Origin of the sequence: Roseateles sp. (genome assembly GCF_039595595.1) — a bacterium.
In the GTDB taxonomy this organism is placed as follows: Bacteria; Pseudomonadota; Gammaproteobacteria; order Burkholderiales; family Burkholderiaceae_C; genus Roseateles.
In genome coordinates this window covers 1-57,219 of the sequence record NZ_JBCNLG010000027.1, presented here as the reverse complement: position 1 = coordinate 57,219, position 57,219 = coordinate 1, and the positions used below count along the sequence as shown (strand labels likewise).

General features: G+C 70.6%; 46 protein-coding genes (1 of these 46 only partly in view). 27 read left to right on the top strand and 19 right to left on the bottom strand.

The window, feature by feature from the left end; genetic code table 11:
* Nucleotides 1–596, top strand: partial view of an isochorismatase family protein gene (locus tag ABDW61_RS22445; RefSeq protein ID WP_343641912.1) — the 3' portion only. Its footprint begins 130 nt before the window's first position; 596 of the gene's 726 nt are visible here — the last part of the coding sequence; its start codon lies beyond the left edge, outside the window; the stop codon is at nt 594–596.
* A gap of 274 nt (nt 597–870) precedes the next feature.
* On the opposite strand, the gene ABDW61_RS22440 is transcribed toward ABDW61_RS22445, so the two are convergent.
* From ABDW61_RS22440 to kbl, 3 genes are all read right to left on the bottom strand, one after another.
* A complete protein-coding gene (locus ABDW61_RS22440) occupies nt 871–1,551 on the bottom strand; it encodes a hypothetical protein (protein ID WP_343641910.1) in 681 nt (226 codons plus the stop codon).
* A gap of 65 nt (nt 1,552–1,616) precedes the next feature.
* Nucleotides 1,617–2,573, bottom strand: a complete 957-nt coding sequence (locus ABDW61_RS22435; RefSeq protein ID WP_343641909.1) for an NAD-dependent epimerase/dehydratase family protein — start codon at nt 2,571–2,573, stop codon at nt 1,617–1,619.
* Between the two features lie 41 nt (nt 2,574–2,614).
* Nucleotides 2,615–3,841: a glycine C-acetyltransferase gene (gene kbl, locus ABDW61_RS22430; protein WP_343641907.1), complete on the bottom strand. Its 1,227-nt coding sequence runs from the start codon at nt 3,839–3,841 to the stop codon at nt 2,615–2,617.
* A 143-nt stretch (nt 3,842–3,984) separates the two neighbouring features.
* On the opposite strand from kbl, the gene ABDW61_RS22425 reads away from it, so the two are divergent.
* Nucleotides 3,985–4,563 (top strand): XRE family transcriptional regulator, encoded by a 579-nt coding sequence (locus ABDW61_RS22425; protein WP_343641928.1) that lies wholly within the window; start codon nt 3,985–3,987, stop codon nt 4,561–4,563.
* A 34-nt stretch (nt 4,564–4,597) separates the two neighbouring features.
* On the opposite strand, the gene ABDW61_RS22420 is transcribed toward ABDW61_RS22425, so the two are convergent.
* Together ABDW61_RS22420 and ABDW61_RS22415 are read right to left on the bottom strand one after the other, a co-directional pair.
* Nucleotides 4,598–5,026 carry a type II toxin-antitoxin system VapC family toxin gene (locus tag ABDW61_RS22420; RefSeq protein WP_343641905.1) on the bottom strand — a complete coding sequence of 143 codons (429 nt, stop codon included), beginning with the start codon at nt 5,024–5,026 and terminating at the stop codon, nt 4,598–4,600.
* Nucleotides 5,023–5,256, bottom strand: coding sequence for an Arc family DNA-binding protein (locus ABDW61_RS22415; protein WP_343641903.1), 234 nt, complete (start codon nt 5,254–5,256; stop codon nt 5,023–5,025). The genes ABDW61_RS22420 and ABDW61_RS22415 overlap by 4 nt, the downstream gene beginning before the upstream one ends.
* A 206-nt stretch (nt 5,257–5,462) precedes the next feature.
* Here ABDW61_RS22415 and ABDW61_RS22410 point away from each other — a divergent pair, with 206 nt between their 5' ends.
* Nucleotides 5,463–5,786, top strand: coding sequence for a hypothetical protein (locus ABDW61_RS22410; RefSeq protein WP_343641901.1), 324 nt, complete (start codon nt 5,463–5,465; stop codon nt 5,784–5,786).
* Here ABDW61_RS22410 and ABDW61_RS22405 read toward each other — a convergent pair.
* Complete coding sequence (locus ABDW61_RS22405; protein WP_343641899.1) at nt 5,770–7,041, bottom strand: YihY family inner membrane protein; 1,272 nt, start codon at nt 7,039–7,041, stop codon at nt 5,770–5,772. The two genes, ABDW61_RS22410 and ABDW61_RS22405, sit on opposite strands and share 17 nt — an antisense overlap.
* 19 nt (nt 7,042–7,060) lie before the next feature.
* Between ABDW61_RS22405 and ABDW61_RS22400 the strand changes: the two genes are divergently transcribed.
* The 3 genes from ABDW61_RS22400 to ABDW61_RS22390 all read left to right on the top strand — a co-directional run bounded on the left by ABDW61_RS22400 (nt 7,061) and on the right by ABDW61_RS22390 (nt 12,105).
* Complete coding sequence (locus tag ABDW61_RS22400; protein WP_343641897.1) at nt 7,061–7,480, top strand: DUF2069 domain-containing protein; 420 nt, start codon at nt 7,061–7,063, stop codon at nt 7,478–7,480.
* Complete coding sequence (locus tag ABDW61_RS22395; protein WP_343641896.1) at nt 7,481–8,893, top strand: FAD-binding oxidoreductase; 1,413 nt, start codon at nt 7,481–7,483, stop codon at nt 8,891–8,893.
* Nucleotides 8,894–9,015: 122 nt separating this feature from the next.
* The gene (locus tag ABDW61_RS22390; RefSeq protein WP_343641895.1) at nt 9,016–12,105 is read left to right on the top strand and encodes a two-component regulator propeller domain-containing protein; all 3,090 of its coding nucleotides are present in this window, start codon (nt 9,016–9,018) and stop codon (nt 12,103–12,105) included.
* A gap of 70 nt (nt 12,106–12,175) precedes the next feature.
* Here the strand turns inward: ABDW61_RS22390 and ABDW61_RS22385 are convergent, their stop codons facing one another.
* The 4 genes from ABDW61_RS22385 to ABDW61_RS22370 all read right to left on the bottom strand — a co-directional run bounded on the left by ABDW61_RS22385 (nt 12,176) and on the right by ABDW61_RS22370 (nt 17,472).
* Nucleotides 12,176–12,511: a helix-turn-helix transcriptional regulator gene (locus ABDW61_RS22385; RefSeq protein WP_343641894.1), complete on the bottom strand. Its 336-nt coding sequence runs from the start codon at nt 12,509–12,511 to the stop codon at nt 12,176–12,178.
* Nucleotides 12,492–12,869 carry a type II toxin-antitoxin system RelE/ParE family toxin gene (locus ABDW61_RS22380; protein WP_343641926.1) on the bottom strand — a complete coding sequence of 126 codons (378 nt, stop codon included), beginning with the start codon at nt 12,867–12,869 and terminating at the stop codon, nt 12,492–12,494. The genes ABDW61_RS22385 and ABDW61_RS22380 overlap by 20 nt, the downstream gene beginning before the upstream one ends.
* Before the next feature lie 125 nt (nt 12,870–12,994).
* Entirely contained in the window at nt 12,995–16,228 is a 3,234-nt protein-coding gene (locus tag ABDW61_RS22375) for an efflux RND transporter permease subunit (RefSeq protein ID WP_343641893.1), read from the bottom strand.
* Nucleotides 16,229–16,248: 20 nt separating this feature from the next.
* Entirely contained in the window at nt 16,249–17,472 is a 1,224-nt protein-coding gene (locus ABDW61_RS22370) for an efflux RND transporter periplasmic adaptor subunit (RefSeq protein WP_343641892.1), read from the bottom strand.
* A 421-nt stretch (nt 17,473–17,893) separates the two neighbouring features.
* Between ABDW61_RS22370 and ABDW61_RS22365 the strand changes: the two genes are divergently transcribed.
* Nucleotides 17,894–18,946 (top strand): glycosyltransferase, encoded by a 1,053-nt coding sequence (locus ABDW61_RS22365; RefSeq protein WP_343641891.1) that lies wholly within the window; start codon nt 17,894–17,896, stop codon nt 18,944–18,946.
* Nucleotides 18,939–19,865, top strand: coding sequence for a hypothetical protein (locus tag ABDW61_RS22360; protein WP_343641889.1), 927 nt, complete (start codon nt 18,939–18,941; stop codon nt 19,863–19,865). Before ABDW61_RS22365 ends, ABDW61_RS22360 begins: the two co-directional genes overlap by 8 nt.
* A gap of 218 nt (nt 19,866–20,083) precedes the next feature.
* Here ABDW61_RS22360 and ABDW61_RS22355 read toward each other — a convergent pair whose 3' ends face one another.
* From ABDW61_RS22355 to ABDW61_RS22345, 3 genes are all read right to left on the bottom strand, one after another.
* Complete coding sequence (locus ABDW61_RS22355; RefSeq protein ID WP_343641887.1) at nt 20,084–21,502, bottom strand: MFS transporter; 1,419 nt, start codon at nt 21,500–21,502, stop codon at nt 20,084–20,086.
* A gap of 196 nt (nt 21,503–21,698) precedes the next feature.
* Nucleotides 21,699–22,100: a hypothetical protein gene (locus tag ABDW61_RS22350; protein ID WP_343641885.1), complete on the bottom strand. Its 402-nt coding sequence runs from the start codon at nt 22,098–22,100 to the stop codon at nt 21,699–21,701.
* A 15-nt stretch (nt 22,101–22,115) separates the two neighbouring features.
* Nucleotides 22,116–22,916, bottom strand: a complete 801-nt coding sequence (locus ABDW61_RS22345) for an inositol monophosphatase (RefSeq protein WP_343641883.1) — start codon at nt 22,914–22,916, stop codon at nt 22,116–22,118.
* Nucleotides 22,917–23,097: 181 nt separating this feature from the next.
* On the opposite strand from ABDW61_RS22345, the gene ABDW61_RS22340 reads away from it, so the two are divergent.
* From ABDW61_RS22340 to ABDW61_RS22260, 17 genes are all read left to right on the top strand, one after another.
* Entirely contained in the window at nt 23,098–23,670 is a 573-nt protein-coding gene (locus ABDW61_RS22340; RefSeq protein ID WP_343641881.1) for a DUF4255 domain-containing protein, read from the top strand.
* Nucleotides 23,667–24,386 (top strand): hypothetical protein, encoded by a 720-nt coding sequence (locus ABDW61_RS22335; RefSeq protein ID WP_343641879.1) that lies wholly within the window; start codon nt 23,667–23,669, stop codon nt 24,384–24,386. Before ABDW61_RS22340 ends, ABDW61_RS22335 begins: the two co-directional genes overlap by 4 nt.
* An 18-nt stretch (nt 24,387–24,404) precedes the next feature.
* Nucleotides 24,405–26,036, top strand: coding sequence for a phage tail sheath C-terminal domain-containing protein (locus tag ABDW61_RS22330; RefSeq protein WP_343641877.1), 1,632 nt, complete (start codon nt 24,405–24,407; stop codon nt 26,034–26,036).
* A 55-nt stretch (nt 26,037–26,091) separates the two neighbouring features.
* Entirely contained in the window at nt 26,092–26,550 is a 459-nt protein-coding gene (locus ABDW61_RS22325) for a phage tail protein (RefSeq protein WP_343641876.1), read from the top strand.
* A 10-nt stretch (nt 26,551–26,560) separates the two neighbouring features.
* The gene (locus tag ABDW61_RS22320) at nt 26,561–27,070 is read left to right on the top strand and encodes a phage tail protein (protein WP_343641875.1); all 510 of its coding nucleotides are present in this window, start codon (nt 26,561–26,563) and stop codon (nt 27,068–27,070) included.
* A complete protein-coding gene (locus ABDW61_RS22315; protein WP_343641874.1) occupies nt 27,067–27,288 on the top strand; it encodes a DUF5908 family protein in 222 nt (73 codons plus the stop codon). Before ABDW61_RS22320 ends, ABDW61_RS22315 begins: the two co-directional genes overlap by 4 nt.
* 3 nt (nt 27,289–27,291) lie before the next feature.
* Nucleotides 27,292–27,960, top strand: coding sequence for a peptidoglycan-binding protein (locus ABDW61_RS22310; RefSeq protein WP_343641872.1), 669 nt, complete (start codon nt 27,292–27,294; stop codon nt 27,958–27,960).
* Nucleotides 27,961–27,971: 11 nt separating this feature from the next.
* A complete protein-coding gene (gene vgrG / locus ABDW61_RS22305) occupies nt 27,972–29,768 on the top strand; it encodes a type VI secretion system tip protein VgrG (protein WP_343641871.1) in 1,797 nt (598 codons plus the stop codon).
* A gap of 11 nt (nt 29,769–29,779) precedes the next feature.
* On the top strand, nt 29,780–30,079 hold the full coding sequence (locus ABDW61_RS22300) for a PAAR domain-containing protein (RefSeq protein WP_343641869.1): 300 nt from the start codon (nt 29,780–29,782) through the stop codon (nt 30,077–30,079).
* A gap of 1 nt (nt 30,080) precedes the next feature.
* Nucleotides 30,081–30,488 (top strand): GPW/gp25 family protein, encoded by a 408-nt coding sequence (locus ABDW61_RS22295; RefSeq protein ID WP_343641867.1) that lies wholly within the window; start codon nt 30,081–30,083, stop codon nt 30,486–30,488.
* Nucleotides 30,489–30,501: 13 nt separating this feature from the next.
* Entirely contained in the window at nt 30,502–34,440 is a 3,939-nt protein-coding gene (locus ABDW61_RS22290; RefSeq protein WP_343641865.1) for a hypothetical protein, read from the top strand.
* Nucleotides 34,437–35,306: a hypothetical protein gene (locus tag ABDW61_RS22285; protein WP_343641863.1), complete on the top strand. Its 870-nt coding sequence runs from the start codon at nt 34,437–34,439 to the stop codon at nt 35,304–35,306. Before ABDW61_RS22290 ends, ABDW61_RS22285 begins: the two co-directional genes overlap by 4 nt.
* Entirely contained in the window at nt 35,303–38,038 is a 2,736-nt protein-coding gene (locus ABDW61_RS22280) for a hypothetical protein (RefSeq protein WP_343641861.1), read from the top strand. Before ABDW61_RS22285 ends, ABDW61_RS22280 begins: the two co-directional genes overlap by 4 nt.
* Nucleotides 38,035–40,608 carry a contractile injection system tape measure protein gene (locus tag ABDW61_RS22275; RefSeq protein WP_343641859.1) on the top strand — a complete coding sequence of 858 codons (2,574 nt, stop codon included), beginning with the start codon at nt 38,035–38,037 and terminating at the stop codon, nt 40,606–40,608. The genes ABDW61_RS22280 and ABDW61_RS22275 overlap by 4 nt, the downstream gene beginning before the upstream one ends.
* A complete protein-coding gene (locus ABDW61_RS22270; protein ID WP_343641857.1) occupies nt 40,592–42,001 on the top strand; it encodes an AAA family ATPase in 1,410 nt (469 codons plus the stop codon). The genes ABDW61_RS22275 and ABDW61_RS22270 overlap by 17 nt, the downstream gene beginning before the upstream one ends.
* Before the next feature lie 104 nt (nt 42,002–42,105).
* The gene (locus tag ABDW61_RS22265) at nt 42,106–44,706 is read left to right on the top strand and encodes a putative Ig domain-containing protein (RefSeq protein ID WP_343641855.1); all 2,601 of its coding nucleotides are present in this window, start codon (nt 42,106–42,108) and stop codon (nt 44,704–44,706) included.
* Complete coding sequence (locus ABDW61_RS22260; protein ID WP_343641853.1) at nt 44,703–45,233, top strand: DUF4157 domain-containing protein; 531 nt, start codon at nt 44,703–44,705, stop codon at nt 45,231–45,233. Before ABDW61_RS22265 ends, ABDW61_RS22260 begins: the two co-directional genes overlap by 4 nt.
* A gap of 13 nt (nt 45,234–45,246) precedes the next feature.
* Here ABDW61_RS22260 and ABDW61_RS22255 read toward each other — a convergent pair whose 3' ends face one another.
* From ABDW61_RS22255 to ABDW61_RS22235, 5 genes are all read right to left on the bottom strand, one after another.
* Nucleotides 45,247–46,449 carry an ABC transporter substrate-binding protein gene (locus tag ABDW61_RS22255; protein WP_343641924.1) on the bottom strand — a complete coding sequence of 401 codons (1,203 nt, stop codon included), beginning with the start codon at nt 46,447–46,449 and terminating at the stop codon, nt 45,247–45,249.
* 202 nt (nt 46,450–46,651) lie between these two features.
* A complete protein-coding gene (locus ABDW61_RS22250) occupies nt 46,652–47,701 on the bottom strand; it encodes a hypothetical protein (protein WP_343641852.1) in 1,050 nt (349 codons plus the stop codon).
* A gap of 92 nt (nt 47,702–47,793) precedes the next feature.
* A complete protein-coding gene (locus ABDW61_RS22245) occupies nt 47,794–49,227 on the bottom strand; it encodes an efflux transporter outer membrane subunit (RefSeq protein ID WP_343641851.1) in 1,434 nt (477 codons plus the stop codon).
* Nucleotides 49,224–52,376 carry a multidrug efflux RND transporter permease subunit gene (locus ABDW61_RS22240; protein ID WP_343641850.1) on the bottom strand — a complete coding sequence of 1,051 codons (3,153 nt, stop codon included), beginning with the start codon at nt 52,374–52,376 and terminating at the stop codon, nt 49,224–49,226. Before ABDW61_RS22240 ends, ABDW61_RS22245 begins: the two co-directional genes overlap by 4 nt.
* A gap of 16 nt (nt 52,377–52,392) precedes the next feature.
* Entirely contained in the window at nt 52,393–53,589 is a 1,197-nt protein-coding gene (locus tag ABDW61_RS22235; protein WP_343641848.1) for an efflux RND transporter periplasmic adaptor subunit, read from the bottom strand.
* Nucleotides 53,590–53,733: 144 nt separating this feature from the next.
* Here ABDW61_RS22235 and ABDW61_RS22230 point away from each other — a divergent pair, with 144 nt between their 5' ends.
* Both ABDW61_RS22230 and ABDW61_RS22225 read left to right on the top strand, forming a co-directional pair.
* Nucleotides 53,734–54,444: a response regulator gene (locus ABDW61_RS22230; protein WP_343641847.1), complete on the top strand. Its 711-nt coding sequence runs from the start codon at nt 53,734–53,736 to the stop codon at nt 54,442–54,444.
* A gap of 104 nt (nt 54,445–54,548) precedes the next feature.
* Nucleotides 54,549–55,601 carry an ATP-binding protein gene (locus ABDW61_RS22225; protein WP_343641922.1) on the top strand — a complete coding sequence of 351 codons (1,053 nt, stop codon included), beginning with the start codon at nt 54,549–54,551 and terminating at the stop codon, nt 55,599–55,601.
* Here ABDW61_RS22225 and ABDW61_RS22220 read toward each other — a convergent pair.
* Nucleotides 55,592–56,680: a glycosyltransferase gene (locus ABDW61_RS22220; RefSeq protein ID WP_343641845.1), complete on the bottom strand. Its 1,089-nt coding sequence runs from the start codon at nt 56,678–56,680 to the stop codon at nt 55,592–55,594. The genes ABDW61_RS22225 and ABDW61_RS22220 overlap by 10 nt on opposite strands.
* Between the last annotated feature and the right edge of the window lie 539 nt (nt 56,681–57,219).

Below are 57,219 nucleotides of genomic sequence, written 5' to 3'. Positions count from 1 at the left end.
CGCGCAGTTCAGGTTCAGAATCTTTCCTCGTTGCGGCTCGGCCACAGGCTGACCAAGTGCAGATGGTCTTTGCCGACTTGGAGTCTGAGCTCATCGCGAGTTCGGAGACAGTAAAGCCCTCTTCCCTCGCCTCAGCTGCAGGTGTGCTCGCGACCGCCGCCTCGACGCTGGGTATTCCAATGACCTTCTGCGTTGTACCGGTGAACGGGAAGCCCGGACAGTTGATTCCCGAACTGGAAGATCACGCCAATGAGAGCAACACGTTTTCCCGCACGTTCACAAATCCGTTCCTGGACAAACGCTTCGTTCAGCGACTCCAAGAAAACGCCCGGCCGACGCTCGTGATCGCTGGCTACGCCGCAGAGACCGTCGTCCTCTTGACGGCTCTCGATGCGCTTGCAGCAGGCTATGGCGTCCACGTGCCCATGGACGCAATCGGCAGCCGCTCTGCTCGAACAGAGGCGCCTGTCATCCGGCAAATCGAACTCGCCGGCGGGGTGACGACGTCGGTCCGAAGCTTGCTGATGCGACTGGCGCCAAACATTTCCAAGGGCCGTGACGCCGAGGTATTCAAGGCTTTGTCGGGCCAACACTAGCCTGGGGACGTCCTGCATAACTCGAAGCTTCTTACCCCCGACTTTAAGTTGGTGGCGATTCGCTCATCTGGTTGCTCGGCCTAGTCTCGACTGCGCGAGTTATTCGAGCCTTCCGCGATAGGCGATGACAAAGCGCGCCACGTTCATTCCCAGGATCGAAGGGATGCAACTCTTGCATTCGCTGAAACGCTTGTCATTGACTGGAAATGAGCAGACTTCACTCGAATCAGTGGGAAGGCGTGGCTCTCCTTGCATGGAGCCCACAAAGGGGGGATCAGCGCAGCAAGGCCTTCGCCGCCTCGATCCTCGACGCGATCGGCACGGACGCATCGTTCATCACGTGCAGCAGGAAGGCGCGGGGGTCGCTGAACGCCGTGGCCGGCGCCAACGCCGGCGGTGATTCCGACGTAGAGGAGAGCGAAGCGGTCGCTGCCGGGACCGGGTCTTGCCTCCCCTCTTGACTCAATTGCGACAGCGCCGTTTCCCACTCTTGCGGGGTGACACTCTTCAGCGCCTTGAGCAGGTCCGCCTGCCCTTCCACCCCAGGAGGGATATCCAGCCAGGTCGCCTCGACGAAGACGGGCGCGAGATCCGGTGCGACGAACGCTGACCATTGCCCTTCCTTGATCTCGGACGGAATGGGCGGCGGTGCAGTCAGGCAACGGACGCGCGACGCGGCAACGCCGCTCAGGTACTTCGTCTGAAGGCCATCGAAGAAAGCCTTCGCCGCCTCCGGGGAAACGCCTCGCTCCAGCGAGAACCACAGCTGATAGCTGTTCTCCCCCGCGATCGCGATGCCCGGCGCCGGCAGCGACAGGTCGAGCTGCACGCCGCGCCACACGGCGCCCATCAGCTCCCAGTCCGAGGGGCGCCCGACATCGAGCACGAGCGCCCTCGCCGCTCCGTCGGGACCGGCGGCGTAAAGACGTTGAATTTCAGTGGCGAGTCGGGACACGGCGATGACAAGGCTGAAGCGACAGCCCCGAACTCTACGTCCCCGCGCCAGGTCCAGACGCTTGCTCAGGCCTTGACCTGCTCCGCCTGCGCCTTCAGCGACGTCAGCATGTCATCGACCATCGCATCCAGGTCGTAGCCCAGCTTCCAGCCCCAGTCGCGTTGCGCGACGGTGTCGTCGATCGACTGCGGCCAGCTCGCCGCGATGTTCTGGCGGAAATCCGGCTCGTAGCCGATCTCGAAACCCGCCACCCGGCGGCGGATCGACGCCGCGATCTGCTCCGGCGTGAAGCTCACGCCCGCCAGGTTGTAGCTGCCCCGCTCGGTGATCCGCTCGGCCGGCGCTTCCATCAGCTCGATCGTCGCGCGCAGCGCGTCGGGCATGTACATCATCGGCAGCGCCTGGTCCTGCTTCAGGAAGCAGGTGTAGCGGCCATGCTTGAGCGCCTCGTGGAAGATCTCCACCGCGTAGTCGGTGGTGCCGCCGCCAGGCGGCGTCTTCCAGCTGATCAGGCCCGGATAGCGCAGGCTGCGCACGTCCACGCCGTGATTGGCGTGGTACCAGCGGCACCAGCCCTCGCCCGCCAGCTTGGAGATGCCGTAGATCGTCGTCGGATCCATCACCGTCGTCTGCGGCGTGCCCTGCTTGGGCGTCTGCGGCCCGAAGGCCGCGATCGAGCTCGGCCAGAACACGCGCTCCAGCTTCACCGTGCGCGCCAGCTCCAGCACGTTCAGCAAGCCCTTCATGTTCAGGTCCCAGGCCCACATCGGATGCTTCTCGCCGGTGGCCGACAGCGCCGCCGCCAGGTGATAGACCTGCGTGATGCCATGGCGCTTGACCACCGCCGCCAGCGCCGCCGCGTCGGTCACATCGAGCATCTCATGCGTCAGCTGCGGCACGCGGCCCTGCGGCGCGACATCGCTCGTGATCACATTGGCGTTGCCGTGCCGCCGGGCCAGTTCCACCGCCAGCTCCGAACCGATCTGGCCGTTCGCGCCGATCAACAGGATCTTCGTCGTCATGGGAGTCTTCTTCTCAGTGCTTCTCAATGCTTCCCGGCGCGTTACTTCACCAGCCCCAGCTCGCGGCCCGCCTGCGCGAACGCGGCCACCGCCCGCTCCAGATGCTCGCGCTCATGCACCGCCGAGATCTGCACCCGCACCCGCGCCTGCTCCTTCGGCACCACCGGATAGAAGAAGCCGACCGCGTACACGCCCAGCTCCAGCAGGCGCGCGCTCAGTTGCTGCGCCTTGACGGCATCGAACAGCATCACCGGCACGATCGGATGCGTGCCCGGCTTGATCTGGAAACCGGCCTGCTGGATGGCCTCGCGGAAGTAGCCGGTGTTGGCCTCGAGCTTGTCGCGCAGCGCGGTGCTGCCTTCGAGCAGGTCCAGCACGGCGATGGACGCGCCGACGATGCTGGGCGCCACCGTGTTGGAGAACAGATAGGGACGCGAGCGCTGGCGCAGCAGCTCGATCACTTCCTTGCGGCCGGTCGTGAAGCCGCCGGAGGCGCCGCCCAGCGCCTTGCCCAGCGTGCCGGTGATGATGTCGACCTTGCCGAACACGCCGCGGTACTCGTGCGTGCCGCGCCCGGTCTTGCCCATGAAGCCGCTGGCGTGGCATTCGTCGATGCCCAGCAGCGCGCCGTGGCGGTCGGTGATCTCGCGGATCTTGTCCAGCTGCGCGATCGTGCCGTCCATCGAGAACACGCCGTCGGTGAACACCATCACGTGGCGCGCGCCGGCCGCGCGGGCGGCGACGAGCTGCGCCTCCAGGTCGGCCATGTCGTTGTGCTTGTAGCGGTAGCGCTTGGCCTTGCACAGGCGGATGCCGTCGATGATGGACGCGTGGTTCAGCTCGTCGCTGATGATGGCGTCCTGCTCGCCCAGCAGCGGCTCGAACAGCCCGCCGTTGGCGTCGAACGCGGCCGCGTAGAGGATGGTGTCCTCGGTGCCGAGGAAGCCCGCCAGGCGCTGTTCCAGTTCCTTGTGGATGTCCTGCGTGCCGCAGATGAAGCGCACCGAGGACAGGCCATAGCCATGCGTGCGCAGCGCCTCATGGGCCGCTTCGAGCACCTGCGGATGGGCCGACAGGCCCAGGTAGTTGTTGGCGCACAGGTTGATGACCTCGCGGCCATCCCGGGTGCGCACGATCGCGCCCTGCGGGCTGGTGATGATGCGTTCGCTCTTGAACAGGCCGGCGTCGCGGATGCCCTGCAGCTCGCTGCGCAGGTGACGGTAGAAGTCGTCGGTGGACGGCGTCGTCGGGGTGGCGGTGTTGGTCATGCGGTGCTCCTGCGGCACAATCCGTTAAATCGAACGCGTTCGCTATATCGAACAGCCGTGCAGTATCAAGGAAGTATCCGAGCCGGTCAAGGCGGGCTTCCCGAAGCTGGATGGCCTCATCCACGCCCCCTCCCCTGCCGCCGATGTCCGCCAATCCTTCCGAAAAGCTAGAACCTCCGCGCGTCGGCGCGACGCTGCAGTCGCTGCGGCAAGCGCAGGGCCTGTCGCTGGACGAGCTGTCGCGGCGGGCGGGCGTGTCCAAGTCGATGCTCTCGCAGATCGAACGGAATCAGGCCAATCCCACGGTGGCGGTGGTGTGGCGGCTTGCCAATGCACTGCGGGTGGAGTTGTCGGAGCTGCTCGGCGGCGAGCGGCCGGCCGCGCCGCCGATCGAGGTCGTCGCGGCGCATGCGACGCCCGGGTTGTCCAGCCCCGATGGGCTGTGCCGGCTGCGCATCCTCGGTCCGATCGATCTCGCGGGCAATTTCGAGTGGTACGAACTGACTGTGCAGCCAGGCGGCGCACTGGAGTCGGAGGCACACGAGCCGGGCTCGAAGGAACACTTGAGCGTCCTCAGCGGGGAGCTCGAAGTGACGGCTGGCGGGAGCCGCCAGATGGTCAAGCCGGGCGAGACGGCCCGCTATGCGGTCGACGGCGCGCATGCGATCCGCAATCTGTCGAAGAAGGCCGCGACCGCGCTGCTGGTGGTGTTGCACGCCTGAACCGAAACCTGCTCCGGAGCGAAGGGTTGCCGCCTTATCGAGGCGTCCATTCCCAGGGATTCACGAACGCAACCCCAGTCGGCTCGAAGTGTTTGACGTTCCGGGTCGCCACTTTCATCCGGTGGGCCTTGGCGATCGCGGCGATGGCACCGTCATCGAACTTGACCGGACGCCCCTTCGTCTTGCTGAGCGCAAAAATCTTCGCGAACTCTCGCGCCGCATCTTCATCGAACGACAGAACCCGCCCTTCGAACAGCGGCAACAGATCACGCTCAATGAGGCGATGCAGCCCGGTACGTCGGCTTCCCTTCTGCATGACCTCGACACCGGCGAAAACCTCGGCGACTGTGACTGTCGAAACATGCAGGTCCATGGGGTCTTGCGCGTTCAACCAACCCAGAACGGCTGCGCTGGGCCGCGGCTTGAGCGGCTCCGACAGCACGTTGGTGTCCAGCAGGATCATTCGAATTCCGCTGGCGAGACCTTCGTCGTGCGGCGAGGCAGCTTCAGACCACTGCCACCCAAGCGCTGACCGATCCTGGCGAGCGCCGTCCCCATGCCTTCCGCCGGGCGGATCGCATCTTCGAGGATCTGGCGGATCTCTGCTTCCGTGCTGCGCCCATGCCGAGCAGCGCGGCGCTTCAGCGCCTCGTGCGTGAGGTCCGAGAGGTTCCGAACGGTGACTGCCGCCATTGATATCGCTCCACCAAGGAAATGCCTTCCAGTCTATCGCCGCTGCGGTCAGGCGAATTCAAGCCGACATGCCGGTCGAAGGCGTCAGTCCGCATTGCCTGAACCACCTGTTACTCCCGTTGCCCTTGACCCTCGCGGCCTCGTGTCGACAATCGCCCGATTCGCGGAGGCGAGGGAGCGTTCCAGGCATTACAGGCAGTACACCCATGCAGCAACGCTCGTTTTCAGAGAAGCATCCCCACATTCCCACCCCGACCCAGCCGGCCACGATCGACAGCGAGACCCAGGCGAAGCAGCTCCAGTTGCTCGAGGGCACCGCGCGCCTGCGCGCCGCCGAGCAGCGCGCGCGTGAACACCGCTCGACGCCGCTGATCGACAAGGCCGCCCTGCCCCTGGGCGCGCCGCCGAAGTACGGCACGAAGCCGACCGGCGCGACGCGGCCCAAACCGCCCTACCGGCGCGCGCTCTATTCGGTGGTCGCGCTGCTGGCCGTGATCGGCGGCGCGGCGGCCGTCACTTTCCTGAGATAGCGCCCGCGGCCGGCGCCGCGCGATCGATCAGCGCGCCCAGCGTCGTCTGCTGCCAGCCGGCCTTCTCCCACAGCGCCGACAATCCCGGCTGGCGCTCGGCCAGCAGCGCGCGGATCAAGGGCTCGGCGATGGTCGACGACGGATCGCAGAGCAGCACCAGGCGCTGCGCGCCGGCTTCCTCCAGCCGTCCGACCCAATCCAGCTTCTGGAGCTGCTGGATCACCGGCTCGAGCTGCAGCGGATCGACGCAGGCCCGCTGCGACAGCGCGAGCATCGACAACCCCGACTCCCCGCCGGTGCGGGCCTTGTCGAGTTCGCCGATCACATCCAGCGCCAGCGCCATCGGCATGCCCGGCTTGTTGCGCCGCACCGAAACGCCACCCGCCAACGCCGGCGCGTTGGCGGCCAGGATCGCGCCGAGCAGCACGATCGACCAGCCGACGTAGATCCAGATCAGGAAGATGGGCACCGCCGCGAACGCGCCGTAGAGCGTCGAATAGGTCGGCACCTGTTTCACGTACCAGGCCAGCGCCTGCTTGGCCAGATGGAAGACCACCGCGACAAAAGCCGCGCCGGTCAGCGCGTGGCGCCAGCGCACGTCCGTGTTGGGCACGTAGTGGAACAGCGCCGCGATCGCGCCCCACAGCACCAGCAGGTCCACGGAGTTCAGCAGCACGACCAGCCCGCGCGGCATGTTGTCGACCAGATCGCGGCCGGCGGTGATCAGGATGCTGGTGACGGTCAGGCTGCCGCCCAGCAGCAGCGGACCCAGCGTCATCGCGGCCCAGTACACGAGCACCCGCTGCGCGATCGGCCGCGGCCGCTGCACGCGCCAGATCTGGTTGAGCGTGCGGTCGATGGTCAGCATCAGCGACAGCGCCGTCACGGCCAGCACGATCAGGCCGACCGTGCCCAGCCGGTTCGCCTTGGCCGCGAACTGCGTCAGCGACATCAGCACCGGGCGCGCGATGTTGTCCGGGATCAGCGACTTCAGGAAGTACTTCTCCAGCGCCGACTGGAAGCTCGAGAACATCGGGAAGGCGGTGAACAGCGCCAGCGCCACCGTCAGCAGCGGCACCAGCGAGATCAGCGTCGTGAAGGTCAGGCTGCCGGCCGTCAGGCCCAGGCGTTCCTCCCGGAAGCGCTGCACGAACAGGCGCAGCGTGCGGGCGTACGGCCACGTCAGCAGCTCGCGCCCGAGCTCCCTCAACCCCTCCCGCCAGCGCTGCGTCCGGCCCTCAACTCGACTCATCATGCTGGCTATGATGCCAGCCATGTCAACCCTCGACGCCGTCCCCGCGATGCCGACTTCGCGCACCGAGCCGACCGTTCGCGAACGCGGCAGCCGCCAGCTCGCCTGCTTCGCGACCCTGGCGCTGGCGCTGGTCTGCCTGGCCTGGGAGCTGTGGCTGGCGCCGACCGGCCGCGGCACGCTCGCGATCAAGGCGCTGCCGCTGCTGCTGCCGCTTCCGGGCCTGTGGCGCTACCGCATGTACACCTACCGCTGGGTCAGCCTGATGATCTGGCTCTACGTCACCGAAGGGCTGGTGCGCGGCACCTCCGAGCGCGGCGCCGGCATGGCGCTGGCGTGGGTCGAGGTGGCGCTGTCGGTGACGATCTTCATCGCCTGCGCCGCGCAGATCCGGCTGAGACTGGCCGAAGCCCGCCACGCCGAGCCCGCGAAGGACGCTTGAATGAACACCGCGCTGATCGACGCGCTGCGCGCGCAGCTGGGCGCAGCTCACGTGCTGCTGCCGGGCGACCACGACCTGTCCGGCTACGAACGCGATTGGCGCAAGCGCTACGCGGGCCGCGCGCTCGCGGTGGTCCGGCCGGCCGACACAGCCCAGGTCGCGGCCGTCGTGGCGCTCGCCCGTGAGCATCGCGCCGCGCTGGTGCCGCAAGGCGGCAACACCGGCCTGGTCGGCGGCGGCGTGCCGGACGGCTCGGGCACGCAGTTGCTGCTCAGCCTGCAGCGGCTGAACCGCGTGCGGCAGATCGACCCGTCCAACCTCACGATGACCGTCGAGGCCGGCTGCGTGCTGCAGAGCGTGCAGCAGGCGGCGCGCGAGGCGGACCTGCTGTTCCCCTTGAGCCTCGCGGCCGAAGGCAGCTGCACGATTGGCGGCAACCTCGCCACGAACGCGGGCGGCACGCAGGTGCTGCGCTACGGGAATGCGCGCGAGCTGTGCCTCGGCCTGGAGGTCGTGACCGCGGACGGCGCGATCTGGGATGGCCTCTCCGGCCTGCGCAAGGACAACACCGGCTACGACCTGCGCGACCTGTTCATCGGCTCCGAGGGCACGCTCGGCGTCATCACCGCGGCCACGCTGAAGCTGCACCCCTTGCCGCGCGCGCGCATGACGGCGCTGGCGGCCTGCGACACGCTGCGCGACGCCGTCACGCTGCTCGGCCTGGCGCAGGCGCGCTGCGGCGCGGCGCTGACCGGTTTCGAAGTGATGAACGCGCTGTCGCTGGCGCTGGTGCGCAAGCATTTCCCGCAGCTCGCGCAGCCGCTCGGCCCGCGGCCCTGGACGGTGCTGCTCGAGCTCTCCGACAGCGAAGGCGAGGAGCACGCCCGCACGCAGTTCGAGTCGCTGCTCGAGGAGGCGCTGGAGCGCGGCGCGATCGACGACGCCGCGGTGGCCGAGACCCTGTCGCAGAGTCACGCGATGTGGCACCTGCGCGAATCGATCCCGCTGGCCCAGAGCGAGGAAGGCCTGAACATCAAGCACGACATCGCACTGCCGGTGTCGCGGATCCCGAACTTCGTCGAGCGCTGTGACGCACTGCTGGCAGAGCGCTTTCCGGGCGCGCGGCTGGTGGACTTCGGCCACCTGGGCGACGGCAACCTGCACTACAACGTCCAGGCGCCGGAAGGCGTCGCCGCGGCGGACTTCCTGCGCGAGCACGAGGCCGCGGTCAACGCCATCGTCTACGACGAGGTCACGGCGCATGGCGGCTCGATCTCGGCGGAGCACGGCATCGGCCAGCTCAAGCGCGAGGAGCTCGCGCAGCGCAAGAACCCGGTGGCGCTGCAGCTGATGCGCCAGATCAAGCAGGCGCTCGATCCGCGCGGACTGATGAATCCCGGCCGAGTCATTTGAGTTTGATGAGTTTCCTGACGCCCAACACGCGCGCCCCGCTTCCGCCCCACCCTCTGCGCGGTCCTTCGACGCTCCTCCCCGCACGGCTCCCGGCGCTCCTCCTCGCGCTGATCCCGGCGCTCATGCCGGCGCTCATCCCGGCGCTTTCGCCGCTGACGGCCCTCGCGCAGTCCTCGACACCGTCCGAGCAGCCCCTCGCGCACCTGCAGCACACGAGCTGGTCGCTCAAGGACGGCATGCCGGGCCCGGTCATGGCGATCGCGCAGACCACCGATGGCTACCTCTGGCTCGGCACCGGCTCGGGGCTGTACCGCTTCGATGGCGTGCGCTTCGAGCGCTTCGAGACGCTGGCCGGCGAGCAACTGCCCAGCCGGCAGGTGATGTCGCTGCTGGCGATGCCGGACAACGGCTTGTGGGTGGGCCTGCTCGAGGGCGGGGCCGCGCTCGTGCGGCAGGGCAAGGTCCTGCACCTCGATCCTGCCGGCGGCCACTTCGCGACCTCGACGCGCAACTTCGCCACGCAGCGCGACGGCACGCTGTGGACGGCCACTGGCCGCGCGCTGCTCAAGCGCCAAGGCGACGCCTGGATCGCCATCGGGACCGACGCGGGCTACGACGACGGCCAGGGCCATGTGCCGCCGACGCTCAAAGTCGCCGTCGACGGCCAGGACAACGTCTGGGCCGTCACCGACCGCACCGTCTTCATGAAGCCCGCCGGCAGTGCGCGCTTCATGGCGACGCAGGCGCCCGCGCTGGGCTTCACCCAGCTCTTCATCGGCACCGACGGCCGCGCCTGGGGCAACGACATGTCGCCCGAGGTCCGCGGACTGCAGCGCCTGCCGCTGCCCGGCGAGCGTGCCGTGTCCACCGCCGCCTCCGCCGCCGGGTCGCCGTATGCGGTGCCCAAGAGCTTCTTCATGCCAACCGTCGATCGGGCCGGTCAGCTCTGGTACGGCGCGAAGGACGGACTCAATCGCCTGGACCTGACGGTGCCGCCCAGCCGCGCGGCGGCGACGCATCAGTTCCTCGGGACCGACAAGGGCCTGTCCGGCGAGCTGGTGATGCGCGTCTTCCAGGACCGCGACGGGGCGATCTGGGTCGGCACGAATGCGGGTCTGGACCGCTTCCGCGGCGCCGCGGTCGATCGCATCGACCTGCCCGACCGCAGCGCCAGCATCGCGATGACGGCGGACGGCGACGGCCATCTGTGGATCGCCTCCGGCAGCACGCTGCAGCGCATCGATGCGGGCCGCACGACGCCCGAGAAGGTGCCCACCGATCCGGGCATGGAGACCTTCACCGCCGTGTTCCGCGATCGCCACGGACGGCTCTGGGTGGGCGGGCGCACCGGCCTGTGGCGCCAGGAGGGCGACCGCTTCGTCCAGTTGCCGACGCCGGACGGGCTGTCGTGGCGCGCCGCCGTCTTCGAGATCACCGAGGACGCCAGCGGCGCGATCTGGTTCAACGCGCATCGCTTCGGGCTGATGCGCTATGCCGATGGCCAGCTCACGCGCCTGTCCGGACGCGATGGCTATCCGTTCAACGGGCCCGACGCCATCGGCGCGGACGGCCATGGGCGCGTCTGGATCGGCTATGGGGACGGCTCGCTGCTGCGGCATGACGGCGACAAGACCACCCGGCTCACGCCGTCCGACGGACTCCGCGTCGGCGCGATCAAGGTCATCACGCGCCAGGGCACGCATCTGTGGATCGGCGGCGAGCGCGGCGTCCAACTGGTTTCGGAGCCCGGCATGCCGCTGCTGCGGCTGGCGCAGGCGGATGCGCTCGAGGGCGTGACCGGCATCGTCGAGACGCCGGAGGGCGAGCTCTGGCTCAATGGCGCGAACGGGATCACGCGGCTCGGCGCGGACGAGGTGCGGCGCGCGCTCGCCGAGGCGCCGGAAGGCGGACGCCGGCCGATGGGCCGCCGCTTCGATCTGAGCGACGGACTCACCGGCCGCGCCGAGCAGTCGTGGCCGCTGCGCACGGCGGCCCGGACGCCGGACGGTCTGCTGTGGTTCACGCTCAGCAACGGCCTGGTGCGCATCGATCCGGCGCGGCTGCCCAAGGGGGAGCCGGCGCCGCCACGGGTCGAGGTGCAGCAGTTGTTCGTCCATGGCGAGCCGGCCGGAACGCCGGCGTCGCCTGACAGCCCGCTGCGGCTGGCTGCTGGAACGCGTGACTTGGAGATCGCCTACACCGCGATCAGCCTGGCGCAGCCGGAGCGCACGCGCTTCCGCTATCGGCTGGTCGGCCAGGACCGCGACTGGCAGGAAGCCGGCGCGCGGCGCCGCGCGTTCTACACCAACCTGGGCCCTGGCTCCTACGAGTTCCGGGTCGAGGCCTCGCAGGACGGTGGCCCGTGGAGCGCCGAGGCCGCGGCGATGCGATTCGAGATCGCGCCGACGCTGACGCAGAACGCCTGGTTCCGCGCGGCGGCCGTCGTCGCCGGGCTGGCTGCATTGGCCGGCGTCGCGGCTCTGCGCGCGCGTCAGCGCCGCGCGCACGAACAGGACCGTCTCGCGGCTCGCGTCCAGGAGCGGGAGCGCATCGCACGCGACCTGCACGACACGCTGCTGCAAGGCGTGTACGGCTTGATCCTGCGTTTCGAAGCCATCGCCCGGCGCTTGCCCGGCACGGAGCGCGCGGCGATGGAGCGGGTGCTGGCCGACGCCGACGCGCTGCTGATCGAAGGCCGCGACCGGGTCACCGACCTGCGTTTGCCGCCGCCTGATCTCAACCGTCTGGAGCAGACGCTGGAGACGCTGGGGCAGGAGCTGTCGCACACGCACGGCGCGGCTTTCGCGCTGCACGTCGAAGGCGCGCCGCGGCCGCTGGCGACGGCGTTGTCGGCCTCGTTGTGCCTGATCGCGCGCGAGGCCCTCTTCAACGCGTTCCAGCACGCGCAGGCCGCGCGCATCGAGGTCACGCTGAAGTACGCGGCGGAGGGCTTCTCGCTGTTCGTGCGCGACGACGGCATCGGCGTGCCAGCAGCTGTTCAAGCCCGAGGCGGCCGGCCGGGCCACTGGGGCCTGTCCGGCATGCGTGAGCGGGCCGAGCTGGCGGGCATCGCCTACCGGCTCGCGTCGCGCGAGGGTCAGGGCACCGAGGTCGAGCTCTGCGTCCCCGCGGAGCGCGCCTACAACGAGCCGGACTCCGAGTCAGCCGGCGCGGGCGGAACCTCCTGGTGGGGCCGCTTGCGGCGCGGCTGAGCGAGACCGCCTGGCCAACGAAACGGGGCGCCCGATCGAGGCGCCCCTTTCCATCCGAGCACTGGAGGGGTCAGGCGAACGCAAGTACGAGATGCCCAACGGGTTGTCGTGTCGGCGTGACCTTGATCTCGATGTCGTAGCCCAGTCGATTCAAGCAGTCCATCAGCTTGCGCTCAGAGAGATTGGTGAAATCTCCCCGAAGCATCCCCGACACCTTTGGCTGTGGAATGCCCATTCGCTTGGCGGCCTCCATCTGCGTGAGCCCGAGCCGACGCATCGCACGCGTGATTTCGAGCACCAACCCGGACTTGATCTTGAGCTTGTCCGCATCCGGGAGCTCCAGGTCGGCGAAGACGTTGCCGGAGCCCATCTCCACTTCCAGCGGTTCACGCCTTCTTGCTGCCATGTCGCATCTCCTTCACATACGCTTCGGCGATCTTCAGTCGATCGCGAACGAGGTCCATGTCCTCCCTCGGGGTGGCAATGCCGCTCTTGCTTTTCTTCTGGAAGCAATGAAGGACGAAGACGGCCTCCGCGAATCGAACGGTGTAGACCGCCCGATAGGTGCCTCCGACATCGTCTTCAATGATCTCCAGAACGCCTGCGCCTCCGAATCCCTTGAGCACTTTCGCGGCATCGTGCTGCTCGCCTCGCTGGGCGAAATCGAGCGCGTGTCCAAAGAACTTGCGCACATCGAGCGGTAGGGCCATCAAGTCCCTCTTGCTGCTGCCCACGAAAGCCAGCGCCTTTTCGCTCTTGCCCACCATCCTGGAATTTATACCACAACAGATATAAATCAAGACAGCTGCCTGGAGCGCGATTCAGACACGACAAGGGGCGCACGAGGCGCCCCTTGTCCGGATCACGCATGCGATTGCCGCTGCAGCGCTCAATCGTCTCCCGTCCCCTGCGCCGCCACCTTGCCGCCGCGCCGGCCGCGGCCGGTGACCAGTCGCCAGCCGCTCATGACCGAGCGGAAGACGAAGCGGATCAGCGTCAGGAACAGCACCACCTCCACCAGCCCCATCACCACCGCGCCCGCCGTCGACCAGCGCGCCTCGCGCCGATGGAACTTATCCATGAAGCTGTCGCGCTTGATCTCGATGCTGTCGTAGAAGCTCGGCACCATCAGCAGCGTCAGGAAGGTCGACGTGATCGTCCCGCCAATGATGGCCACCGCCATCGGCCGGTAGAACTCACCGCCCTCGCCCACCCCCACCGCCACCGGCAGCATGCCCGCGATCAGCGCGAAGGTCGTCATCAGGATCGGCCGGAAGCGCTTGCGCCCCGCATGCATCAGCGCCTCCTCGCGCGGCACGCCGGCCGCCTCCTCCTGGCGCGCCGCGTCCAGCAGCAGGATCGCGTTCTTCGCCACCAGACCTGCCAGCATGATGATCCCGATGAAGCTCATCAGGTTCAGCGTCCCCTTGGTCAGCAGCAGCGCCACCACCACCCCGATCAGCGACAGCGGCAACGACAGCATCACCCCCAGCGGCGCCGTGAAGCTGCCGAACTGCATCACCAGGATCAGATACATCAGGCCGATGCCCGAGATCAGCGCCACGAACATCGCGCTGAACACTTCCTGCTGATCCTTGGCCGCACCCGCCAGTTCAATCCCGTAGCCCGGCGGGAAGTTGATCGACTTGGCCAGCTTCAGCGCATCGCCCGTGACCTCGCCCGGCGAGCGCCCATGCGCATTGGCCGACACCGCGATCATCCGCTTGCCGTCCGCGTGCTGGATCTTCGCCGGCCCCTTGCCCATCGTCACCGTCGCGATCTGCTCCAGCGGCACCATCATCCCGGCGCCGCTGACCGCGATCGGCAGGCGCTCGATGTTGCTCGCGTCGACGCGATCCTCCGGCGCGAGCCGCACCGCCACATCGCGCGTCTCGCCGCTCGGGTCGATCCAGTCACCGACCTCCACGCCGGCGAAGGCCACCCGCAGCGCGCTCGCCGCATCGCCCACCGAGATGCCCAGCGTATTCGCCAGGCCGCGGTTCAGCTCGATCTGCAGCTCATTCTGCGGATCCTGCTCCGACAGCCCCACGTCCACCGCGCCCGGCACGCGGCGCAGCTTCTCCATGTAGTCGGTCGTGATCTCCATCAGCTTGCGCGAGTCCGCACCCGAGAAGCGGATCTGCACCGGCTTCTGCGCGCCGTTGTTCAGGTCGTCGAGCACCACGTACTCCGCCCCGACCAGCCGCGCCACCCGCGCGCGCAGGTCCGCCGCGATCTCGCCCGCGCTGCGCTTGCGCTGCGTGCTCTTGCCCAGGTCCACGTAGACGCGGCCGCCGCTGGCGTTGACGCTCTCATTGGTGGCCACCACCTCGGGGATCTCGCGCGCCAGCGCCGACGCCGCGCCCATCTTCAGCCGCGCGTACTCCAGGCTGGCCGAGGCCGGCGTGCGCACCTCGATGGCGATGGTCCCCGAGTCCGACGCCGGCAGGAAGCTCGTGCCGCCGAAGGTCGACTGCAGCGCGATCGCGCCGACGAAGCTCAGGATCGCGAACGCGGCCATCCACTTGCGGTGATGCAGCGCCCAGGCGATCACGTGGCCGTAGCGATCGGCCTGATGGTCGAACCACTCGTTGAACGCATGCAGCCGCCTCGAGACGAAATTCGTCTTCGGCGCCGCGTGATGTCCCGGCGGGTCGCCCCAGAAGGCCGACAGCATCGGGTCCAGCGTGAACGAGATGAACAGCGACACCAGCACCGAGGCCACCACCGTCAGGCCGAAGGGCCGGAACCATTCGCCCGACACGCCCGGCATGAAGGCCACCGGGATGAACACGGCCACGATGGAGAAGGTGGTCGCCGCCACGGCCAGGCCGATCTCGGCCGTGCCCTTGAGCGCCGCGGTGCGTCGATCGGCACCGCGCTCCATGTGGCGCACGATGTTCTCGCGCACCACGATCGCGTCGTCAATCAGCACCCCGATCGCCAGCGACAGCCCCAGCAGGCTCATGAAGTTCAGCGTGAAGCCGCACAGCCACACCGCGATGAAGGCCGCGATCACCGAGGTCGGCAGCGACAGCGCCGTGATCATGGTCGAGCGCCACGAGTTCAGGAACACGTAGACCACGAAGATGGTCAGCCCCGCCCCGAACACCAGCGCGTGGATCACGTTGTTGAGGCTGTCCTGCGCATCACGCCCGCCGTCCTGCACCACTTCGAGCTTGGTGCCCTTGGGCAGCGTCGCGTTGATCTCGTCGACCAGATGGCGCACTTCCTTGGCCACGCTCACCGTCGACGCGTCGCGCGAGCGCGTGACCATGATCCCGACGTTCGGATGGCCGTTGCGCACCGACAGGCCGGTCTGCTCCGCGAAGCCGTCCTGCACCGTCGCCACCTGCCCCAGCCGGATCAGCTCGTTGCCCGCGCGCTTGACCACGATCTGGTTGAAATCGGCCGGCGACTCGATGCGGCCCAGCAGCCGGATGCTCTGGTCCTCGAGCTGGCCGCGCACCTTGCCCACCGGCGCCGTCGTGTTCTGCATCCGCAGCGCGTTGACGACCTCGGTGACCGAGACATTGAATTCACGCAGCTTCTGCGCGTTCAGCAGCACCGACAGCTCGCGCTTGAGCGAGCCGTTGACCGTCACCGTCGCCGCGCCGGGAATGGCGCGGAAGCGGTCGGCGAACTGGTCCTCCGCCATGCGCGAGATCTCGGCATGCGACTGGCTGCTGGACGACAGCGCCAGCTGCATGATCGGCTGCGCCGACGGGTCCACGCGCTGCAGCACCGGCTCGCGCATCTCGGTGGGCAGCTTGTGCCGCACCGCGGCGATCGCGTTGCGGACCTCGTCGGCCGCCTCGATCATGTTCTTGTCGAAGTTGAAGAACAGCAGCAGCTGCGCCGAGCCCTCGCTCGACGTCGAGCGCACCTCGTTCACGCCGGAGATGCTCTGCAGCGACTTCTCGATGCGGTTGACGATCTCGCGCTCGGAAGTCTCCGGCGACGCGCCGGGATAGCTGATGCTGACCACCAGCAGCGGCAGGTCCACGTCGGGCCGTTCGTTGACACGCAGCTTGGACAAGGCCAGCAGGCCCAGGGCCATCAAGCCGATGATGATCACGATCATCGCGATCGGCTTCTTGACCGAGAAATTGGACAGGAACATGGCTCAGGCTCCTTCGCGCATCACTGGGCCGAGGCGGCCGAGGCCAGCGGCGCCGGCACGGGCGCGGCCACCGGCACGGCGGTCTTGCCGCCCGACGGCGCGCCGCTGGCCACTGTCGTGCCGGCCCCGCCGGCGGCCACGGCCGCCTTGCTCAGCTCGACCCGCTGGCCGTTGATCAGCGTGCTGGTCGGATTGCGCAGGATGCGGTCGCCCTGCTTCACGCCGCCAGTGACCACATACAGGCCTTGACGGTCGTCGCGCGCGCCCAGGTTGACCGGGGACTTCGCCACCTTGCCGCCGTCGATGCGCCAGACATAGGCCTTGTCGCCCTCGCGCACCAGCGCGCCGTCGGCCACCATCAGCGCCGAGACACTGCTCGTCTGCACGCGGCCCTCGGCATACAGGCCGGCCACGCCGGGCTGCTGCGCGCCGGCGAAGTCCACCAGCACCTCGACCTGGCGCGTGCTCGCGTTGGCGGCCTGGGCGATGCGGCGCACCTTGCCCTCGAAATCCACCTGCGGATAGCCGTTGACGCGGAAGTAGACCGTCTGACCGAGCTTGATCTCGGACATGCGGTCGGCGGAGACCAGCCCCTCGAAGCGCATCGAAGCCGGGTCCATCACCTTGATCAATTCCTTGCCGAGCTGCGCCGAATCGCCCGGCGACACCTTGCGGTCGCTGACGACGCCGTCGAACGGCGCGCGCACCTCGGTGCGCTGCTGTTGCTGGCGCGCCGTGGCCACACGGGCCCGCGCGGCGACCAGATCGCTCTGCGCGTTGTTGCGGCGGATCTCGGCGTCCTCCATCGCCTGGATGGAGCTCATGCCCTGCGCCTGCAGCGTCTTCAGGCGCTGGTACTGGCGCTCGGCCTGCTCGAAGCTCTGCGCGGCAGCCCGCGCGGATTCGTCGGCGGACTGCACGGTGTCGCGGATGGCGGTGTCGTCCAGCCGCACGAGCAGGTCGCCGCGCTTCACGCGCTCGCCGTTCTCCTTGTAGACCTGCAGCACGATGGCCTGCAGTTCGGCGCGCAGGTCGGCGCGGCGTTCCGGCTGGATGGAGCCGGTGATGACCGGGCCGCTGGCGTATTCGCTCACCCCCAGCGTCTGCACGTCTTCGGCGGCCACCAGCAGGCTGGGCGCGCTGGCCGCCTGCGCGGCGGGCGATGCCTGCTTGTCGGGAGACGGTTTCCCGCAGCCGGCCAGCAGCGAGACGACGACAAGGGCAAGCAGCGACAAACGCAACATGAAGCGGGCTCCGGGGAACGTGGCGGTGACGTAAAGAGATGTTCTTCGTGCGCAGGGCGCAAAAAGGCGCGCTAGCTTAACTTCAACGCCCTTGCATGCAGATGGTCACGGCTGCGTTTCATCCTCGTGAATCTGCGCTTCGTCGCGCCAGCCGTCCACGCGCCCGCCGGCGCTCAGGGTTACCACCGACACCCGCGGTCCGCCTTCGCGCGACTGACGCCTCGCCCCTTGTTCGCCTCGTGTGAACGCGAGCCAGGCAATTGCGCACGCGAGATGGCATTTCTCGGTAGCTGCCCCCTCGACTACGGGGAAAATCCGCCCAACATTGCTGAATGTTAAGAAATAGACTCCGGACGTTTTTTAGCCTTTGGCCTTCTCTTTTTGCCGTTTTGACGTCATGCGCGCACTTTCAATAGCTCATGTGGTGTTCTCCTCCCGCATCGCCGGCGGCGAGCACCATTGCATCGACCTGGCCAACGCCCAGGCCGCGCTGGGTCACACGGTCCACGTGATCGGCCCGGCGGGCTCGGCGATCGAGCACGCGCTCGACGACCGCGTGCGCTATCACGGCCTGCGGCTGCCGCTGCTGCGCGGCCTGCGGGTCAGGCGCCTCACCGCCAAGCTCGGCGCCGAGATCGTCCACGGCCACCTGGGCCCGGCCTGCAAGGCGGCGGCCGCGGCGACCGGCCGCGCGCGCGTGGGCACGCTGCATGTCGGCTACAAGGCGCACCACCATGCGCGGATGGACGCGCTGGTGTGCGTCAATTCGGCCCAGGTCGGTCACCTGAAGGATTTCGACGGCATGCATCGCGTCATCTACAACTGGGCCCCGGAGCGCAGTTCCGCCTGCTGCGCCGCCAAGGCCACCGCGCGCACGCTGCGCGCGGAACTGGGCATTCCCGCGTCGGCGCTGGTCATCGGCTGTGTCGGCCGGCTGCACGCGGCCAAGGGCATGCACACGCTGATCGAGGCCTTCCAGCGCCACGCGCCGGCCCAGGCGCATCTGGTGCTGATCGGCGAGGGCCCGCAGCGCGCCGAACTCGAAGCGCTGCGCAAGGACGATCCCCGCATTCACCTGCTGGGATTCCGCTGGAACGTGGACGAGCTGCTCGGCGAGATGGACCTGTACGTGTCCTCGTCGCGCGAGGAGCAGTTCCCGCTGGCCATCCTGGAAGCGATGCGCGCGCGTCTGCCGATCGTGGCGACGGCCACGCTGGGCGCGCGCGAGATGCTGGATCCCGCCCGCTCGGCCATCGTGCCGGTCGACGACGCGGCCGCGATGGGCCGGGCGATCGCCATGGCGCTGGAGGCGCGCGTGCGCGACAACCGCCGCCCGGTGGAATACGACATGGACCGCTATGACCGCGCCGGCGCGGTGCGGGCCACGCTGGGGCTGTACCACGACGTGCTCGCGCGCCAGGGCGTCGAGATGCACGATCTGGCCGGACTGAGCGTGGAAGACGCGCGTGGTTAAGCGGCCGAAATCGGACTTCTGGACCGTCGGCATCGTCCCTGAGCGCCTGGACCGCCTCACCCCGCAGCGCCTGCGCGAACTGCGCGAGCGCATCGTCTGGATGCCGCCCGCTGGCGACTGGTGCTACTACGCCGATCCTTTCGCGATGCGTGAGGGCGATCAGCTGCATGTCTTCGTCGAGCACTTCGACTACCGGACCAAGCGCGCCGACCTGCAGCGCCTGACGCTGGATCTGCGGGATGGCCGCTGGGGCGCGCCGGAGCCGGTGCTGCGGCAACCCTTTCATCTCTCCTACCCTTTCGTCTTCGAGGACGAGGGGCAGGTCTGGATGGTGCCCGAATCGAGCCAGGCGGAGGAAGTCGCGCTTTATCGCGCGGTGGACGGCCACGCGCGCTCGACGCGATGGGAGCGCGTCCGCGCGCTGCTGCCGGTGCGCGCGGTCGACGCCTCGCTGTTGAAGCACGACGGCCGCTGGTGGATGTTCTACGCGCTCATCGGTCCGGACAAGCAAGACCAGCGCGAGTTGCATGTGGCGTTCGCGGATTCGCTGCAAGGACCGTGGACGCCGCATGCGGCCAATCCGGTCCGCTCGGCGAATGACGGCGCGCGTCCCGCAGGAACGCCCTTCATCGACGCGCAAGGCCATGTGACGCTGCCGGTGCAGGACAGCCGCACCAGCTACGGCGGCGCGGCGCGCTGGGTGCGCTTCGACCGTCTGACGCCGGACACGGTCGAGGTCCGGGCACTGCCCGAGACCTTCACCGGCGACCTGGCCCACGACGGGTTTGCCAGCGGGCTGCACACGATGTCCGCCTGCGGCGACTTCACGCTGATCGACGTCAAGCGGATCGAGCGCTCGCGCCACCGCCAGTGGCTGGACTGGAAGCGCCGCGTGCGGCGCTGGCTGGGCAAGGCCTGACACCACGACGAGCGCCGCATCAACTCCCTCGCCCCCAACAGGGGGAGAGGGCGGGGGAGAGGGGGCTCGTGCCACAGCGCTGCTGCCCTTCGAAGCACCCCCTCTCCCCTGCCCTCTCCCCCCTCGCGGGGGGCGAGGGAGTTCTTGCGCAAAGGCTCTTGCGCCAGCGCTGCGGTTGCTCTCCCCCTTCCTTCCGGGGGCGAGGGGGTTCAGAGCAGTCAGCGCTGATCCATCGACGGGGCGATCTCTTCCAGCGGCTTGCATTCCGCATCGACGCCGAACCGCAGCGCGAGCAGTCCCGCCACGATCACCAACGCCGCGCCGATGCCGTAGCCGATCGCGACGTTGCCGCGCTGGGCGCTCTCCACGAGCCAGCCAAACAGCAGCGGCGCCGCGAAACCGCCCGCCCCCGTCCCCACCGCGTAGAAGATCGCGATCGCCATCGCCCGCATCTCCAGCGGAAACACTTCGCTGACCGTCAGATAGGCGGAGCTCGCCGCCGCCGACGCGAAAAAGAACACCGCCGACCAGCACAGCGCCTGTGAGCGCGCGTCGAGCACGTCCGCGACGAAGGCCGCGCCCGTCGCCGCGAGGCCGACCCCCGCCAACCCATAGGTGAGCGCGATCATGCGGCGCCGGCCGACGCGGTCGAACAGCGGCCCCAGCAGCAGCGGCCCCAGCACGTTCCCCAGCGCGAACGGGAAGATGTACAGCGCCACGCGATGGTCCGGCACGCCATAGAAGCGCGTCAGCACCAGCGCATAGCTGAAGAAGATCGCGTTGTAGAAGAAGGCCTGCGCCAGCATCAGCGACAGCGCCACGCCGCTGCGCACGCGGTAGCGGCGCAGCAGCACGTGCAGCACCTCACGCATCGTCGGCACGGCGCGGCGATGCTCGCGCGCGCTCGAGGCCTCGACCGGCGGCAACGGTCCGTGCTGCGCGGCGACCTCCGCCTCGATGTCCGCGACGATCCGCTGCGCCTCCTCGGCCCGGCCGTGCCGCAGCAGCCATCGCGGGCTCTCCGGCACGTGACGCCGCACCAGCACCATCGCCACCGCCAGGATCGCCCCCATCGCGAATCCCACGCGCCAGCCGCGCACCGGCCCGAGCACGTCCGGATGCAGCAGCACCAGGCTGGACGCCGCTCCCAGCGCGGCGCCGATCCAGAAGCTGCCGTTGATCGCGAGATTCACGCGGCCGCGCACCCGCGCGGGCACCAGTTCATCGATGGCGGAGTTGATCGCCGCGTACTCGCCGCCGATGCCCAGCCCGGTCACGAAGCGGCACAGCGCGAAGAAGGCGAAGTCCGTCGAGAACGCCGTGGCCAATGTCGCCAGCGCATACACGGCGAGCGTCGCCAGGAACAGCCGCTTGCGGCCCAGCCGGTCGGACATCCGTCCGAACACCAGCGCGCCGACGATGGCCCCGGCCAGATACAGCGAGCCCGACCAGCCCACCTGCACGGCGCTGAGCCCGAGCGTGTCGTGCCGCTCCAGCACCGCGCCGACCGAGCCCACCAGCGTGACCTCCAGGCCGTCGAGCACCCAGGCCACGCCCAGTGCGAGCACCACGCGCCAGTGCCAGCGCGACCACGGCAGGCGATCGAGCCTGCGAGCGATATCGAGAGAGGCCGTCATCGACGGCCACAGCGGCAAGAAGCGTTCCGCCCCGCCTTACCGCCCCGCCTTACCGCCCCGCCTTACCGCCTCGCCTTACCGCCTCGCATTGCCGCCTCGCATTGCCGCCTCGCATTGCCGCCTCGCATTGCCGCCTCGCATTGCCGCCTCGCATTGCCGCCCCGCTCGACGGACCGCCCGCGCCCTCCGCCCCCGTTCACTCGTCGATGAAGGTCCAGTTGTCCGCGCCGTCGAAGCGCCGCACGCGCACGCGCTCAAGCAGCTCGCGCGGGAACATCTTCAGGTTGACGCCGTGCCGCTCACCGGCCTTCGGTTCGATCGGCTCCCAGTGCGTCACGCAGCCGCAGTGCCGGCAGCGCATCGTGCGCAGCGACCGGTCGCCCCAGACGTAGTCGGTCAACGCGCCGCCGGCATCCTCGATGCCGACCTCGCCCCAGCCGTAATAGCCCCAGACGCCGCCGAGCCGGTGGCACAGCGAGCAGTTGCAGCTCGTGGCCTTGTCGGGCATCGCCGGCAGCGTCAGCCGCACCGCGCCGCAGTGGCAGGAGCCGTGAAGCAGCCGGTCCATGTCCGCATCGTTCGCATCGTTCGCACTCATGATCCCTGTTCCCTTTCAGCGCCAGGCCGCGGCGGCCTCGTCCCAGACCTCGCGGCTGCGCGCGACCAGCAGTCCGGGTTGCCGGTCGCCGGCCCGGTACGGCGTGCCGTCCAGCCGCGCCGCGTGGCCGCCCGCCTCGGTGATGAACAGCGTCCCCGGCGCGTGGTCCCAGGCCAGCTTGCGCCAGTACAGCGTCGCGTCGAAGCCGCCCTCCGCCAGCGCCGGATACTCCGCGCCCGCGCAATTGAGCCCGGGCAGCAACTCGACGCCCTGCCAGCTCGCCACGCGCTCCTGATGCTCCTGCGGCAGGAATCGCGTCTTGACGACCGCCCGCTTCAGCCCCGGCCCCTGCGCCGCGCGGATGCGCTCGCCCTCGCGCCACGCGCCATGGCCGCGCCGCGCGTGATGCAGCACGCCCGAGATCGGATCCAGCATCCATGCGCCGACGGTCACGCCGTCCTCGAGCAGCGCCACCATCGACGACAGCGGCTCCCGCCCCGAGATGAAGTTGAAGGTGCCATCCAGCGGATCGACCAGCCACACCACGCCCTCGTCGAGCTGGTCCAGCAGCTCCGGCGTCTCGGCGCATTGCTCCTCGCCGACCACCCGCGAGCCCGGCGCGATCGCGCGCAGCTCGGGCGTCAGGAAGGCTTCGACCTCGCGGTCCACCGTCGTGACCCACTCGCCGGGCGCCTTCTGCATCACCTCGTCGTCCGCCAGGTTGCGGAAGCGCGGCGCGATCCAGGTCGAGGCGGCATGCCGCAGCAGCGCGGCGACAGGGTCAGGGCTTGCAGGCGGGGTCGTGGTCGGATTCATCCGGACATGCTACCCGCAGCGGCATGCCCCCTGCGGCGGCACCCGCGACAACCGGAGGGTCCGGCTCAGCACTTGCGACGTGCCGAATCAGCCGTTTGCCGATGGGCCCGCGGCGCCCCCCGCCCTAGGCTTGCAGCACATCCACGGACCTCCCGGTCTCCCGCCATCACAAGGCTCACGCATGATCGACGCCGCGCTCAAGCAGGTCGCCCACCAGCTGAACCAGCACTTCCGTCACCGCTTCGGCGGCGATGAAGACCTGGTCGTGCTGAGCAATCTGCTCGAGCAGAACGGCGGCCCGGTGCCGCTGGCGCAGAACAAGCTGGTGCTGTTCCTGGCCGGCATCGAGCGCGACGTCATCGCCCATCGCGCGCTGCCGCCTGGCGGCTTGCAGCCGCGCACGCTGACGCCGGAGCCGGTCTATCTGAACCTGCTGGTGATGTGCGCCGCCAACTTCAGCGGCACCAATTACGCCGAGGCGCTCAAGTGCCTGTCCGCCACCATCGCCTTCTTCCAGGCGCGGCCGGTGCTCGACCACCAGAACTGCCCCGGCATGGACAGCGCGCTGGAGCGCCTGACGCTGAACATCGAGAACCTCAGCAGCGCCGAAATGCACAGCCTCTGGTCCATCCACAGCGGCCGCTACCTGCCCTCGGTGATGTACCGGGTGCGGCTGGTCAGCGTCGATGGCCAGTGGGCGCGCGGGCGCGACATCCTCATCGGCCAGACCGACGTGCGGGGGTCGCTGTCATGAGCGCCATGACCGCGCCGCTGCGCTTCGTCGAGCTGCTGCGCCTGCGCGTGGAGCACGAGTACTTCGATGGCGGCCTGGCGCGCGGGCTGCGTTTCGAGCCCGAGCCCGCCTGCGCCGCGTGGCTGGGGCGGCACGGTCTGATCGCCCGCCAGCGCGACGGCGCGCTGTTGCTCGCGGCGGCCGAGCCGCAGCTGCCCGCGCTGCATCAGGAGCTGCGCGCCGCCGCCACGCTCGGCCAGGACCTGCTGGCCTGGCGGCTGCTGGCCGCCGATCCGGCGCACGCGATGTACACCGACCGCCGCACGCCGGGGCGCGTGGCGGCCGGCATCGGCGATCTGCCCGGCCTGGACGCCTGGGCCGCCGCGCTGCCGCTGCGCACCACGCTGCGCCTGCGCAGCCGGCTCAGCACCTGGAAATACCTGCTGCTGGGCGACTGGCCCAGCCACCCGATCGAGCTGGTCGAGCGCGATGGCCGCGCCGTGTTCCGCCGCGACGAGCCCGAGACGCTGGACGACGGCCGCGTCGCCGCCGTGTTCCGCTCCACGCGCCGGCTGCCGCTGCGCGAGCGCGGCGCGCTGCGCCTGGAGCTGCGCGAAGCCGGCGGCGCCTCGCGCCGGCTGCTGACCCCCGTTCCGCTGGCCGCGCCCGCCGGCCTCATCTGCGAGCACCGCAACGGCCGCCGCCGGCCGGTCCACGAAATCTTCCTCAACCGCTGAAAGCCGAAGGAGCCAGCCATGGCCGTGATGAAAACGCCTGGTGTCTACATCGTCGAGAAGAACGCCTTCCCCAACTCGGTGGTGGAAGTCGCCACCGCCGTGCCGGCGTTCATCGGCCACACCGAATACGCCGACAACCGCAACGTGCCGCTGGCGATGAAGCCCTGGCGCATCAGCTCGATGGCCGAGTACCACCAGTTCTTCGGCGGACCGCCCCAGCCGGTGTTCAAGATCGTCGCCGCGGACAAGGACAACCCGGCGGAGTTCCAGGCCGCGCCCGCGCCCGACCAGGACGCCACCGGCTTCGTCATGCGCCAGGCCGATGGCGCCGAAGGCGGCCAGTACGCGCTCTACCAGGCGCTGCGTCACTTCTATCAGAACGGCGGCGGGCCCTGCTACATCGTCTCGGTGGGCAGCTACAAGGACGAGCTGGACAAGGAGCTGATGGTCAAGGGCATCGACGAGCTGCTCAAGGAGCAGGAGCCCACCATGGTGCTGGTGCCCGAGGCCGTGCGGCTGAAGACGATCGACGACTGCAAGGACGTGCAGCAGGCCATGCTGGCGCATTGCGGCGGCAGGATGCGCAGCCGCATCGCGATCCTGGACATCTACGGCGGCGACAAGCCGCTCAACGACAACGCGGCGCCGGTCGACACCTTCCGCGACAAGCTGGGCATCAACTACCTGGACTTCGCCGTCGCCTACTACCCTTGGCTCAACACCTCGATCGTGGGCGAGAAGGACCTCAGCTTCGAGAACATCCACAAGGACAGCGTCGCCCAGCTCAAGCAGCTGATGCGCGCCGAACTGCGCCTGGCGGACCCGCTGCCGCCCGACGCCCCGGCCCGCGACAAGGCCATGGCCGAGGCCATCGCCGGCATCGACGCCGACTTCGAGGCCCAGGTCAAGGCCGCCTTCGACGACCAGAAGAAGGCCGATCCCAAGGCCAAGGACCCCACGCCCGACCAGATCAAGGCCGGCGTGCTGGCGCGCAAGGCGCTGCTCAACAAGACGCTGAGCACTGCCAGCGGCGTCTTCAACACCGTGCTGGCCCAGGCCCGCCGCCACCTCAACGTCATGCCGCCCGGGCCCGCCATGGCCGGCGTCTACACGATGGTGGACAACAGCCGCGGCGTCTGGAAGGCGCCCGCCAACGTCAGCCTGGCCGGCGTCATCTCGCCCACGGTCAGCATCTCCGCGGAGCAGCAGGAGGATCTCAACGTCACCGCGCAGGGCAAGTCCATCAACGCCATCCGCAGCTTCATCGGCGAGGGCGTGCTGGTGTGGGGCGCGCGCACCCTGGACGGCAACAGCCTGGACTGGCGCTACGTCAACGTGCGCCGCACGATGATCATGCTCGAGGAGTCCTGCAAGCTCGCCGCCAAGGCGCTGGTATTCGAGCCCAACACGGCCAACACCTGGGTGACGATCAAAAGCATGATCGGCAACTTCCTCACCGGCATCTGGAAGCGCGGCGGTCTCATGGGCGCGGTGCCGGAGGACGCGTTCAGCGTCCACGTCGGCCTGGGCGAGACCATGACCCCCGACGACGTCCTCGAAGGGATCTTGCGCGTGACCGTGCTCGTGGCCATGGTGCGGCCAGCCGAGTTCATCGAGCTCACCTTCCAGCAGCAGATGCCCAAGTCCTGAGCCCCGCGCACGGACCTGAATTCCCGCATCCATCGACCCTCACGGAGCAACCGAAATGGCTGATGACGGTTCCAAGCAATCCACCAATGTCTGGCCCCTGCCCAAGTTCTACTTCCAGGTGAAGTGGGACTCCGCCGTGCTGTCCTTCGAGGAGGTCTCGGGGCTGGACGTCGAGGCCCAGCCCATCGAGTACCGGCATGGCGACAGCCCGGTGTTCGCGCCCATCAAGATGCCGGGCCTCAAGAAGTACGGCAACGTCACGATGAAGAAGGGCGTGTTCAAGTCGGACAACAAGTTCTGGGACTGGTTCAACCAGATCAAGATGAACACGATCAAGCGGCTGCCGGTGACGATCAGCCTGCTCGACGAGGAAGGCAAACCCACCATGGTGTGGACGCTGACCAATGCGTGGCCGACCAAGATCACCGGCACCGACCTGAAGGCCGAGGGCAACGAGGTCGCCGTCGAGACGATCGAGATCGTCCACGAAGGCCTGACCATCGCCAACGCCTGACGGAGCCGCCATGCCGGGCCCGATCGACTTCCTGCAGATCGTCAGCGGCGAGAACAAGCCGCCGCGCGACGATCCGCCGCCGGCCTTCGCCTTCCAGGTCGAGTTCTTCAACGGCCGCCCGTTCCCGGGGCCGTTGATCTGCTCCTTCCAGGAGGTCTCGGGCCTGGAGCTGGCGCTGGAGACCGAGGAGCTGGCCGAGGGCGGCGAGAACGCCTTCGTGCATCAGCTGCCCTCGCGCGCGAAGGCGCGGCGGCTGACGCTCAAGCGCGGCCTGGTGCAGCGCGGCTCGGCCTTCGTCGAGTGGGTGAGGCTGAGCCTGTGGGGCGGCCTGGAAATCCCGCTGCAGCCGGCCGACGTCAAGGTCCAGCTGCTGGACGAGAAGCGCTCGCCGCGGCTGGTCTGGGTGTGCCAGGGCGCCTACCCGGTGCGCTGGACGATGGACCCGTTCGAATCGACCCGCAACGAGGCCGCGATCGAGGAGATCGAACTGGCCTACCGCGAATGCCTGGTGCTGCCATGACGCTCGAAGTCCGCCAACTGGTGCTGCGCGCGCAGGTGCGCGACGACGGGGACGATGACGACGGCCCGGACGATGCGCCGCCGGCCGGCAAGACCAGCAGCGGCTGCGGCGGCGGGGCCGGCGATCCCTGCGAGGACAAGGAGGCGCTGAAGGAGGAGATCCTCGCCGCCTGCCAGGTGTGGCTGCGCGAACAGCTGCGTCTGCTCGACGAGCGCTGAACCATGGCCAAGCAAGCCCTGACCCTGACCGCGCTGAACGTGACCGAGGACCCGCCCCAACCCGCCGGCGAGTCCTACGGGCTGATGATCAACCCGGCCGAGTTCTCGCATTCGCGCAGCATTTGCTACAACACCCGCAAGACGCTGGGGCAGACCAGCAACCCGGCGCGCTTCTCGGCGATGAATCCGGACCAGATCTCGTTCAGCGTCGTCTTCGACGGCACCGGCGTGATCCCGTCGCGGCCTGGCCAGGTCAACGACGTCGCCGCGCAGATCGACGCGATGTGCCGGGTCATCTACGACTACAGCAGCGCCGACCATGAGCCCAATCACCTGCGCGTGGCCTGGGGCAAGCTCAGTTTCGATTGCCGGCTCACCAGCTTCGACACCACTTACACGCTCTTCAAGTCCAGCGGCGCGCCGCTGCGCGCACGGGTCGAACTGGCGCTGACCGGCTTCGCGACGCCGCAGGACGCGGCCCTCGAGGCCAACCCCTCGTCGCCGGACCTGAGTCACAGCGTGCTGGTCGTCGACGGCGACACGCTGCCGCTGCTGTGCCTGCGCATCTATGGCGACGCGCGCTACTACCCCGAGGTCGCGGCCTTCAACGGCCTGTCCGGCTTCCGCCGCCTGCAGCCGGGCCAGCGGCTGCACTTCCCGCCGCTGGCCTGAGGAGACCGACGATGCCCGCCGACCTGCCCAGTCCCGCCCAGTCCGACGCCGGCCCGCTGCGCGTGACGGTCTCGTGCAATGGCACGGCCAAGCCCGGCCTGCCGCTGGTGTCGGTGACCGTGCGCCATGAACTCAACCTGATCTCCTCGGCGCTGATCGTGATCGCCGACGGCGACATGCCCGCCCGCGAGGTGCCGATCGGCGGCGGTCCGCTGTTCCGTCCGGGCACCCCGATCACCATCCGGGCCGGCTATGGCGACGACGAGGTCGAGATCTTCCGCGGCGAGGTCGTGCGCCTGAGTTTCAAGGTGGGCGGCAACAACTTCAGCCGCGTCGAGATCGACTGCCGCCACACCGCCTACCGCGCCACGCTGGGCCGTCGCAGCGCCCACTACGTCGACCAGACCGACAGCGCGATCATCGAGTCGCTGCTCGGCCGCCATGGCCTGTCGCACCAGGTCACCTCGACCTCGGTCCGGCATCCCGAGCTGGCCCAGCACTACTGCAGCGACTGGGACTTCGTGGTCGCGCGCGCCGATGCGATGGGCCTGGTGCTGCACATGGCGGGCGGCGGCCTGGTCGTCGAGCCGCCCGCCTTCGATGGCGAGCCGGTGCTCGGCGTGACCTGGGGACGGGACCTGATGGAGTTCAACGTCGACATCGACGCCCGCACGCAGTGGGCCTCGGTGCAGGCGGCCAGCTGGGACCCCTCGCAGCAGGACCTGATGCAGGGCGAGTCCAAGACCCCGGTCGATCCGCCCGAGCCCGGCGACCTCCCCGGCTCGGACCTGGCCGCGGTCGGCGCGGTCGATCCGCTGTCGCTGCAGAGCTGCGCGCCGCTGGCCAAGGACGCGCTCGACGCCTGGGCCGCCGCGGCGCAGATGCGTGCCACGCTGGCGCGCCGGCGCGGGCGGCTGGCCTTCCAGGGCAGCGCGCGGGCGGTGCCGGGCGCGGTGATGCAGCTCTCGGGCGTCGGGCCGCGCTTCGGTGGCCGCGTCTACCTCAGCGCCGTGCGCCACGAGCTGGCAGACGGCAACTGGCTCACCCACGCCGAGTTCGGACGCCCGGCCGACTGGCACGTCGAGCGCCGCGACCTCGTCGCACCGCTGAACGGCGGCCTGCTGCCCGGCATCGGCGGCCTGCATGCCGGCGTGGTGATGAAGCTGGACGAGGATCCGCTCGGCGAGCTGCGCATCCAGGTCAGGCTGCCCGCGCTGCAGGTCCAGACGCCCGGCATCTGGGCGCGCCTGGCGCAGGGGCACGCGTCGTCGGGCTTCGGCCACTTCTTCGTGCCCGAGATCGGCGACGAGGTGCTGGTGGGTTTCCTCAACGACGACCCGTCCTACCCGGTGGTGCTGGGGTCGCTCTACAGCAGCAGCCGCGCGATGCCCTACACGCCGGATGCGAAGAACGACATCAAGGCCATCGTCACCCGCTGCCTGCACCGCATCGAGTTCAACGAGCAGGACAAGGTGATCACCATCGTCACGCCGGCGAAGAACACCGTGGTGCTGGACGACAAGAACAAGCGCATCCGGCTCGAGGACCAGAACGGCAACAGCGTCGAGCTGGCGCCGGACGGCATCGCGCTGGACAGCCCCAAGGCTATCACGCTGACGGCCGGCACGGCCATGACGCTCAAGGCCAAGACCGGCATGACGCTGAGCTGCGAGGCCGACATCGACGCCAGCGGCGCCAACATCAAGGCCGAGGCCAGGATCGGCTTCACCGGCAAGGGCTCGGCGACGGCGGAGCTGTCCGCGGCCGGGCAGACCACCGTCAAGGGCGGCATGGTCATGATCAATTGAGGAGCGCCGCCATGCCGCCCGCCGCCCGCATCAGCGACCTGCACACCTGCCCGATGCAGACGCCCGGCCTGCCGCCGATCCCGCATGTCGGCGGACCCGTGATCGGCCCCTGCGTGCCGACCGTGCTGGTGGGCAAGCTGCCGGCGGCGGTGGTGGGGGACAGCGCCGTCTGCGTCGGTCCGCCCGACAGCATCGTGCAGGGCTCGGCCACCGTGATGATCGGCGGCAAGCCAGCGGCGCGCATGGGCGACACCACGGCGCATGGCGGCAAGATCGCGCTGGGCCTGTTCACCGTCCTCATCGGAGGCTGACATGAACTTCCTGGGCCGCGGCTGGAGCTTTCCGCCCCGATTCGACGCCGACCGCCGCGCGGTCATGGTGGCGGGCATCGAGGACATCGAGGAGAGCCTGCGCATCCTGTTCAGGACGCGGCGCGGCGAGCGCGTGATGCAGCATGCCTACGGCACGCTGCTGCATCAGATGGTCTTCGAGGAGATCACCGACCAGACGCTGACCGAGCTGCGCGTGATGCTGGAGAAGGCCGTCCTGTACTTCGAGCCGCGCATCGCGCTGGAGCGGCTGGACATCCGCGTCTCCCCGGACGATCTGGGCACGCTGCTGCTGCAGCTCGAGTACCGCGTGCGCACGACCAACACGCGGCACAACATGGTCTATCCGCTGTATCTGGATCAGGCCACCCATCCGGTGATCTCCGGCTGACCGCGAGGACGCGATGCATCCAGGCGCTCAACAGGACCAACGGCTGCCGCCGGCGCTGACGCCGGGCTACGCGCGGCCCGATGAGCAGGACGTGGCCGCGCGGCTCGCGCGCACGCTGGCGATGGCGCGCCAGTTGCGCTTCGTCGACGCGCAGGGACGGCCCGCCGGCCGCTGGGGCGACGCCCTGGCCAGCGACGGCGCCGTGCTGCTGGCGGAACTGGCGACGCTGCCGGTGGCGCAGTGGCAGCAGCGGCTGCGCGGCGACGGGCCCTGGCTCGACGACACGCTGCGCACCGCGTGTCTGGGCCTGGCGCAGCGGCTGGACCGCTGGTACGCGGCGCTGCGGGACGCCGCCGACGCGCAGCCGCAGGACGACACGCTGTTCCACCCGCTGGCGGCGTGGCTGCGCGAGGTGCTGCGCACCCAGCTCGGCCCGCGCCTGCGTCCGCTGATCGCCGATCCGCGCGACTGGCATCCAGACTGGCATGTCGACCGGCCAGCCGACCCGCTTGCCGCGCCGGACGTCCGGGAGGTCTCGGACGCTCCTGCGGCTCCTGCCGATGCGGCACGCGCGGCCGCGGCCCTCGCCGACACCCGGTTGCTGTGGCTCGCGCTGTGCCGCGTGCTGCAGCGCCTGCGCGAGGCCGCCGCGATCCGCGTCGAGCCCGCGCTGGCCAGCGGCCGCCACGATCCGGCCGCCGGACTGCTGCTCGCCTGGACCCAGTTGCTGCAGCACAGCCGCGAGCCGCTGAACGCCTTCAACGAGCGGCTGATCGATCACTACTACGCCGAGCGGCTCGCGCTGCCGCGGCTGCCGGCCTGCGCGCAGCGCGTGTGGCTGGTGCTGGACGCCGCGCCGCTGCTCGCCGAGCCCGTGCCGCTGGATCCGTCGCAGCGCTTCGTGGCCGCGCTGCCGCGCGGCGGCCGCAGCTTCGTCCTGGAGCAGGCGCCCGCGCTGCAGCCGTCGCGCGTGGCGCGCCTGCTGACGCTGCGCCAGCTGCGCGATCCGCTGATCTCGCCGCAGCGCGAGTACGGCTGCGCCAGCGCCATCGTGGCCGCCAGCATCGATCCCCCCACCCCGGAGGCCGCGGCCGAGCCGCGCGCCCCGGTCTGGTCGCCGCTGGGTGGCGGGCCGGGCGCTCATCCGGCCCGGATCGGTCTGGCGATCGCGTCGCCGCTCCTGCTGCTGCGCGAGGGGACCCGGCGCATCCAGTTGAACCTGGAGATCGCCGGACCGGCGCTGCCGGCCGGCGGCGACGAGGCGCGTTTCGCCGAGGTCGCGCGTTTCGAGACCGCGTTCCACGAGGCCTCGGCACAGGTGGAGCCGGGCCCCCGCGAAAGCGCGGACCGTCTGCTGATGCGCGTGCGCCGCCTCTGCCCGCCGATGGCGCGCCAGCCCTGGCTCGCCTATCTCTGGGCGCGCTGCCTCGCCAGCGCCGACCCCGCCGCGCTGCCACAGCGCCTGGGCCGTCTGCTGGCCGTGTGGCTGTGCGCGAGCGCCGAGGTCCTCGATGCACACGCGCTCGCGCTGCTGCGACGGCATGCGCGCCGCGTCCTCGAGCGCGGCGGTCTGGGCGCCCCGCCGGTGGACGTCGACGACCCGCTGGCGATGCTCTGCAGCGACCAGCCGCTGGAGCGCTCGCTGATCTTCAACCGCGTCTTCCACGACGCCTGGCGCGCCCGCGTGAGCAGCGACACCGGCTGGCTGGAGCTGGGCGCGGCGCTGGTGGCCTGGCCCGCCGACGGACCGCGAGGCCTGCAGCTGAGGCTGCAACTCGGCGCCGACCTCCCTGCCACCAGCGTCGCCAGGCCCGGCGTCCACGGCCCCGGCTGGCCGGAGCAGCCGGTGCTGCAGCTGGTGCTCGAGGGCCGCAGCCGGCTGTTCCCCGCGAGCCTGCTGCAGCAACTGACGCTGGCGGCGGTGCGCGTGCAGGTCGAGGTGCAGGGGCTGCGCTCGGTGCAGCTCTACAACCAGCTCGGACAGCTTGATCCCAGCAAGCCCTTCATGCCCTTCGGCCCCCTGCCCGATACCAGCGCCTACCTGCAATTCGGCCATGTCGAGCTGATGCGCAAGCCGCTGACGCGTCTGCGCGCGCGGATGCGCTTCGCGGGACTGCCGGCGATCGCCTTCGCCGAGCAGTACGCCGGCTATCCGGACGATCCGTGGTCGCCCGAGGTCTTCCGCGTGCGCGCCGAATTGCTGCGCGATGGCCGCTGGCAGGACGCCGGGCAGCCGCCGCTGGCGCTGTTCCCCGCCGCGGGCGGCGGCCAGCCGCCGGCCGACCAGGCGCTGGACCTGTCCTCGCCCGCCTGGCTGAGCCTGCATGCGCCGCAGCCTGAGGCCGCCAGCGCCGACTACTCGCTGCGCAGCCGGCAGGGCTTCTTCCGCCTGAAGCTCGATGGCCCTGCCGAGGCCTTCGGTCATGCGCTCTATCCGCGCGTGCTGGGCGAGCGGCTGACGCAGAACAGCCGCCGCAAGGAGCCGCTCCCGCTGCCGCTGCCGCCCTACACGCCGGTGCTGGAGTTCCTGCGCATCGACTATGCCGCGCAGGAGCGCATCACGGCGCGGCCGCTCGGCGCGGACATGCCCGGCGCGGCGGCCGATCCGGCGCGGAGCCGCCTCTTCCATCTCGCGCCCTTCGGTGTTCAGCCGCTGCGCTCGCTGCCGCGGCGGCATCCGCTCACCGTGCTGCCGGCCGAGCCGGCCGAGGGCCAGTTGCTGATCGGTCTCTCGGGCCAGGCGCCCTCGGGCACGCTGAGCCTGCTGTTCCTGCTGCGCGCCGAATCGGCGCTCGAGGCGCTCGGCCGGCCGTCGCCCGCGCTGCGCTGGGAAGCCTGGTGCGGCGGCGACTGGCGCGCGCTGGAGCCGCATCGCCTGCTGCTCGATGCCACGGATGGCCTGCTGCGCAGCGGGCTGGTGATGCTGGACCTGCCCGATGGCCTGAGCGACGACTGCCCCTCGCTGCCGCCGGGCCTGTTCTGGCTGAGGCTGCTGGGCGACGGCCAGCTCGACCTGCTGGCCGCCGCGCGCGGCGTGTGGGTCAACGGCGTGGCAGTGCGGCTGGAGGGGCCGCCGCGCGACGAGGTGCTGCCGCCGCTGAGCATCCGCGCGGCGCAGACGCCGGTGCCCGGCCTGGCGGGTCTCCATCAGCCCTGGCCCTCGCTGCCGCAGCGCATGGCGGAGGACCGGCCGGCCTGGAAGCAGCGCGTGGCCGAGCGGATGCGCCACCGCGACCGCGCCGTGACGCCGGGCGACGTCGAGCGTCTGGTGCTGGAGGCCTTCCCGCAGGTGTTCAAGGTCAAGTGCCTGCCGCTGTCGGCCGCGCACGCCCAGGGGGCGGGTCCGCGTCCTCCCGCCGAGGACCGCGTCGTCGTCGTCGTGGTGCCCGCGCTGCCTCCTGGCCACGAGATCGACGGCACCGAGGGGCCGCGGCTGGACGCCGCCACGCTGCTGCGCGTACGCCGCTTCCTGCTGCCGCGCATCGCGCCCGGCCATCGCCTGCTGGTGCGCAACGCCACCTACGACCGCATCCAGGTCCGCTGCGCGCTGCGCCTGAGTCCCGGCGAGCCCGCCGGCCGGCGCCTGCGCGAGCTCAACCAGGCCTTGCGCGACTTCTTCTCGCCCTGGCGCCCGGGCGGCCTGACCGCGCGCTTCGACTGGCGCGTGCGCGCCGAGGAGATCGAGGCCTTCCTGCGCGCGCAGCCCGGCGTCGAGGCGGTGGGCGGCGCCTCGCTGCTGCACGTCACCCGCGACGACAGCGGGATGTTCCGCCTGGGCGATTCCGCGCGCGGCGACCGGGCGCTGCACCCGCGCGCGCCCTGGAGCCTGGCACTGCCCACGCGCGGCCACCTGCTCGAACTCACCGGCGACCCGGGCGAGCAGCCGGCCGTCAGCGGCCTGGCGCAGTTGAGCGTCGGCGGCAGCTTCATCATCGGACGGGCCGCCGCATGAAGACCGTCAATCGCGAGACCCTGAAGAACTACTTCCGCGACGGGCAGATGCCGTCGCAGCGGCATTTCGAGGCGCTCATCGATTCCATGCTCAACATGAACGACGAGGGCTTCCGCAAGACCGTCGAGCATGGCGAGCAGCTCTACGCCCCGATCGGACACGACGCGCTGATCAGCTTCTACCGCGACCAGCAGCCCGACGATCCGCTGTGGCAAGTGCGGTTGGGGCAGGTCAACAACCAGTTGCAGTTCCATACGCTGGCCGGGAGCGGAGCCGGTGGCACGGGGGCCGCCTCGCCCGACGCGCCCCCTCCGCCGGCGATGACGCTGGACGCGCGGCAACGCGTCGGCCTGGGCACCGAGGAACCCTGCGCGCGGCTGGACGTGCGCGGCGTCGCGGCCGCCGAGGGACGCCTGGGCCATCTGCCGATTCCGCAGAAGCTGCGCGACGAGCTCAAGGCCGACGGCCAGTGGCACGACCTGACGCCGCCGCTGCGGGGCTGCCAGGGCTTCGAGGTGATGGCCGGCGCGGGGCTGAGGCACAGCGGCCATTTCGGACTGGTGCACGCGATCGCGCTGAGCACCTACAACCCGACGCCGAGCTGGTTCCCCAGCCGGGGCAGCCGCCGCGGCATCCGCCAGACGCAGGCCTGGTGGGGACGGCGTTGCGACCGCATCGAACTGCGCTGGCTCGGCAGCCAGGGCCGCGACGCCAGCTACCGCTTGCAGATCCGCAGCGGCTGCCGCTTTGGCGACGACGTCCCGCTGCGCGTGCAGCTCACGCAGCTCTGGTTCTGGCCGGAGATGCACCAGTCGGAGGGGAGCTCCGAGGCGGCCGCCGATCCCTTCCGGGCCCTCGACCGATGAACGCGCCGCTGACCTCCACGGCGCCGCGCACGATCGCGCGGCACACGGCGCCCGATCCGCTCGGCTTCGACGCGCTGCGGGCGATCGCCATCGAACGCGCCCAGGCCGCCAGCGGCGAGCTCTGGACCGACTACAACCTGCACGACCCCGGCGTCAGCCTGCTGGAGGCGCTGTGTTTCGCGCTCACCGAGGACGTCTTCGCCGCGCGGCAGCCGGTGCCGGCGCTGCTCGGGCTCGGCGAGCATGAGGAGCTGACGGCCTGGGAGCGTCTGGGCCTGCACGATCGCGAGGCGCTGCTGCCCTGCCGGCCGGTCAGCGAAGCCGACTGGCGGCTGTGGCTGCTGCGGGCGCTGCCGGGCTCGCGGCAACTGGCGATGAACGCGTTGCGCGACTGGCGCGGCCGGCCGCTCGGCCTGTGGCGGCTGACGCTGCAGGCCAGCACCGAGCAGCCCGACGCGGACCGTCTGCTGCGCGAGCGCGCGCTGCGGGCCTTCCGCGCGGCGCGGGCGCTCGGCGAGGATCTGGCCGAGGCGCCGCGGCTGCTGCGGCCGCGCTGGGTCCGGCTGGAGATCCAGCTGAGCATCACCGGCGAGCGCGAGCCGGGCGACCTGCTTGCTGAGGTGCTGCGGCGCTGCGACGCCGGCGTGTCGCGGCAGTTGCAGACGCCGGTGGATGGACAGGACGATCCTGAGGCGCCCGCGCCGCTGGCGGACGATCCCGACCTTCCCGCCGGTCCGATGGGCCGGCCCGCGACACGCGCCGAGCGCTACTGGCTTGCCGAGGACGACGATTTCCTCTATGCGAGCGACCTGGCGCGGCTGCTGCAGGAGGTGCCCGGCGTGGCGAGCGTCGACGGCCTGCGCCTGCGCGGGCTCGATCCCGGCGACGACCGGCCGGAGGACGCGACCGCGCCGCCGGGCAGCGTCGCCCGGCGTGGCCGGGACTGGGCGCTGCGCCTGCGCTGGCCCGCGACGCCGGACGACCTGCGCGGCTGGGCCGTGCGGCGCGACGGCCTGCGCGTGCAGCTGCCCGAAGAGGCGCTGTTGGCCCAGCTGGCGCTGCAACGCCGCGTCGATCACGCGCGCGACATGGCGGCCCGCCGCAGCGGCGCGGGCGCCGCCGGCGGCCCCGGCGAGGCGGGCCCCTGGGGCACGCTCGGATCGAGCGAATGCCAGCCCCGGCCGCCCGGCCCGCCGCCGCCCCTTCCCGCGCGGCGAGATGACCATCTGGCCGCCACCGCCGCGCTGCCGCCGCTCTATCACGAGGCCCTGCGCCTGCGCGACGCCGCGCAGCCGGGCTTGCATGCGCAATGGACCGGCTACGCCGCGCTGCTGGAGCTCGGACTCAACCAGGTCCAGCAGCAGCGCGAGCAACTGCCGCGCCTGTTCGCCCTCGACGATTCCGATCCGCGCAGCTATTGGCATGAATGGCCGGGCGGCGCCCAGTTGCCTGGCGTCGAGGCGCTCTATCTGTGCGACCGGCGCCAAGCCCAGGACGATCCGGCGCTGGACGCCGAACGTCTGGACCGGCGCCATCGCTTCCTCGACTTCCAGCTGGCGCTGCATGGCGAGGCGCTCGATGTCTCGGTGCTGGACGGGCTGCCCTGCTACTTCACGCCGCAAGCCTGGCCCCTGCATCTGCTGGCGCTCAAGCGGCAGTTCATGCGCCGCGTGATCCGCCTCGGCCGCGATCGCGGCGCGGGCCCGGACTACAGCCAGCCGCTACTGGGCAACGCGGGCAACACGCCGCCGCTGCAGGAGCGCCTGGGCCTGCTGCTGGGGCTGGCGAAAACCGAGAGCCGGCCGCTGACGCGCGTGCTCGCGCGCCTGGCTCGGGCTGGGCTTGAACTCGGCCGCGACGGCCCGCGATCGCGTCGGCGCGAAGGCACGATCCGGCGCGCTGGCGCGGCGAACGCCGTGGACACCGAGGCCGTGCGGCCCGGTCTCACCCGCACGCCTCGCACCGAGTCCGCGCAGGCCCTGCTCGATCCCCGCGTGGCCCGGCTGCCGGCGGGGGACGTGGACTGGACGCGGCTCGCGGAGCGGCTGATCGCCTGGACGCAGCGCCACGGGCTGGCGCGCTTCCCGCTGCGGGTGCTGCGCGCAGCGGTCGATCCCTCGCGCTTCCGTCATGACGCGCCGGCGCGATCGCTGCGGCTGGCCACCGACGACACCGAACGCGATTGGGTGATCGCCGACGGCGTTGAAGCGGCCGAGGCGCTGGACGTCGCACGCGAGCTGCATGCTGCGGCCTGCCTGCTTCAGGCGGACGGCGAAGGCCTGCACGTCGTCGAGCATCTGCTGCTGCGGCCGCTCGTGCAGCCGCTGCCCGAAGGGTCCGATCTGCCCGCCGTCACCGATGCCGACCAGCGCGTGAGCATCGTCCTCAGCGGCTGGACCGCGCGCGGCGCCGATGCGCGCTTTCGCATGCTTGCCGCCCAGGCCGTCGAGCGCGAGGCGCCTATCCATCTGCATTGCGAGCTGCTGTGGCTGGACGCGCCGGACATGCTGGCCTTCGAGCCGCTGTGGCGCGAGTGGCTGCAGCAGCGCCAGCGCCATGAGCTGGCGCTGCTCAAAGGGGATCCCGAGCCGGCCGCGCTCGCCGCGCTCGACCGCGCGTCGGAAGCCTTGAGCCGGTGGCTGGACGGCTGGCCTCTGCGTCAGCGGCATCGCCATGCGGCCAGGCGTCCGTCGACACGCGCGGGCGCCCCCGCCGCCGGAGACCGTCCATGAGCACGCATCGCATCGAGACGCTGCGCGTGGAACTCGGTCACCGCAGCGCGCGCTCGGCCAGCGGCGGGCAGGAGCTGCATCGGCGCCTGATGAGCTTCCTGCGCCGCGACGGCCTCGCGGCCATCGAGGCCTGCTTCGAGGACGCCTGCCCACCCGGCGAGGTCTGGATCCTCCCCCGGCTCACGCTGGACCTGGGCGCGCTGGACCGGCACCAGAGCGAGGCGCAATGGAAGGAGCGTCTCACCGCGTCACTGCGGGGCGAGCTCGCTCGCGCGGCGCGCAGCGCACCGGCCGGCGCCGCAGGCGGCGGCCTGGCGGCGGACGGCGATGTCCATCCCGCGCTCGCGATCCGGCGCGAGGGCGCGGACCGGCATGAGATCGAGCAGTTCCTTCACTATCTGCGCCACGGTCAGTTGCCCTGGGGCCTGAACCTGCACGGCCGGCAAGCGCTGTCGGGTTGGCTCGCGGGCCTGGCGGTCCGCCATGGCGCGGCGCTGTGGCGCGCCTTGCAGCAGGAGCCGGCGCGGGACCGGCTGCTCGCGCGCTTGTCGGCGATCAGTCCGCATGACGGGCTGCAGGCGCTGATCGCGCAGCGCGACCCTCGGCTCGCCGCGACGCTGACGCGCGTGGACGACGAGGTGCTGCTGCCCTTGCAGGGACGCGGGCGCTTGAGCGCGTACCAGCGCGCCCGCCTGCAGCAGGCCTTGCGCGCGGCGGCGCTGGCGCAGCTGTGGGAGGCGCGCGGGGGCGAGCTCGGCGGACGCGGAAGGCGCGCGCTGCTGGCCGCTTGGCGAGCGCTGATCGCCGGCGCGCTCGGCGGCGCATGGCGCGAGGCGCTCGGCGGACTGGCGGGGGCGGAGCCAGCCGATGCAGCCCGTGCAGCCCCTGCAGCCGGCGCGGCCGACGATGCCATGCACGCGCCACGATCCGGCGGCATCGCCGCGTTGCTCGCAGGCAGCGGCGCGCAGGCATCGACCGACCGCGACGCGGTCAGCGACGTCACGCCTTCACCCGGACGCACCTGGGAACAGGCGCTGCTCCACTTGCAGGCGCTGCTGCGCCAGCGGCGTCCGGGACAGGAGGAGCGGCTGCGGCATCTGCTGACGCAGCTCGCCGCGTCGCATCCGGTGCAGCTCAGACGGCGCTTGCGGAGCTGGGCGCTGCAGCGGCGCGAGCGCCGCGCCTGGTCATTGGCGTTGGCGCCCGCCGGGATGGCGCTCGTGCTGGCGGCGATGAGCTCGCGGCCGGCGCCCGGATTGAGCGGGTCGGCGCGCCTGCACTGGGCGGACTCGCTGCGTCAGACCGCCTTGCGCCTGCAGGCCGAGGCGCCGGCGAGCCGGCGTCCCGGCCTCGGCCGGCTGCAGGCGCTGCTGATGCAGGCCAGCCTGCGCCACCTGGTGGAGGGCCACCACTTGCCGGACCAGCATGGGGGCTGGCTGTCGCTGTGGCGACGCGCGTGGCTCGACTGGGAGCGCGGCGAGTTCGACCCCGCGCCCGGCGGCGAGCCGCACGCGCCGCCGAAGCCGGCCGAGCCGGCGGCAAAGCGCGTCGAGGACCCTCCACCGCCCCGCCGCCGCGGCGCGGAAGCCGACATGGATCTCGCCGCCGGCGCGGCCACCGACGCGACCGGCCGCGCCCTGCTCCACCTCGAGCGCGACTGCCGCGAGGGCCGCTGGCACTGGCCGCAGCGGCTGCGTCTGGCGCGCCTGCTGGAGACGCCGCTGGGCTGCGAGCGCTGGCTGCGCCTGTTCACCGAAGAGCGCCGCTGGCGCCTGCTGAAGGCGCAGTTCGGCGCGCTCGCGGCGCCGCTGCGGCAGCGCGCCGGGCGGCTCGCGGGCTGGTTGCGCGCAGTGGTGCACGAGCCCGCCGCCGCGCTGGCCGAGCACTGGCGGCGGCTCTGCCATCACCTCTTCATCCGGGGTCTGAGCCCGGACGCGGCCTCGCTGCGCCGGCATTACCAGGACGAACCGCCACCCGCGCCCATGGCGACGGCCGTCGGGCCTGAATCCACGCCGAGGTCCACGCCGGCGCGCGCCGCCGAACGCCAGCCGGTCTGGGTCGAGGACGCGGGCCAGGTGCTGCTCGCCGCCTACGCGGAGCGGCTCTTCAAGCACCTGCGCCTGATCGACGGCGGCCGCTTCGTCGACGACGTTGCGCGAGCCACCGGCGTGCAATGCCTGCAGGCGCTGTGTCATGGCCCCGACACCTCGCCCCCGGACGAGTCCTGCACCGCGCTGTCGCGCCTGCTGTGCGGCGTGTCCTCGCACGAGGTGCTGCCGGTGCCCGAGCCCCTCGGCCAGGAGCGCCTGACGCTGCTGGAACAGCTGCTGAGCGCCGTGATCGCGCACTGGACGGCGGTGGGCCGCACCTCGGTCGCGGGCCTGCGCGAAAGCTTTCTGCAGCGGCAGGGCCGGCTGTGGGAGGAACGGCCGCGCGGCGGCGAGCCGGCGCGCTGGCGGCTGCGCGTGCAGACACGCGGCTTCGACGTGCTGCTGGACCGCTTGCCATGGAGCTTCCACACGATCCGTCTCCCCTGGATGCAAGGAGCGCTGCATGTGGAATGGCGCTGACACGCCGCACGCGCGGGCGCTGCGAGCCGAGCTGGACTGGCTGTCCCACGCGCTGGACCGGCGCCTGGCGCGGCATTTCCGGCAGGGGGGCCCGGCCCGCGCGGACGATGACGGCGATGCCGCCCTGCCCGCCCATGAGCTTGTCGAGGACGCGCAGGCCTTCCTGGCCGAACTCGATCCGCCGCCCGCGCTGCCCGAGGGCAGCGAACTCGGCCGCTGGGTCCAGGCCTTCGCGCTGACGGCGCCGCAGCGCCTGGTGCTTGCGCTCGCGCTGGCGCCGCATCTGCGGCCGGCCGCGCTGGACCTGCTGTTCATGCGCAACCAGAACCTGGATCGCGGCTTCACCGAGTTCGGCGGCATCCGCGCCCAGGCGCATGGCGGCTTCCTCCCGACCGGCGAGACGGCGGCCTTCCTGGTCGCTGGCGATGAGCTGCCGGCGCGCTTCGCGCTGATGGCCTGGCTCGACGGCCCGCATCCGGTGACGGACGCCGGCTACCTGCGGCTGGACAGCGCGCCGCCGGGCGAGCCGCGCCTGTCGGGCCTGCTGCTGATCAGCGGCGAGGCGCTGCAGCGCCTGTGCTCCGGCGATGCCGACAAGCCCGATCAGAGCCTGCAGTTCCCGGCCCGGCGCATCACCAGCGCGCTGGGCTGGGACGACCTGGTGCTGGCGCCGGAGGTGATGGACGAGGTGGGCCAGATCCGCGCCTGGATGGACGAGGGCGCCACGCTGATGCGCGACTGGCAGCTCGCTCGCGCGCTGAAGCCGGGCTATCGCGCGCTGTTCCATGGCCCGCCGGGCACGGGCAAGACGCTGACCGCGACCTTGATCGGGCAGTCGGCCGGCGCGGACGTCTATCGAATCGACCTGTCGATGGTGGTCTCCAAGTACATCGGCGAGACCGAGAAGAACCTGGCGCGCGTCTTCGACCAGGCGCAGAACCGGCGCTGGGTGCTGTTCTTCGACGAAGCGGACGCGCTGTTCGGCAAACGCGGCGCGGCGCAGAACGCCAACGATCACCACGCCAATCAGGAGATCGCCTACCTGCTGCAGCGCGTCGAGGACTTCCCCGGCGTCGTCATCCTGGCGAGCAACCTGCGCGGCAACCTGGACGAGGCGTTCTCGCGGCGCTTCCAGTCGATGGTGTATTTCCCGCTGCCCGACGCCGCCCAGCGGCTGCGCTTGTGGCAAGGCATGCTGCCGGCCCGCCATTGGGGCGAGGACGTCGATCTGGAGGGCGTGGCGCAGCGTTACGAGCTGTCCGGCGGCGCGATCGCCAACGTGATCCGCCATGCCGCGCTGGCGAGCCGGCGGCGCGGCGGCGATCGGATTTCGCCGTCGGAGCTGCGCGCCGGCATCGCGCGCGAGCTGCGCAAGGAAGGGAGGACGCTGTGATCAGGCACGAGCACGGAGGACGGGCCGGCGCGACAGGGGCACACGGACGAGGACACGGACGAGGACGCGGACGAGGACGCGCGCGCGCCTGGGCGATCGGCGGGATGGCGCTGCTCTGGGCCGGGTTGGCCGGGCAGGCGGGGAGCGCCTCGGCACCGTCGCCGGCGGCGGCCTCCGCGGCATCGTCGCCGGCGCCCTCCGCGATGGCGGCAGCTTCGAGCCAGACGCCCGCGCCGGCCCTCATCGCGGCCTCCGCCGCCTGCCCCTCGCCGCCGAAGGACGCCTCCTTGCTGCCCGGTTCGGCCGAGGCCTGCGGCGCCGCATGCTGTGCCGCGGGAGAGCCGCTGCGTCTCGCCCGCCCGCCGGAGTCGCTGCCCGCCGCCACGCAGGGCCGCGAGTACACCCAGACCATCGCCGCCGAAGGCGGGCGGCCGCCCTACCGATTCACGCTGGTGGACGGGGCCTTGCCGCAAGGCCTGGCCCTCGGATCGCGCGGCATGATCACCGGCCTGCCCGAGCAGCCACAGGTCGCGCGCTTCACCGTGTCGGTGCAGGATCGCGCGGGCGCCGCGCTGCAGCAGGCCTTCAACCTGCAGGTCCGGGCGGCCGGCGCGCGCAAGCCGGCCGCGGTCGCCTCCGCCCCCTCGGCGCCCTCCGCGCCCGCCAGCGATGCCGTCCCCTTCGATCCCAGGACAGGCCTGCAGGCGCCCAGCGTTCCGACCGCGCTCATCTACCGGCTCTCCGGCAACGCGTTCGACGCGCTGAAGGACCACATCGCCGCGGCCGCCGTGGCCGCTGCCAACGCCGCGGCCTCCGCGGCCTCCCCGGCGGGCGACGGCCTCGCCACGGACACGGTCGAGCCCGCGGCGATCGTGGAACCGGCCATGGCCGCGCCCCCCTCGCCTTCCTCTCCGTCCTCGCCCGCCGAGCCGGCCTCTGCCCCCGGCCGGCCGGCCCCACCGCCGCCGCCCGTACCGTCCCAGCTCAAGTGGACGGACACGCAGCAGGCTCAGCTCGAAGCCATCCTCGCGCCGATGCTGGAGCAGGACTATCTCTCGGCCCTGCTGTTCGAACGGGCCGTGCGGATGCGGGTCTGCCGACAGGTGGCGCAACTGCTGGTGAACGACGCCCGGCGCCGCAACGCCCAATTGCCCGATGTCGGCGAACGCGTGTCCGCCTGTCTCAAGGAGCCGGAGGAAAGCGCCGAAGCGCACGACAAGACGCTGGCCGCCGCGGCCAAGGGCGAGCTCAAGCCGGCGCAGATGCGGGGCTGGCTGTTGCCGCCGGGTCTGACGGCCTGGCTCGTTGCCGCCGCGCGGCGCGAGGAGGCGCTGGTGCCGCCGGAAAAGATGCTCTGGCGCGACGAGGCCGGCTGCAGCTGTGCCGCGCCGCGCGACGACAACCCGCTCTATGCCTTCCTGCCGTTCTGGAAAGACGCCGGCACCGCGCAGCCCATCGACTTCGCCTTCGTGAACCGGCTCAGCGTCTTCGCGCTGCCCCTGGCCGGCGATCTGGTCCTGCCCAAGCGGTGGGAGAGCGATCCCGATACCACCGCCCTGCTGCGCGCTGCCCGCAGCCATGGGACGCGGCTCGACCTGACCCTCTATGCGAGGAACTGGCGCTTCATCACCGCGCCTTCGCCGGACGAGTGGAAGCTGGCGCGGCAGCAGATCCCGCGTCAGCTCGCCGAGCGCGCCTGGGGAATCATCGACACGCCGCTGCCGGGGTGGTGGCAGACGGTCAAGGCCTGGATGCCGTTCTTCGCCGAGCGGCAGTACGTGGGCGACGGCATCACGCTCGTGGTCGATGAGCTGCCCACCGACGCGAAGGAGCTCGCGCGCTTCGAGGACTTCTATGCCGCCTTCGTGCACGCGCTGGCCGAGGTGATGGCGCGACATCCCGAACGCACCTACACGATCAACCTCGTCGTCCCGCTGCCGGGCATGGCGGCGCTGACCAAGGGCGGCGCGGCGGCGCCGAACGAAGGCGGTCTGGCGGCCTTCCAGGTCCCGGCGCTGTATGAGCTGCTGGCCGCCGTGGAGCAGCCGGAGCTGCACAATGGCCGGGTCGTCGCGGACCTGTCGGACTACCGCCGCCGCAGCAATGTCGAGCTGCGCTTCCTGGTCCCGCTGCCCGAGCCGACCTCCGACACCAAGCGGCAGTTGCGGCGCATCGTCGAGGACAGCACGGTGCTGCACGGCACCACCCGCCGCGCCTTCCTGCGCAGCATCGTGCCGGTGCTGCAGTTTCCGGCGCTGGACCCGCAGCAGCTGGGCGACGACCTGGTGTACGCGCAGGACAACTTCGGCGGCGTCGCGTTCTGGCCGTCGCCGGCCGCGGGCCACGAGACCCATGAGGCGCTGCGGGCCACCTTCGGCCCCGAGCCGCCGCCCGCGCCGATGCGCGTCCTGTGCGACTGGGTCTGCCCGAATCGCTGGGCGGTGCGGCTCGTGCTGGAGCTGCTGGTGCTCGCCGGACTGGTCATCTGGATCGCGTTGCAGCTCAATTGCGAATGGCGGCGCCGTTACGGCCGCGTCGCGCTGCTGGCCGGGCTGCCGCCGGCGCTGGTGGCTTTCGCGCTGGCGACCTGCGATCCGGCCATGGCCTTCCTGCGCAATGGCACGGCGCTGCTGGGCGCGCTGGTGGTGGCGCTGGCGGTGTTCCTGGTGACGGCCTTGTTGAAACGCACGGTGGAGCAGCCATGAAGGACCACGACTCGCACGCGACCCGCGCCCCCGGGCGGCTCCCCGCCCCCGCCCAGCAGGTCCCCGGTCCGGGCGCGCCGGCGGACAGCCCGCGCATCGCCGGCCAGGCGGCTCAGCTCGCGCGGCTGCGCCAGGGTCAGGCGCAGCCGGCCGCGGCGAGCGCGGAGGCCGTTCAGCGGCAGCCCGCGTCCGACGCGGACAGTGGCGGATTACCCGCTCCGCTGCGCGCGGGCATGGAGGCGCTCTCCGGCATGCCTCTCGGCGACGTGCGCGTGCATTACGGCTCGCCGAAGCCGGCCCAGCTCGAGGCCCATGCCTACGCGCAGGGCCGCGACATCCACCTCGCGCCGGGCCAGGAGAAGCACCTGCCGCACGAGGCCTGGCACGTGGTCCAGCAGGCGCAGGGTCGCGTGAAGCCGACGCTGACGATGGCCGGCGGGGTGCCGGTCAACGATCAGGCCGCGCTGGAGCGCGAGGCCGACGCGATGGGCGCGAAGGCGATGGCGGCTCAGCGCGCGAAGCGCTGAGCCCGCCCGCCGGTCACTGCGTCCTGGACGCCGCCACCAGCCGGTCCATCGCCTGGGCCGGCGTGATGGACTCGCTGTTCCAGAACTGGCTGACCACGTCCTTCATCGCGCCCTCCGCGGCGGCCTTGACCGCCATGCCATGCGCGATCGAGGGCAGCAGCGTGCCAGCCTTGCCCGCCTCGGCGAAGTCCGCGGCCGAGGCCTTGGCGCAGTCGTCGTACTTGGCCAGGTTGACGCCCTTGCGCACCGGGATCGAGCCCTTCTCCAGGTTGAAGGACTCCTGCACCGCCGGCGACAGGATGGCCGAGGCCATGTCGCGCTGCGCCTGCTGGTTCGCCGCGCCCCTGACCTTGAACATCGCGAACGAGTCCACGTTGAAGGTGTAGCCCTTGGCGGTGCCGGGCGCCGGCACGCACAGGAAGTCCTTGCCGGCGACCTTGCCCGCCGCCAGGAACTCGCCCTTGGCCCAGTCGCCCATGATCTGCATCGCGGCCTCGCCCTTCATCACCATCGCCGTGGCGAGGTTCCAATCACGGCCCGGCGCGTTGCGGTCGGTGTAGGCCTTCAGGCGGCGGAAGGTCGTCAGCGACTTCTCCATCGTCGGACTCTTCAGGCTCGCCGGATCGAGCTGCACCAGGGCCTTGCGATAGAACTCCGGCCCTCCCGTGCCCAGCACGACCGTCTCGAAGGTGGTGAAGTCCTGCCATGACTGCCCGCCATGCGCCAGCGGCGTCACGCCCGCCTTCTTCAGCGCGTCGGCGGCGGTGAAGAACTCGTCCCAGGTCGCCGGTGGCTTCACGCCGGCCTTCTTCATCACTTCAGGATTGATCCACAGCCAGTTGACCCGGTGCACGTTGACCGGCACCGCGATGTAGTGGCCCTGGTACTTCACGATGTTGCTGATCACCGGCAGCAGCAGCTCGTCCCAGCGCTCGGCCTTGGCCACGTCGTCGATGTTGGCGAGCATGCCTTCGGCCGCCCAGTCCTGCAGCAGCGGCCCCTTGATCTGCGCGGCGGTCGGCGCGTTGCCCGAGATCGCGCGCGACTTCAGCACCGTCATCGCCGCATCGCCGGCTCCGCCGGCGACCGCGAAGTCCTTCCAGTGATGGCCCTTGGCCTGCATCACGTCCTTCAGGCCCGAGATGGCCTTGGCTTCGCCGCCGCTGGTCCACCAATGCAGCACCTCCAGATCGCCGGCCCGCGCCGGTCCCGCCATCGCGCCCAGCGTCGCGCTCGCCGCCGCCGCGATCAGGCCGCGGCGGGTCCAGGTGGTCGTCTTCATGCGTTGTCTCCTCTTGTGTCCACGTGAATCGTGGGGGGAGATTCTTGGAGCCTCCTATTCAAGGGTCAACCGGGTCGCGGGACTTTGCTGGTTGTTTAGGCTGAAAACGCTAAACACGCGCCAGCCTCCTCGCGCCTCAGACCACCGGGTTACCGGGCTGCTGCGGCTTGAGCATGCCGTCGCAGTAGGCCTGCACGTGCTCATGGAACTGGTCATGGAGATCGACAGGATTCCTGCCCTGGATACCGGCGAAGTGATGGCCGATGCCGATGCCATGCATGCTGGGGACCCATCCCCGCAGGGCAGGCACGATATCGCCCTGCGGCGAGAAGCTCTCGATCAGCTCCTTGGTCTCGGCGATCCTGTCCTTCGCCGACTTCACGAGCGAGTCATGCAGATGTGCCGGGCAGAAGGCAGTCACCCTCACCGGCGTGGCCGCGTTCAGCGACGCGTACATCGCCTCGCCAGCGCCCTTGGAATGCCCCACCAGTCGAATCCGATAGCCCTTCAGCGAGGGATCCGCCTTGGCGTGGGACTGCAAGGTCCTCAGGAGCGCAGCCGCCCGCGCGTAGCTCTGCGGTACTCCACCGCCAGCGGCCTTGAAGTTGGCGCCCCACTGCTTCAGCGAGGAGACGAAATTCGCACCCGGCGCGAACCGTTGGGCGAGCGTCTCGCCAGTGTGCTTGCCCGCGCTGGTCCCCCCCAGCGACACCACCAGCTCGCGCGTTTCCTTGTTGCGCAGCAGCACCGCGGTGAGCGCGCTCTCGGCGTCGATGATGGTTCCGTCGGGGCTCTGCACGCCAGTGCCTGATCGGCAAGCCAGAACCGATCGCATGGTGCCGGCGAGCGTCTCGTCGGGCTGCCAGCCTGGCGGAAGCCTGTCCGCATCGCGGTGATACGGGAAGCTCGCCAGTTGCGCGTTGCTGCGCAACTGGACCAAGGCCTCGCGGTCGGTCGGCATGTCGCGGCGCTCATAGGGAATATTCGCCGTCCTCACCGTCTTCGCCCTGGCGGCCTCCGCGTCCCGTGCGGCCTGGCTGGTCATTCCCGTTCGAACGGCTCCGCGGCGCCTTGGCGCGTGAGCCGGGTCCTGCGTGAGCGCGATCTCGGCAGGGGCGGCTTCCACCGTCTCATCGGTGGAAACCGGCATCGATGGCGGCGGCGAATGGATGCGGGAGGTGGCCATGGGAGATCGAAGCGTGGCGATGCGCGTCAGTCGCAAATCAGGCCGAAATGTTCGCGCGACATCGCTCGATGCGCCCAGCGGACACCGCCGTCTCAGCCGCCGCGCTCCTCGAGCCCGCCCCCCAGCGCCTTGTAGAGCGCGATCGCATTGGCGATCTCCTCCTTGCGCAGGTCCAGCACCGCCTGCCGCGCCGCGTACAACTGGCGCTGCGCGTCGAGCACTTCGAGCCGGCTGTCGACGCCGGCGCGGTAGCGCAGCGCCGCCAGCGCCGCGCGCCGGTCCGCGGCCTGCACGGCGCGCTGATGGGCGTCGGCCTGGCGCGCATAGCGCTCCTGGCCGGTCAGTCCGTCGGACACCTCGCGGAAGGCCGTCTGCACGGCGCGTTCGTACTCCAGCACCGCGCCGGTCTTGCGCAGCTCCGCGAGCCGCAGTTCCGCCTTCAGATCGCCATTGGGGAACAGCGGCTGCGTCAGCTGCGGCGCGAACGACCAGACGCCGGAACCGCCCTTGAACAGGCCCTTCAGCCCCGGACTCGCCGTGCCGACCGAGGCCGTCAGCGCGATGCGCGGGAAGAAGGCCGCCCGCGCGACGCCGATCTCGGCGTTCGCCGCGACGAGTCCCAGCTCCGCCTGGCGCAGATCCGGCCGCCGCGCCAGCAGCTGCGATGGCAGCCCCGCGGGCAGCCGCGTGATGACGGAGTCCGCCATCAGCGGCGCCCCTTCGGGCAGATCGGCGGGCAGTTCCTGGCCGATCAGCAGCGCGAGCGCATGGGCACGGTGTTCCGCCTCGCGCTGACGCGCCTCGCGATCGGCTTCGGAGGCCGCCACCTGGGCCTCGGCCTGGGCCAGTTCCAGCGCGCCGGTCTGATTCGCGGCCTTGAGCTGCCGCACCAGCTGCAGCGAGCCGCGCCAGTCCTCGACGGTCCGGCTCGACAGTTCGAGCTGCGCCTGCGCCAGGCGCTCCGCGAAATGGGCCTCGGCGACGGCGCCGACCAGCGAGATCTGCGCCGCACGGCGGCCCTGCTCCGACGCGAAGTAACGCGCCAGCGCCGCCTCGGACTGCGCGCGCACGCGCCCGAACAGGTCCAGTTCGAAAGCCGTGATGCCGACGCTGACACCGGCCTGCGTCTGCGTCAGCGCCGAGCCGCCGGCGTTGCTGCGCTCGCGGGTCACGTTCGCGGCCACGCCCAGCTGCGGCAGCTCCGCCGCCTTGCGGATGTCGTATTGCGCGCGGACCATCTCCACGTTCAGCGCGGCCAGGCGCAGGTCGCGGTTGTTCTTCAGCGCGAGCTCGATCAGCCGCTGCAGCCGCGCGTCGTTGAACATCGATCGCCAGCCGATGTCGGCGGCCGTCGTGTCGGTCACCGCATGCTCATGGCGCGGGTACTGCGAGGGGATCGGGCTCTCGGGCCGCGTCAGCGGCGGCGTCATCGAGCAGCCGGCCAGCAACGCGGCCAGCGCCGCGGCCGCCAGCGCGAGGAGAGGCAGGCTCGGGACAGTCAGGCTCATGGCAGTCAGGCGCTTCATGCGTGCTCCTGGGCGTTGTGCGAGGTCTCGCGGCCCGTGGCGCCGGCGCGGCGGCCGCGCCAGGCGGCGGCGCGCTCGGTCAGGCTCATCACGAAGACGAAGAAGACCGGGACGAAGAGGATGGCCAGGACGGTCGCGCTCAGCATGCCGCCGAGCACGCCGGTGCCGATCGCATGCTGGGTCTCGGCGCTCGCGCCCGACGCCACCACCAGCGGCACCACGCCCAGCACGAAGGCCAGCGAGGTCATCAGGATCGGACGCAGCCGCAGCCGCGCGGCGGTGACCACCGCCTCCACCAGGCCCTTGCCCTCCTCGCGCAGCTGCTTGGCGAATTCGACGATCAGGATCGCGTTCTTCGCCGACAGCCCGATCACCGTGATCATCCCGACCTTGAAGAACACGTCGTTGGGCAGCCCGCGCAGGAACACCGCGGCGACCGCGCCGATCAGGCCCAGCGGCACGACCAGCATCACCGACACCGGGATGGACCAGCTCTCATAGAGCGCGGCCAGCACCAGGAAGACCACCAGCATCGACAGCGCCAGCAGCATCGGCGCCTCGGCGGCGGACTCGCGCTCCTGCAGCGACTGACCGGTCCACGCCACCGCGAAGCCCGGCGGCAGTTGCGCCACGAGGCGTTCCATCTCGGCCATGGCCTCGCCGCTGGAGGCCGGGTAGTTCGCGCTGCCCGAGATCCGCGCGGCCAGGTAGCCCTGGTAGCGGACCAGCTGCAGCGGCGTCTCGCGCCATTCGGGCGTCACCACTTCGGACAGCCGCACCAGCCCGCCGGCGCTGTTGCGCACGGTCAGCTTGAGCAGGTCCTCGAGCTGCATGCGCGCGGACGCGTCAGCCTGCACGATCACCTGCTGCATGCGGCCGCGGTTCGGGAAATCGTTGACGTACTGCGAGCCCATCGCGGTCGAGATCGTGTCGCTGATGTCGTTGAACTCGATGCCCAGCGCCTGCGCCTTCTGCCGGTCGATCGACAGCTTCACGCTGCGCCCCGGCGGCAGGCCGTCCGGGTAGACGCCGGCCACGAGCGTGCTCTGCGCCGCCAGCGCCAGCAGCCTGGCCTGCGCGGCCTGCAGCGCCTCCACGCCTTGATTGGCCTGGTCGACCAGCCGCATCGTGAAGCCGTAGGAGTTGCCGAGCTCCTCGATCGCCGGCGGCATCAGGCTCATGGACATGCCCTCGGTGCCGGCCATCGCGGCCTGCGCGCGGGCGGCCTCGTCGGCGGTGGTGGCGCCGCCGCGGTCCTTCCAGGGCTTCATCATCGTGAAGGCCATTGCCGCGTTCGGGCCGTTGCCCGAGAAGCCGTAGCCCACCACCGACATGTTGGAGCCGATGCCGGGCCGCGTCGCCAGGTGACGGTCGTAGGCGTGGATCGAGTCCATCGTGCGCTCGATCGTCGCGTCCGGCGGCAGCTGGAACATCGTCATGAAGTAGCCCTGGTCCTCCTCCGGCAGGAAGGACGACGGCAGCATGCGCAGCGCGCCGACCAGCGCGGCCGACAACGCGACGAAGACCAGCATCATCCGGCCGCTGCGCGCGACCAGCTTGCCCACGCCGGATTCATAGCGGCGCGTCAGCCGGTCGAAGCGGCGGTTGAACCAGCCGAAGAAGCCGCGCTTGTCGTGGTGGCCGGCCGGGATGGGCTTGAGCAGCGTCGCGCACAGCGCCGGCGTCAGGCTCAGCGCCAGGAAGGCGGAGAACAGGATGGACACCGCCATCGACAGCGTGAACTGCTTGTAGATCACACCCACCGAGCCGCTGGAGAAGGCCATCGGCAGGAACACCGCGGTCAGCACCAGCGTGATGCCGATGACGGCGCCGGTGATCTCCTTCATCGCCTTGATGGTGGCCTCGCGCGGGCCCAGGCCCTCCTCGGCCATCAGCCGCTCGACGTTCTCGACCACGACGATGGCGTCGTCCACGATGATGCCAATCGCCAGCACCATGCCGAACATCGTCAGCACGTTGATCGAGAAGCCCGCCAGCAGCATCACCGCCATCGTGCCCAGCAGCGCGATCGGCGCCACGATGGCCGGGATCAGCGTGTAGCGCACGTTCTGCAGGAACAGGTACATGACCAGGAAGACCAGCACCATCGCCTCGAGCAGCGTGTGCACCACCTTCTCGATCGAGATCTTGACGAAGGGCGCGGTCTCGAACGGCACCGAGTAACTCAGTCCGCGCGGCAGCGAGGGCTTGAGCTGCTCGAGCCGGTCCAGCACCGCCTGCGCGGTCTTGACCGCGTTGCCGCCGGGCGCGAGCTGGATGCCGATCGCGGAGGCGGTCTTGCCGTCCTCGGTGCTCATGAAGTTGTAGGACTGGGAGCCGATCTCGACCTTGGCGACATCGCGCAGCAGCAGCTTGGAGCCATCGGGGTTGGCGCGCAGCACCAGGGCCGCGAACTGCTCGGGAGACTCCAGTTGCCCCTGCACGGTCAGCGGCACGGTGACGCGCTGGCCCGCGACAGCGGGCGCATCGCCCAGGCGCCCCGGTGCGATCTGCACGTTCTGGCGGGCGATGGCGGCGTTGACATCGGCCATCGACAGGCCGTAGCCGATCAGCTTGGACGGGTCGACCCAGACGCGCAGCGCCTGCTCGGCGCCGAACAGCTGCACGCGGCCGACGCCCTCGATGCGGCGCAGTTCCTCGACGGTGTTGCGCGCCAGGTAATCGCTCAGCGCCGTCTCGCCGACGCGGCCGTCGTCCGAGCGCAACCCGATGATCATCAGGAAGCCGGACGAAGAGGATTCGATGTTCAGCCCGTTCTGCCGCACCGACTGCGGCAGCCGCGCCTCTACGGCCTTGATCTTGTTCTGCACGTCGACCTGCGCCAGCTCCGGATCGGTGCCCGGCTTGAAGGTGGCGGTGATGCTGGCCTCACCGGAGGAATCGGCGGAGGACTCGAAGTACAGCAGGTGCTTGACGCTGGATAGCTCGCGCTCGATGAGTCCGATGACGCCGTCGTTCATCGCCTGCGGCGTGGCGCCGGGATAGGAGGCGGAGATCGTCACCGAGGGCGGCGCGACGGACGGATAGCGCGCGATCGGCAACTGCGGGATCGCGATCAGCCCGAACAGCACGATGAACAGCGCGATGACCCACGCGAAGATGGGCCGCTGGATGAAGAACTGAGGCATGGCGGCGTTCCCGTGCTCAGCGCACCGTGGCGGCCGAGGCCGCGGCCACCGGCCTGCCGGCCGCATCGGGCGTGCTGGCGGCGCTGGCCGTGGCCAGGTCGACCTTCACACCCGCACTCAGGCGGTCCATGCCGGTGACGACAACGCGGTCGCCCGCGCGCAGCCCGCTGGCGACGCGGTAGTGGTGGTCGGTCAGTTCGCCGACCGTGACATCCACCAGGCGCGCCTCGTTGGCCGGCGTCAGCACCCAGACCTGCGCGCCGGACGGGCCGCGCTGCACGGACTGCTGCGGCACGCGCAGCGCGCCGTCGTAGCGGGCCATCGGCAGACGCGCCCGCACGAACATGCCGGGCAGCAGCTCGCGCTTCGGGTTCTCGACCAGCACGCGCAGCAGCACGTCGCCCGTGCCCATGTCCACGGACATGCCGGAGAACAGCACCCGCGCCTTCAGATCCATCGGCTCGCCTCCGGAGCGCAGCACGGTGACGGGCACGGCGGTGGATGCGCGGCCCTTGGCGCCGGCCACTTCGAGCTGCTGGCGGATCGCGGCGAGCGCGGACGCGGGCTGGCGCACGTCGACATAGACCTGGTCGATCTGCACGATGCGCGCCATCGGCGTGCTGTCGTTGGCGGCCACCAGCGCGCCCTCGGTCTGCAGGGCCTGGTCGATGCGGCCGGAGATCGGCGCGTCGACGGTGGAGAACGCGACGTCGAGCTTGCGGCGCTCATGCGTGGCGCGGGCCTGGGCGACATCGGCGGCCGCCAGGTCGCGCTCGGTGAGCGCGTCGTCGTAGGACTGGCGGCTCACGGCCTCGGCCTTGGCCAGCGGCGCGAGGCGGTCGACCTGCTGCTGCGCGCGGGCCAGCGCGGCCTCGGCGCGCTGGAGGGCGGCGGCGGCGACCTTGGCCTCGGCCTTGAACGGCGCGGCGTTGATCGCGAACAGCGGCTGCCCGGCGCGCACTTCGGCGCCCTCCTCGAACAGGCGGCGCTGCACGATGCCGCTCACCTGCGGGCGGATCTCGGCCACGCGCAGTGCGGCGACGCGGCCCGGGAAGACCTCGGTCACCGAGAGGGTCTCGGGCTGGACGGCGGTGATGGTGACGGGCGGCGGCGGCGCCGGCGGCATCTCGGCGCCTTCCATGCCACAGGCGCTCAGCAGGCTCAGGCCCAGCACGGCCGCGCCGCGCCGGATCCAGGGCGATCGATGATTCATGTGATTCACTGCTTTCAGACTTCTGGAAGATCGTGGCGACCGGTGCCGCCGCAGCCTGCGAGTCTGGAAGGGGTCGATGGAGGGCCGGCTGAGGAAGGATGGAGATTCGGTGGATCGCCGCCGCCGGAGTGAGAATCCGGCTCCATGACGGATACCCTGAACAGTTCGCTGGTGCTGATCGTCGAGGACGAACCCGAGATCGCCGACATCCTGCAGGCCTACCTCGAGCGCGAGGGCCTGCGCACGGTGCGCGCCACCGACGGCCGGCGCGGCCTGGAATCGCACCAGGCGCTCAAGCCCGACCTCGTGCTGCTGGACGTGCAGATGCCGCTGCTGGATGGCTGGCAGGTGCTGGCCGCGATCCGCCAGCGCGGCGACACGCCGGTGATCATGCTGACCGCGCTCGATCAGGACGTCGACAAGCTGACCGGGCTGCGCATCGGCGCCGACGACTATGTCGTCAAGCCCTTCAACCCCGCAGAAGTGGTGGCCCGCGTGCACGCGGTGCTGCGCCGCGCGGGCCGGCCCAGCCGCGCGCCGGGCCAGGTGCTGCGTGTCGCGCCCTTCGAGATCGACCTGGAGAACCACGTCGCCACCGTCGAGGTCCAGGGCCAGCCGCAACCGCTCGCGCTGACGCTGACCGAGTTCCGCCTGCTGGCCGAGATGGCGCGCCATCCCAAGCGCGCCTACAGCCGCGCGGAACTGCTCGAGGCCTGTCTGCCCGAAGGCGACGCGCTGGAGCGCACCGTCGACAGCCACATCAGCAAGCTGCGCAAGAAGCTCGAGGACCTGGGCATCGATGGCGTTCCGGCCAGCGTGCGCGGCGTCGGCTACCGCTTCCGGGGCGTCGAATGAACGCCGAGAGCCGCGGCGCCGAGGGCCGCCGCCGCCTCGACGCCAGGCCGGACAGCGCGAGCGATGCACGCGCGGGCGGCCTCAGCCGCGAGCTCGTGCGCGCGATGACGACGGTCGCGTTCTGGGTCACGCTGATGGTGATCGGCACCTCGTTCGGCTTCTATTACGTGCTCGCCCAGGTGAGGCCGGAGCTGCTGGAGACGGACAACTGGGAGCTGTCCTCGCCGGAGATCGTCTGGATGATCGTGACCACGGTGGCCGCGATGACCGGCGCGGGCTGGGTCGCGTCGCGGCTCGCGCGGCGCATCCTCGTGCCGTTGAACTCGGTGGCGGACTGCATCCGGCGCGTCGCCGCGGGCGACCTCAGCGCGCGCGCGGTGGGCGGCGACCTGTCGCTGGGCGAGGCCTCGCGGCTGGCGGAGGACTTCAACTCGATGGCCGACCAGCTCGAGCGCATCACGCACGAGAAGGCGCAGTGGAACGCCGCCATCGCGCATGAGCTGCGCACGCCGGTGACCATCCTGCGCGGGCGGCTGCAAGGGCTGGCCGATGGCGTCTTCACGCCATCGGAAGAGCAGTTCAGCAAGCTGCTGGCGCAGGTCGAGGGCCTGACGCGGCTGATCGAGGACCTGCGCACACTGGGCCTGTCGGAGAGCGGCCACCTGCACCTGCAGATCGTCGAGACCGACCTGGGCGATGAGGTGCGCAAGGTGGTCGACGTGTATGAGCATGCGATGGCCGCGTCGGGCCAGCGCATCGAGCTGGACCTGCCGCCGACCCGGGCGCATTGCGATCCGGTGCGGCTGCGGCAGGTGTTGCTGGCGCTGCTGGAGAACGCCAAGAAGTACGCGGTGCCGGGCGTGGTGCGCGTGCATGCGGGCGTGGCGGGCGGCAGTTGCGTGCTGCGTGTCGAGGACGAGGGACCGGGCGTGCCGGCCGCGGTCGCGCAGCGCGTCTTCGAGGCCTTCTGGCGCGCGGACATTTCGCGCTCGCGCGACAGTGGCGGCAGCGGATTGGGGCTGGCGGTGGTGGGCGCGATCGCGCGAGCGCATCGCGGGCATGCGGTCTGCGTGCCCTCCCCGCTCGGCGGCACGGCGATCGAGCTGACCTGGCCCGATGTGCCGGCGCCGGAGCAGCCCAGCGCCGCTCAGGCGTAGGAGCCGTCGAGCGAAGGCCCGGACCGCCGGGCCTGGCCCTCCACCGGCAGCAGGGAGCGGTAGAAGGATTCGATGCGGGCCACCGCGATGTCGCGGTCGTAAAGGCCCATGTCGTACATGACCCGCACGCGGGAGACCTCGCGCGCGTGGCCCGGCAGGCGCAGGCCACGGATGCGGGCCTGCAGCGCGGTGCCAAGCGCGGTCACGTCCTCCACCGGCACCAGCGTGGCCGGGGCCTCGGCCAGCAGCTGCTGCAGGCCGTCGGTGCGGGTGGCGAGGATGGGCAGCCCGGCGCGCATGGCCTCGAGCACGGCCAGCGGCAGCGCCTCCTCGCGCGACGGGGACACGAACAGGTCCATGTCCGCGAGGGCGACGTCGACGTCGTCGCGGAATCCCAGGAAGTGGATGCGCGGATGGCCGCCGGCCAGGCGCCTGAGCTCACGCTCCTGCGGACCTTCGCCGAGGATGGCCAGCGCCGCGTGGCTGGGCGCGTACTGCGCGAAGGCGCGGATCAGCAGATCGACGCCCTTGCTGCGGTGCAGCCGCGCCACGGTACCGACGAGGACCTGGTCGCCGCCGAGCTGGAGTTGCTCGCGCAGGCGCGGTCCTCGCGGCGCGTTCATCGGCTGCGGCGGCCAGTTGTAGACGACGCGCGCGGCGCCGAGGTAGGTGCCGAGCGTCGCCCACTGGTCGCGATTGACGCAGATCAGGCCGTCCAGGCGCTCATGCTGATGCGGCTTGTAGCCGACATGCAGCGTGCCGATGCGGATCGCGCTGGTGCAGCGCGCCACCGCCTTGCAGGCCGGGCCGAGGTGCCCATGGCAGATGTCCGCGCCCAGGCGCCGGACCAGTGCCGCCAGGCGTGCGCCGCGCATCAGCGGAAACGGCAGCGCGTGGTGCGTGACGGCTTCCGGGGTCACCCGCCGCAGCTGGGGGCTGCCGCCGCTCACCACATGGACGCGATGGCCGGCGGCGGCCTGCGCGGCGGCCAGGTCGAACGCATGACGCTCGGCGCCGGCCAGCCGGGACGAGAAGACGACATGGACGATCGTCAGCGGAGGGAGCGTGGGGGAGGACATGCGGCCAGTCTCGGCCGCCGGTGTGGACCGTCCGTGGACGGAAGATGGAGGGGAGATGGAGAAGGTCGCGCTCGGGCTCATCCCCCGAAGGGTGGCCCACCTCGATCCCCCCGCCGAGAACTACTTTGAGTCATGGCAACACGCTCGGTGATTTCGAGAATGGGCGCCTCCCATCGACGCGGTGTCGATGAAGCGAAAGGCAGTGGCGATGTTGAAACGAGTCGAGCAAGTGGAAGTGGCGCCTCCGATGGAACGCATATCGCCATCAGAGAAGAACACGGTGTGGGTCTATAGCAAGGGACAGGCGCCCTATCGGTTCCGGATGTGGATGGATCCGTGCTCACCGCACGAGTGGCCGTACAACCTGCAAGCACTGCGCGGAAGCGCGGATTACGACGACATCCTCGCGTGGGAGCCTGTCCTGAATTTTGTGTGCGAGGCATAACATGACCCGACTCCGGAGCATTTATGCCAATCGACAAACCTCTGAGCAAGACCAAGCTGAGGAACGCCGCGATAGCGGCCAAGTCTGCCGCGTT

What these genes read in the sequence shown, in the direction of transcription:
- ABDW61_RS22435 (WP_343641909.1), bottom strand. Translation starts at nt 2,573, where the DNA reads ATGACGACGAAGATCCTGTTGATCGGCGCGAACGGCCAGATCGGTTCG.
- kbl (WP_343641907.1), bottom strand. Translation starts at nt 3,841, where the DNA reads ATGACCAACACCGCCACCCCGACGACGCCGTCCACCGACGACTTCTAC.
- ABDW61_RS22425 (WP_343641928.1), top strand. Translation starts at nt 3,985, where the DNA reads ATGTCCGCCAATCCTTCCGAAAAGCTAGAACCTCCGCGCGTCGGCGCG.
- ABDW61_RS22420 (WP_343641905.1), bottom strand. Translation starts at nt 5,026, where the DNA reads ATGATCCTGCTGGACACCAACGTGCTGTCGGAGCCGCTCAAGCCGCGG.
- ABDW61_RS22415 (WP_343641903.1), bottom strand. Translation starts at nt 5,256, where the DNA reads ATGGCGGCAGTCACCGTTCGGAACCTCTCGGACCTCACGCACGAGGCG.
- ABDW61_RS22410 (WP_343641901.1), top strand. Translation starts at nt 5,463, where the DNA reads ATGCAGCAACGCTCGTTTTCAGAGAAGCATCCCCACATTCCCACCCCG.
- ABDW61_RS22405 (WP_343641899.1), bottom strand. Translation starts at nt 7,041, where the DNA reads ATGATGAGTCGAGTTGAGGGCCGGACGCAGCGCTGGCGGGAGGGGTTG.
- ABDW61_RS22400 (WP_343641897.1), top strand. Translation starts at nt 7,061, where the DNA reads ATGTCAACCCTCGACGCCGTCCCCGCGATGCCGACTTCGCGCACCGAG.
- ABDW61_RS22395 (WP_343641896.1), top strand. Translation starts at nt 7,481, where the DNA reads ATGAACACCGCGCTGATCGACGCGCTGCGCGCGCAGCTGGGCGCAGCT.
- ABDW61_RS22390 (WP_343641895.1), top strand. Translation starts at nt 9,016, where the DNA reads ATGCCGGCGCTCATCCCGGCGCTTTCGCCGCTGACGGCCCTCGCGCAG.
- ABDW61_RS22385 (WP_343641894.1), bottom strand. Translation starts at nt 12,511, where the DNA reads ATGGCAGCAAGAAGGCGTGAACCGCTGGAAGTGGAGATGGGCTCCGGC.
- ABDW61_RS22375 (WP_343641893.1), bottom strand. Translation starts at nt 16,228, where the DNA reads ATGTTCCTGTCCAATTTCTCGGTCAAGAAGCCGATCGCGATGATCGTG.
- ABDW61_RS22370 (WP_343641892.1), bottom strand. Translation starts at nt 17,472, where the DNA reads ATGTTGCGTTTGTCGCTGCTTGCCCTTGTCGTCGTCTCGCTGCTGGCC.
- ABDW61_RS22355 (WP_343641887.1), bottom strand. Translation starts at nt 21,502, where the DNA reads ATGACGGCCTCTCTCGATATCGCTCGCAGGCTCGATCGCCTGCCGTGG.
- ABDW61_RS22350 (WP_343641885.1), bottom strand. Translation starts at nt 22,100, where the DNA reads ATGAGTGCGAACGATGCGAACGATGCGGACATGGACCGGCTGCTTCAC.
- ABDW61_RS22345 (WP_343641883.1), bottom strand. Translation starts at nt 22,916, where the DNA reads ATGAATCCGACCACGACCCCGCCTGCAAGCCCTGACCCTGTCGCCGCG.
- ABDW61_RS22340 (WP_343641881.1), top strand. Translation starts at nt 23,098, where the DNA reads ATGATCGACGCCGCGCTCAAGCAGGTCGCCCACCAGCTGAACCAGCAC.
- ABDW61_RS22335 (WP_343641879.1), top strand. Translation starts at nt 23,667, where the DNA reads ATGAGCGCCATGACCGCGCCGCTGCGCTTCGTCGAGCTGCTGCGCCTG.
- ABDW61_RS22330 (WP_343641877.1), top strand. Translation starts at nt 24,405, where the DNA reads ATGGCCGTGATGAAAACGCCTGGTGTCTACATCGTCGAGAAGAACGCC.
- ABDW61_RS22325 (WP_343641876.1), top strand. Translation starts at nt 26,092, where the DNA reads ATGGCTGATGACGGTTCCAAGCAATCCACCAATGTCTGGCCCCTGCCC.
- ABDW61_RS22320 (WP_343641875.1), top strand. Translation starts at nt 26,561, where the DNA reads ATGCCGGGCCCGATCGACTTCCTGCAGATCGTCAGCGGCGAGAACAAG.
- ABDW61_RS22315 (WP_343641874.1), top strand. Translation starts at nt 27,067, where the DNA reads ATGACGCTCGAAGTCCGCCAACTGGTGCTGCGCGCGCAGGTGCGCGAC.
- ABDW61_RS22310 (WP_343641872.1), top strand. Translation starts at nt 27,292, where the DNA reads ATGGCCAAGCAAGCCCTGACCCTGACCGCGCTGAACGTGACCGAGGAC.
- vgrG (WP_343641871.1), top strand. Translation starts at nt 27,972, where the DNA reads ATGCCCGCCGACCTGCCCAGTCCCGCCCAGTCCGACGCCGGCCCGCTG.
- ABDW61_RS22300 (WP_343641869.1), top strand. Translation starts at nt 29,780, where the DNA reads ATGCCGCCCGCCGCCCGCATCAGCGACCTGCACACCTGCCCGATGCAG.
- ABDW61_RS22295 (WP_343641867.1), top strand. Translation starts at nt 30,081, where the DNA reads ATGAACTTCCTGGGCCGCGGCTGGAGCTTTCCGCCCCGATTCGACGCC.
- ABDW61_RS22290 (WP_343641865.1), top strand. Translation starts at nt 30,502, where the DNA reads ATGCATCCAGGCGCTCAACAGGACCAACGGCTGCCGCCGGCGCTGACG.
- ABDW61_RS22285 (WP_343641863.1), top strand. Translation starts at nt 34,437, where the DNA reads ATGAAGACCGTCAATCGCGAGACCCTGAAGAACTACTTCCGCGACGGG.
- ABDW61_RS22280 (WP_343641861.1), top strand. Translation starts at nt 35,303, where the DNA reads ATGAACGCGCCGCTGACCTCCACGGCGCCGCGCACGATCGCGCGGCAC.
- ABDW61_RS22275 (WP_343641859.1), top strand. Translation starts at nt 38,035, where the DNA reads ATGAGCACGCATCGCATCGAGACGCTGCGCGTGGAACTCGGTCACCGC.
- ABDW61_RS22270 (WP_343641857.1), top strand. Translation starts at nt 40,592, where the DNA reads ATGTGGAATGGCGCTGACACGCCGCACGCGCGGGCGCTGCGAGCCGAG.
- ABDW61_RS22265 (WP_343641855.1), top strand. Translation starts at nt 42,106, where the DNA reads ATGGCGCTGCTCTGGGCCGGGTTGGCCGGGCAGGCGGGGAGCGCCTCG.
- ABDW61_RS22260 (WP_343641853.1), top strand. Translation starts at nt 44,703, where the DNA reads ATGAAGGACCACGACTCGCACGCGACCCGCGCCCCCGGGCGGCTCCCC.
- ABDW61_RS22255 (WP_343641924.1), bottom strand. Translation starts at nt 46,449, where the DNA reads ATGGCGGGACCGGCGCGGGCCGGCGATCTGGAGGTGCTGCATTGGTGG.
- ABDW61_RS22250 (WP_343641852.1), bottom strand. Translation starts at nt 47,701, where the DNA reads ATGGCCACCTCCCGCATCCATTCGCCGCCGCCATCGATGCCGGTTTCC.
- ABDW61_RS22245 (WP_343641851.1), bottom strand. Translation starts at nt 49,227, where the DNA reads ATGAAGCGCCTGACTGCCATGAGCCTGACTGTCCCGAGCCTGCCTCTC.
- ABDW61_RS22240 (WP_343641850.1), bottom strand. Translation starts at nt 52,376, where the DNA reads ATGCCTCAGTTCTTCATCCAGCGGCCCATCTTCGCGTGGGTCATCGCG.
- ABDW61_RS22235 (WP_343641848.1), bottom strand. Translation starts at nt 53,589, where the DNA reads ATGAATCATCGATCGCCCTGGATCCGGCGCGGCGCGGCCGTGCTGGGC.
- ABDW61_RS22230 (WP_343641847.1), top strand. Translation starts at nt 53,734, where the DNA reads ATGACGGATACCCTGAACAGTTCGCTGGTGCTGATCGTCGAGGACGAA.
- ABDW61_RS22225 (WP_343641922.1), top strand. Translation starts at nt 54,549, where the DNA reads ATGACGACGGTCGCGTTCTGGGTCACGCTGATGGTGATCGGCACCTCG.
- ABDW61_RS22220 (WP_343641845.1), bottom strand. Translation starts at nt 56,680, where the DNA reads ATGTCCTCCCCCACGCTCCCTCCGCTGACGATCGTCCATGTCGTCTTC.